The organism is Paenibacillus sp. FSL R5-0713, assembly GCF_037973325.1.
GTDB lineage: Bacteria > Bacillota > Bacilli > Paenibacillales > Paenibacillaceae > Paenibacillus.
Window position 1 is genome coordinate 6,226,863 of the sequence record NZ_CP150229.1, and the last position, 57,671, is coordinate 6,284,533.

Annotated in this window: 56 protein-coding genes and 1 riboswitch (2 of these 57 cut by a window edge); of the genes, 20 read left to right on the forward strand and 36 right to left on the reverse strand. The window is 47.5% G+C overall.

The window, feature by feature from the left end; translation table 11 throughout:
* The 14 genes from cobJ to MKZ12_RS27770 form a co-directional block, all read right to left on the reverse strand.
* Nucleotides 1-1,875 carry the 5' portion of a precorrin-3B C(17)-methyltransferase gene (cobJ, locus tag MKZ12_RS27705; RefSeq protein WP_339257766.1) on the reverse strand. It extends 51 nt beyond the left edge of the window, so only the first 1,875 of its 1,926 coding nucleotides appear in the window; the start codon lies at nucleotides 1,873-1,875; the stop codon falls past the left edge of the window.
* Nucleotides 1,876-2,277: 402 nt separating this feature from the next.
* Nucleotides 2,278-2,468: riboswitch (cobalamin riboswitch) on the reverse strand.
* A gap of 199 nt (nucleotides 2,469-2,667) precedes the next feature.
* Nucleotides 2,668-3,504, reverse strand: coding sequence for a uroporphyrinogen-III synthase (locus MKZ12_RS27710; protein ID WP_339257767.1), 837 nt, complete (start codon nucleotides 3,502-3,504; stop codon nucleotides 2,668-2,670).
* A gap of 130 nt (nucleotides 3,505-3,634) precedes the next feature.
* Nucleotides 3,635-4,837: an endospore germination permease gene (locus MKZ12_RS27715; RefSeq protein WP_339257768.1), complete on the reverse strand. Its 1,203-nt coding sequence runs from the start codon at nucleotides 4,835-4,837 to the stop codon at nucleotides 3,635-3,637.
* A gap of 54 nt (nucleotides 4,838-4,891) precedes the next feature.
* Nucleotides 4,892-5,113 carry a hypothetical protein gene (locus MKZ12_RS27720; protein ID WP_339257769.1) on the reverse strand — a complete coding sequence of 74 codons (222 nt, stop codon included), beginning with the start codon at nucleotides 5,111-5,113 and terminating at the stop codon, nucleotides 4,892-4,894.
* On the reverse strand, nucleotides 5,106-6,305 hold the full coding sequence (locus MKZ12_RS27725; RefSeq protein ID WP_339257770.1) for a Ger(x)C family spore germination protein: 1,200 nt from the start codon (nucleotides 6,303-6,305) through the stop codon (nucleotides 5,106-5,108). Before MKZ12_RS27725 ends, MKZ12_RS27720 begins: the two co-directional genes overlap by 8 nt.
* 4 nt (nucleotides 6,306-6,309) lie before the next feature.
* A complete protein-coding gene (locus tag MKZ12_RS27730) occupies nucleotides 6,310-7,905 on the reverse strand; it encodes a spore germination protein (protein ID WP_339238393.1) in 1,596 nt (531 codons plus the stop codon).
* 177 nt (nucleotides 7,906-8,082) lie between these two features.
* Nucleotides 8,083-8,418 carry a hypothetical protein gene (locus tag MKZ12_RS27735; RefSeq protein ID WP_339238395.1) on the reverse strand — a complete coding sequence of 112 codons (336 nt, stop codon included), beginning with the start codon at nucleotides 8,416-8,418 and terminating at the stop codon, nucleotides 8,083-8,085.
* Between the two features lie 44 nt (nucleotides 8,419-8,462).
* On the reverse strand, nucleotides 8,463-9,164 hold the full coding sequence (locus MKZ12_RS27740) for a pirin family protein (protein WP_339238397.1): 702 nt from the start codon (nucleotides 9,162-9,164) through the stop codon (nucleotides 8,463-8,465).
* Between the two features lie 200 nt (nucleotides 9,165-9,364).
* Nucleotides 9,365-9,778, reverse strand: a complete 414-nt coding sequence (locus MKZ12_RS27745; protein WP_253441511.1) for a DoxX family protein — start codon at nucleotides 9,776-9,778, stop codon at nucleotides 9,365-9,367.
* Between the two features lie 59 nt (nucleotides 9,779-9,837).
* Nucleotides 9,838-10,698, reverse strand: coding sequence for a M56 family metallopeptidase (locus MKZ12_RS27750; protein ID WP_339257771.1), 861 nt, complete (start codon nucleotides 10,696-10,698; stop codon nucleotides 9,838-9,840).
* A gap of 1 nt (nucleotide 10,699) precedes the next feature.
* Complete coding sequence (locus tag MKZ12_RS27755; RefSeq protein WP_339257772.1) at nucleotides 10,700-11,116, reverse strand: BlaI/MecI/CopY family transcriptional regulator; 417 nt, start codon at nucleotides 11,114-11,116, stop codon at nucleotides 10,700-10,702.
* Between the two features lie 210 nt (nucleotides 11,117-11,326).
* Nucleotides 11,327-12,790: a catalase gene (locus tag MKZ12_RS27760; protein WP_339257773.1), complete on the reverse strand. Its 1,464-nt coding sequence runs from the start codon at nucleotides 12,788-12,790 to the stop codon at nucleotides 11,327-11,329.
* 249 nt (nucleotides 12,791-13,039) lie between these two features.
* A complete protein-coding gene (locus tag MKZ12_RS27765; RefSeq protein ID WP_253441518.1) occupies nucleotides 13,040-13,846 on the reverse strand; it encodes a winged-helix domain-containing protein in 807 nt (268 codons plus the stop codon).
* Nucleotides 13,822-14,217 carry a transcriptional repressor gene (locus MKZ12_RS27770; protein ID WP_036612807.1) on the reverse strand — a complete coding sequence of 132 codons (396 nt, stop codon included), beginning with the start codon at nucleotides 14,215-14,217 and terminating at the stop codon, nucleotides 13,822-13,824. The genes MKZ12_RS27765 and MKZ12_RS27770 overlap by 25 nt, the downstream gene beginning before the upstream one ends.
* 273 nt (nucleotides 14,218-14,490) lie before the next feature.
* Here MKZ12_RS27770 and MKZ12_RS27775 point away from each other — a divergent pair, with 273 nt between their 5' ends.
* Nucleotides 14,491-15,609 carry a diguanylate cyclase gene (locus MKZ12_RS27775; protein ID WP_339238405.1) on the forward strand — a complete coding sequence of 373 codons (1,119 nt, stop codon included), beginning with the start codon at nucleotides 14,491-14,493 and terminating at the stop codon, nucleotides 15,607-15,609.
* Nucleotides 15,610-15,716: 107 nt separating this feature from the next.
* Here MKZ12_RS27775 and MKZ12_RS27780 read toward each other — a convergent pair whose 3' ends face one another.
* The gene (locus MKZ12_RS27780) at nucleotides 15,717-16,655 is read right to left on the reverse strand and encodes an aldo/keto reductase family protein (RefSeq protein ID WP_339238407.1); all 939 of its coding nucleotides are present in this window, start codon (nucleotides 16,653-16,655) and stop codon (nucleotides 15,717-15,719) included.
* Between the two features lie 176 nt (nucleotides 16,656-16,831).
* The gene (locus MKZ12_RS27785) at nucleotides 16,832-18,469 is read right to left on the reverse strand and encodes a histidine kinase dimerization/phospho-acceptor domain-containing protein (RefSeq protein ID WP_339257774.1); all 1,638 of its coding nucleotides are present in this window, start codon (nucleotides 18,467-18,469) and stop codon (nucleotides 16,832-16,834) included.
* A gap of 481 nt (nucleotides 18,470-18,950) precedes the next feature.
* Here MKZ12_RS27785 and MKZ12_RS27790 point away from each other — a divergent pair, with 481 nt between their 5' ends.
* A complete protein-coding gene (locus tag MKZ12_RS27790) occupies nucleotides 18,951-20,912 on the forward strand; it encodes an anaerobic ribonucleoside triphosphate reductase (protein ID WP_339257775.1) in 1,962 nt (653 codons plus the stop codon).
* Nucleotides 20,909-21,418, forward strand: coding sequence for an anaerobic ribonucleoside-triphosphate reductase activating protein (nrdG, locus tag MKZ12_RS27795; RefSeq protein WP_339257776.1), 510 nt, complete (start codon nucleotides 20,909-20,911; stop codon nucleotides 21,416-21,418). The genes MKZ12_RS27790 and nrdG overlap by 4 nt, the downstream gene beginning before the upstream one ends.
* 28 nt (nucleotides 21,419-21,446) lie before the next feature.
* On the opposite strand, the gene MKZ12_RS27800 is transcribed toward nrdG, so the two are convergent.
* Complete coding sequence (locus MKZ12_RS27800) at nucleotides 21,447-21,893, reverse strand: DoxX family protein (protein ID WP_339257777.1); 447 nt, start codon at nucleotides 21,891-21,893, stop codon at nucleotides 21,447-21,449.
* 46 nt (nucleotides 21,894-21,939) lie between these two features.
* The gene (locus tag MKZ12_RS27805) at nucleotides 21,940-22,536 is read right to left on the reverse strand and encodes a TetR/AcrR family transcriptional regulator (protein ID WP_339257778.1); all 597 of its coding nucleotides are present in this window, start codon (nucleotides 22,534-22,536) and stop codon (nucleotides 21,940-21,942) included.
* Nucleotides 22,537-22,816: 280 nt separating this feature from the next.
* Here MKZ12_RS27805 and MKZ12_RS27810 point away from each other — a divergent pair, with 280 nt between their 5' ends.
* Nucleotides 22,817-23,656, forward strand: a complete 840-nt coding sequence (locus MKZ12_RS27810; RefSeq protein WP_339257779.1) for a methyl-accepting chemotaxis protein — start codon at nucleotides 22,817-22,819, stop codon at nucleotides 23,654-23,656.
* A gap of 63 nt (nucleotides 23,657-23,719) precedes the next feature.
* Here MKZ12_RS27810 and MKZ12_RS27815 read toward each other — a convergent pair whose 3' ends face one another.
* On the reverse strand, nucleotides 23,720-26,542 hold the full coding sequence (locus MKZ12_RS27815; protein ID WP_339257780.1) for a glycoside hydrolase family 3 C-terminal domain-containing protein: 2,823 nt from the start codon (nucleotides 26,540-26,542) through the stop codon (nucleotides 23,720-23,722).
* Between the two features lie 392 nt (nucleotides 26,543-26,934).
* Here MKZ12_RS27815 and MKZ12_RS27820 point away from each other — a divergent pair, with 392 nt between their 5' ends.
* From MKZ12_RS27820 to MKZ12_RS27840, 5 genes are all read left to right on the forward strand, one after another.
* A complete protein-coding gene (locus MKZ12_RS27820) occupies nucleotides 26,935-28,479 on the forward strand; it encodes an FAD-dependent oxidoreductase (protein WP_339257781.1) in 1,545 nt (514 codons plus the stop codon).
* 293 nt (nucleotides 28,480-28,772) lie between these two features.
* A complete protein-coding gene (locus MKZ12_RS27825) occupies nucleotides 28,773-29,102 on the forward strand; it encodes a PadR family transcriptional regulator (RefSeq protein ID WP_339257782.1) in 330 nt (109 codons plus the stop codon).
* Entirely contained in the window at nucleotides 29,095-29,688 is a 594-nt protein-coding gene (locus MKZ12_RS27830) for a DUF1700 domain-containing protein (RefSeq protein WP_339257783.1), read from the forward strand. The genes MKZ12_RS27825 and MKZ12_RS27830 overlap by 8 nt, the downstream gene beginning before the upstream one ends.
* The gene (locus tag MKZ12_RS27835; protein WP_339257784.1) at nucleotides 29,685-30,584 is read left to right on the forward strand and encodes a DUF4097 family beta strand repeat-containing protein; all 900 of its coding nucleotides are present in this window, start codon (nucleotides 29,685-29,687) and stop codon (nucleotides 30,582-30,584) included. The genes MKZ12_RS27830 and MKZ12_RS27835 overlap by 4 nt, the downstream gene beginning before the upstream one ends.
* A gap of 77 nt (nucleotides 30,585-30,661) precedes the next feature.
* Nucleotides 30,662-31,381, forward strand: a complete 720-nt coding sequence (locus MKZ12_RS27840) for a 3-ketoacyl-ACP reductase (RefSeq protein WP_339238429.1) — start codon at nucleotides 30,662-30,664, stop codon at nucleotides 31,379-31,381.
* A gap of 109 nt (nucleotides 31,382-31,490) precedes the next feature.
* On the opposite strand, the gene MKZ12_RS27845 is transcribed toward MKZ12_RS27840, so the two are convergent.
* On the reverse strand, nucleotides 31,491-32,030 hold the full coding sequence (locus tag MKZ12_RS27845; protein ID WP_339243225.1) for an XRE family transcriptional regulator: 540 nt from the start codon (nucleotides 32,028-32,030) through the stop codon (nucleotides 31,491-31,493).
* 39 nt (nucleotides 32,031-32,069) lie between these two features.
* A complete protein-coding gene (locus MKZ12_RS27850) occupies nucleotides 32,070-32,435 on the reverse strand; it encodes a glyoxalase superfamily protein (protein WP_339257785.1) in 366 nt (121 codons plus the stop codon).
* A gap of 234 nt (nucleotides 32,436-32,669) precedes the next feature.
* On the opposite strand from MKZ12_RS27850, the gene MKZ12_RS27855 reads away from it, so the two are divergent.
* The 5 genes from MKZ12_RS27855 to MKZ12_RS27875 all read left to right on the forward strand — a co-directional run bounded on the left by MKZ12_RS27855 (nucleotide 32,670) and on the right by MKZ12_RS27875 (nucleotide 36,988).
* Entirely contained in the window at nucleotides 32,670-33,344 is a 675-nt protein-coding gene (locus tag MKZ12_RS27855; RefSeq protein ID WP_339257786.1) for an alpha/beta hydrolase-fold protein, read from the forward strand.
* The gene (locus MKZ12_RS27860; RefSeq protein WP_339257787.1) at nucleotides 33,344-34,114 is read left to right on the forward strand and encodes a class III extradiol ring-cleavage dioxygenase; all 771 of its coding nucleotides are present in this window, start codon (nucleotides 33,344-33,346) and stop codon (nucleotides 34,112-34,114) included. The genes MKZ12_RS27855 and MKZ12_RS27860 overlap by 1 nt, the downstream gene beginning before the upstream one ends.
* Nucleotides 34,115-34,439: 325 nt before the next feature.
* Nucleotides 34,440-35,036: an SMI1/KNR4 family protein gene (locus tag MKZ12_RS27865; RefSeq protein ID WP_339257788.1), complete on the forward strand. Its 597-nt coding sequence runs from the start codon at nucleotides 34,440-34,442 to the stop codon at nucleotides 35,034-35,036.
* A 193-nt stretch (nucleotides 35,037-35,229) separates the two neighbouring features.
* Nucleotides 35,230-36,231: a cation diffusion facilitator family transporter gene (locus MKZ12_RS27870; RefSeq protein ID WP_339238437.1), complete on the forward strand. Its 1,002-nt coding sequence runs from the start codon at nucleotides 35,230-35,232 to the stop codon at nucleotides 36,229-36,231.
* A gap of 256 nt (nucleotides 36,232-36,487) precedes the next feature.
* The gene (locus tag MKZ12_RS27875; RefSeq protein ID WP_017691802.1) at nucleotides 36,488-36,988 is read left to right on the forward strand and encodes a hypothetical protein; all 501 of its coding nucleotides are present in this window, start codon (nucleotides 36,488-36,490) and stop codon (nucleotides 36,986-36,988) included.
* A 732-nt stretch (nucleotides 36,989-37,720) separates the two neighbouring features.
* Here the strand turns inward: MKZ12_RS27875 and MKZ12_RS27880 are convergent.
* Genes MKZ12_RS27880 through MKZ12_RS27895 form a run of 4 tightly spaced genes read right to left on the reverse strand, consistent with a single transcriptional unit; the run spans nucleotide 37,721 to nucleotide 41,507 of the window.
* The gene (locus MKZ12_RS27880) at nucleotides 37,721-38,794 is read right to left on the reverse strand and encodes an ABC transporter substrate-binding protein (RefSeq protein ID WP_339257789.1); all 1,074 of its coding nucleotides are present in this window, start codon (nucleotides 38,792-38,794) and stop codon (nucleotides 37,721-37,723) included.
* Complete coding sequence (locus MKZ12_RS27885; protein ID WP_062836831.1) at nucleotides 38,791-39,600, reverse strand: ABC transporter permease; 810 nt, start codon at nucleotides 39,598-39,600, stop codon at nucleotides 38,791-38,793. Before MKZ12_RS27885 ends, MKZ12_RS27880 begins: the two co-directional genes overlap by 4 nt.
* Nucleotides 39,575-40,408, reverse strand: coding sequence for an ABC transporter permease (locus MKZ12_RS27890; RefSeq protein WP_017691799.1), 834 nt, complete (start codon nucleotides 40,406-40,408; stop codon nucleotides 39,575-39,577). The genes MKZ12_RS27885 and MKZ12_RS27890 overlap by 26 nt, the downstream gene beginning before the upstream one ends.
* Nucleotides 40,398-41,507: an ABC transporter ATP-binding protein gene (locus MKZ12_RS27895; RefSeq protein ID WP_124116634.1), complete on the reverse strand. Its 1,110-nt coding sequence runs from the start codon at nucleotides 41,505-41,507 to the stop codon at nucleotides 40,398-40,400. Before MKZ12_RS27895 ends, MKZ12_RS27890 begins: the two co-directional genes overlap by 11 nt.
* A 257-nt stretch (nucleotides 41,508-41,764) precedes the next feature.
* Here MKZ12_RS27895 and MKZ12_RS27900 point away from each other — a divergent pair, with 257 nt between their 5' ends.
* Complete coding sequence (locus tag MKZ12_RS27900) at nucleotides 41,765-42,994, forward strand: MFS transporter (RefSeq protein ID WP_339257790.1); 1,230 nt, start codon at nucleotides 41,765-41,767, stop codon at nucleotides 42,992-42,994.
* Nucleotides 42,995-43,057: 63 nt separating this feature from the next.
* Here MKZ12_RS27900 and MKZ12_RS27905 read toward each other — a convergent pair whose 3' ends face one another.
* The 3 genes from MKZ12_RS27905 to MKZ12_RS27915 all read right to left on the reverse strand — a co-directional run bounded on the left by MKZ12_RS27905 (nucleotide 43,058) and on the right by MKZ12_RS27915 (nucleotide 45,493).
* The gene (locus tag MKZ12_RS27905) at nucleotides 43,058-43,522 is read right to left on the reverse strand and encodes an NUDIX domain-containing protein (protein ID WP_339257791.1); all 465 of its coding nucleotides are present in this window, start codon (nucleotides 43,520-43,522) and stop codon (nucleotides 43,058-43,060) included.
* Between the two features lie 152 nt (nucleotides 43,523-43,674).
* Nucleotides 43,675-44,886 (reverse strand): nitric oxide synthase oxygenase, encoded by a 1,212-nt coding sequence (locus tag MKZ12_RS27910; RefSeq protein ID WP_339261537.1) that lies wholly within the window; start codon nucleotides 44,884-44,886, stop codon nucleotides 43,675-43,677.
* Between the two features lie 127 nt (nucleotides 44,887-45,013).
* Nucleotides 45,014-45,493 carry a DNA starvation/stationary phase protection protein gene (locus MKZ12_RS27915; protein WP_339238446.1) on the reverse strand — a complete coding sequence of 160 codons (480 nt, stop codon included), beginning with the start codon at nucleotides 45,491-45,493 and terminating at the stop codon, nucleotides 45,014-45,016.
* Nucleotides 45,494-45,851: 358 nt separating this feature from the next.
* On the opposite strand from MKZ12_RS27915, the gene MKZ12_RS27920 reads away from it, so the two are divergent.
* A complete protein-coding gene (locus tag MKZ12_RS27920) occupies nucleotides 45,852-46,202 on the forward strand; it encodes a cupin (protein ID WP_339257792.1) in 351 nt (116 codons plus the stop codon).
* 97 nt (nucleotides 46,203-46,299) lie between these two features.
* Here MKZ12_RS27920 and MKZ12_RS27925 read toward each other — a convergent pair whose 3' ends face one another.
* Entirely contained in the window at nucleotides 46,300-47,037 is a 738-nt protein-coding gene (locus MKZ12_RS27925; protein ID WP_339257793.1) for an HAD family hydrolase, read from the reverse strand.
* Between the two features lie 180 nt (nucleotides 47,038-47,217).
* Here MKZ12_RS27925 and MKZ12_RS27930 point away from each other — a divergent pair, with 180 nt between their 5' ends.
* Complete coding sequence (locus MKZ12_RS27930; RefSeq protein ID WP_339257794.1) at nucleotides 47,218-47,403, forward strand: hypothetical protein; 186 nt, start codon at nucleotides 47,218-47,220, stop codon at nucleotides 47,401-47,403.
* Between the two features lie 184 nt (nucleotides 47,404-47,587).
* Here the strand turns inward: MKZ12_RS27930 and MKZ12_RS27935 are convergent, their stop codons facing one another.
* The 7 genes from MKZ12_RS27935 to MKZ12_RS27965 form a co-directional block, all read right to left on the reverse strand.
* Nucleotides 47,588-49,330 (reverse strand): adenine deaminase C-terminal domain-containing protein, encoded by a 1,743-nt coding sequence (locus tag MKZ12_RS27935; RefSeq protein WP_339257795.1) that lies wholly within the window; start codon nucleotides 49,328-49,330, stop codon nucleotides 47,588-47,590.
* 175 nt (nucleotides 49,331-49,505) lie between these two features.
* Nucleotides 49,506-50,564, reverse strand: coding sequence for an ABC transporter ATP-binding protein (locus tag MKZ12_RS27940; RefSeq protein ID WP_339238458.1), 1,059 nt, complete (start codon nucleotides 50,562-50,564; stop codon nucleotides 49,506-49,508).
* An 18-nt stretch (nucleotides 50,565-50,582) separates the two neighbouring features.
* Nucleotides 50,583-51,374 carry an ABC transporter permease gene (locus tag MKZ12_RS27945; protein ID WP_124116640.1) on the reverse strand — a complete coding sequence of 264 codons (792 nt, stop codon included), beginning with the start codon at nucleotides 51,372-51,374 and terminating at the stop codon, nucleotides 50,583-50,585.
* Nucleotides 51,375-51,378: 4 nt separating this feature from the next.
* A complete protein-coding gene (locus tag MKZ12_RS27950) occupies nucleotides 51,379-52,200 on the reverse strand; it encodes an ABC transporter permease (RefSeq protein WP_036612869.1) in 822 nt (273 codons plus the stop codon).
* Nucleotides 52,201-52,403: 203 nt separating this feature from the next.
* Nucleotides 52,404-53,330: a nucleoside hydrolase gene (locus MKZ12_RS27955; protein WP_339261538.1), complete on the reverse strand. Its 927-nt coding sequence runs from the start codon at nucleotides 53,328-53,330 to the stop codon at nucleotides 52,404-52,406.
* 110 nt (nucleotides 53,331-53,440) lie between these two features.
* Entirely contained in the window at nucleotides 53,441-54,511 is a 1,071-nt protein-coding gene (locus MKZ12_RS27960) for an ABC transporter substrate-binding protein (RefSeq protein WP_339261541.1), read from the reverse strand.
* Nucleotides 54,512-54,759: 248 nt separating this feature from the next.
* On the reverse strand, nucleotides 54,760-55,104 hold the full coding sequence (locus MKZ12_RS27965) for a Na-translocating system protein MpsC family protein (RefSeq protein WP_017691786.1): 345 nt from the start codon (nucleotides 55,102-55,104) through the stop codon (nucleotides 54,760-54,762).
* Nucleotides 55,105-55,478: 374 nt separating this feature from the next.
* Between MKZ12_RS27965 and MKZ12_RS27970 the strand changes: the two genes are divergently transcribed.
* From MKZ12_RS27970 to MKZ12_RS27980, 3 genes are all read left to right on the forward strand, one after another.
* Nucleotides 55,479-56,396 (forward strand): zinc ribbon domain-containing protein, encoded by a 918-nt coding sequence (locus MKZ12_RS27970; RefSeq protein WP_339257796.1) that lies wholly within the window; start codon nucleotides 55,479-55,481, stop codon nucleotides 56,394-56,396.
* A 263-nt stretch (nucleotides 56,397-56,659) separates the two neighbouring features.
* On the forward strand, nucleotides 56,660-57,406 hold the full coding sequence (locus MKZ12_RS27975; RefSeq protein WP_339257797.1) for a DUF3105 domain-containing protein: 747 nt from the start codon (nucleotides 56,660-56,662) through the stop codon (nucleotides 57,404-57,406).
* A gap of 262 nt (nucleotides 57,407-57,668) precedes the next feature.
* On the forward strand, nucleotides 57,669-57,671 hold the beginning of the coding sequence (locus MKZ12_RS27980; RefSeq protein ID WP_339257798.1) for a methyl-accepting chemotaxis protein. The gene runs 1,716 nt beyond the window's last position; 3 of the gene's 1,719 nt are visible here — the first part of the coding sequence; the start codon lies at nucleotides 57,669-57,671; its stop codon lies beyond the right edge, outside the window.

Consider the following 57,671-nt stretch of genomic DNA (forward strand, 5'->3'; position numbering starts at 1 on the left):
GCGGAAGCCTTGAATTACACCAACTCGTTTGAAGAACTTGTGGAATCGCTCATTCGGATGGCCCTTTTCCTTGTAATCCGCCACAATACGTTCCACAATGCCACCGATCTGATCACCCGGAATTCCCTCCGCTACGGGCTGGGCAGGGTGAGCATTGCGGCCGAATTTCTTGCCGCCGAGGAACAGGTCATATGCACCTTTGCGATACACGATGCCGATATCCTCCAATACTGCCCCGTAACATGCCATACCGCAGCCATTCAGCGCCACACTCGTTTCTTTGGGTGCACCCAGTCCGCCAATCACGGCCTGCAAATGGTTAGCCATCGGGACAGCATCGTCCTTCTCCATATTGCAGAAGTCACAGGCCTTCACCTTGATGACATCACCAATCGGTACAACGATAAAATTCGCTGCACGCAGCTCTTCAACCAGCGAGTCCGGTTCAAATGTCGGCACTCTCAGAATAATCTGGTGCTCCGGCGTGTACTCCAGTTCGCCGTCTTCACTTGCACACTGCGCCAGCAGCGCCATCTGGGCTGCGGTGAATTTTTTGTTGCCCACGCCGGGCGACACGCCGACTTCGAACAGCGGCGCCTTACGCCCAGGCTCGGGCGCGGTGCGTACCGCCGTTGCGGTCGCAGCCTGGGGTGAACTTGCTTCTCGGCTCGGCGCTGCTGCATTCAGCCAGCGGCTCGCCGATTCGCCCGCGAGCGCGCCGCCTGCCGCGAGCCGTGTCAGCGCCTCGGCGGCCAGCGCAGCTGCGCTGACGCGTGGCGCTTCTGCGACTCGGCCCGGAGCGGCCTCTGCCGCAACGGGCGCAGGTCGCTCGCCGGCAAGCACGGCGGTGCCAGCGCCGCTCGCCGAGCTTGCCGCAGGCATAATGGCAGCTGCCCCAGTGGGCGGCTGCCCTTGCGGAGCCGTGCCCGCTCCGGCGCTTGCGCCGCGCAGGGCTGGCTCCGCCTGTGGCTGCGCGGCCGATGCAGCGCTGGCCGCGCTCTCGCCCGCTGCCTCGCCGGAGGCGGCAGCGCGGGCTTCCCTTGCGCCGAGCGACCATGGCTCGGCTTCCGTGCGTAGTCGCTCATGAGGTCTGAGCGACTGTTCCGCGGTGTTCAGCGTATATTTCCGCTGATACCCGCGGGGGGTGACCATGAGTCCTTCGTACATCATGGTCGAAGAGTTGCCGATAATCACGGTCGTCAGCATGCCGATATCATGATTCAGCATATCCTCCAGTGTGGTCATGACAACGTCCTGACGCTCACGGTATGCACTTTTCACCAGACCTACGGGGGTCTGCGGGTCACGATAACGCAGGATCATTTCCTGTGTCTCCACGATCTGGCGTGTGCGCCGTCCACTGCGTGGATTGTACAGGGCAATGACAAAATCAGCGGACGCTGCGGCTTCAACCCGGCGAATAATGGTCTCCCACGGCGTAAGGTGATCACTAAGGCTGATCGTACATGCATCATGCATGACAGGGGCACCCAGCAGTGATGCACAGGACTGAATGGCCGATACGCCCGGAATAACCTCGACGGCAACACCCGTATCCGGCTTCCAACCTTGCTCCATCAGCACCTCGTACACCAGTCCAGCCATACCATACACACCTGCGTCACCGCTAGAAATTACGGCAACAATTTTGCCCATCTCCGCCTGTCGAACCGCTTCTTGTGCACGGCTTACTTCCTCCGTCATGCCTGTACGTACAATCGCTTGCCCGTTCAACAGAGGGCGAATAAGATCCACATACGTGTTGTATCCGATAATTACCTCACTCTCCTGAAGTGCTTCGAGTGCCCGCTTGGTGATATGTTCCATTGCTCCCGGGCCGAACCCGATAATCAGCAGCTTGCCTTGATCTTGCATGATTTCTCCTCCTTCATCACACTTGTCGTACTGATCTAAACAGTGAAGAAGGGCGGCTATGCCGACCTTCTCCCCCGCTGTACTGCATGTTCAACTCGTCAGCTCTGTTTACTCAGACTATCGAACAAGGCTCTTACATCACCCGTTATGATCCAACTAATCTATTCCTCTACCTGCAATTTCCCGACACAGGGTAGGTATCGCAAGGATGTGCATTTATCTAAAAAAACAAAAAAATCCCATCCTTGTAACGGATGGGATACGCATGTACGTACACTCAAGAACACAGCCCCAGACTCCCGAAGGGTAGTCCTGTGACTATGTGGCCTGGAGGGGCCAGCCGGGCGAACCGATTGTTCGCCCAATTCCTGATTCTTCGTACACCACTCCTTTCCGCGAAGGGTTTGGTGACACATGCAAGGTAGGTCTCCTGGCTTTGGATCATCAGCTTCCTTTTCTGTCTTCCCCGGCTTTCCGAGTGACTTGGATCAAAAAGGGCTTCACCATTACAGTGGCGGGACCGCTCGGGACTTTCACCCGATTCCCTGTTACCTCTTGCTGCACGCAAGAGCACCTTGCTTGTTTTCATTCAATATTGTTTTCATAATAACACCGTGCAGGAAATAATGTCCATGCTTATGATACTTATCCATTCTTCTATTTTCAGACAAAACAGAAAAAAGTCCTGATCCAAAAATCGGATCAGAACCCGGAATAACCTATGCATATCCCATTCGTTATAACCATCCAACAACCCTTGCATTGAGTTCGTTTCTGTTAACGACTCAACCTTTATTGCTGACCGCCAACCTTGTCTGCACGCCCTGCGGAAAAGTAACGTCCAAGTTCAACGATGAGTGCACCCATCTTCTCTTCCTCCGGAATGACCAGCGCCTCAATGCCTTCTTCACGCATGGAGTTTGCTGTAACTTTACCTACGGATGCAGGAATTACGCCTTGTCTGAAAGCGGCAAGCAGCGGTTCAAGCTTGTCCTGGGAGGCCGCATATTGCGTCAGAAATCTGACCTGGGGTCCACTTGTGAACGCAACGGCATCTACCTCGAACTTTAGAATTTCATTCAACAGCTGTTCCAGCTCTGCATCTTCCGGCGGTACATGGCGGTAAGGGAGCACTTGTCTGACGATTGCACCTTGTTCTTCCAACCATGCAACGAGTTTGGGAGCTGTCTCCCCATGAAGCTGTAATATGACCTTTTTCCCTGCGAGATCATGCGGGGTGAATTCTCGAATGAGCCCGTCCGTGCTACCGTCATCATCCCGTACCAGGGGCGTTAATCTGCGCTTTTTGAGCGCATTCACCGTCTTGTATCCCCTCGCTGCAATGGAGGATTCCGATAATACATCCAAAAACTGTCCCGCAATTTCCATATCCTCAGCCATTTCAAACAATGCATCCAATCCCATACCCGTCGTTAACACCGCCCAGTCTGGCGGGTCTGAGATCCAGGATACCAGCCCATCCCTGATATTCCGATCATCCAGGAATACCGTCCCCTGTGCCGGTCGCACAAGCGGAATTCCCCCCATTTTTTCAACCAGTATGGACATTTCTTTCGATTTTCGTGGTCCTGTCAATGCTACACGCACACCTGCCAAATGTTGAGCCATTCATGTTCCCCCCGTTAGTCCAGCCGAATGTTCATCAGTCTGACTACAGTATACAGGGTACTTCTGTGAAGCGAAACTGTGCTTACCCTATTTTTGCCCGTTCATCTATAAGGATTTTTGATGGAATGTATCAGGAAGGTTGGAGTTCTCCCCCATGACGATCCTGCCTTCTTTTCTCCCCGTTCTTCTCCGAATCAGTGGATTCTTGTCCCTGTTCAAGCTTCTCTTTCTTGGACTGCTCTCCCGATTTCTGGTGGGCAGATTCTTTTTTATCCTTTTTGCGAGGACGAAGGAAAAGAAACAGCACAAGCGGGAACAGTACTTCAAAAACAATTGCAATCCATGTCCATTCCCGGGTAAAACGATACAACTGAATGGCGTTTCTGAAAAACCAGAATGCACAAACAAAGCCTAACAGTGCCACTGGACCAGTCATGACCTTTCCGGAAACTTTCGGAATCATTCGCTTCAGTCCCCAACAGACAAAGTACAGATCAAATGCAATTTTGGTGATCATGGTAGGCAGGGTCGCCGCTGCCAGCGCCAGATCAAACCGATCCAGGAAATCACTTATTTGCAACTGCCTTGCCAGCTCATAAGAAGGGTATACCAGCCTGGACGCAATAGGTACACCTATCGACGTGATGGTTTCCACTAGAATCAGCATCATCAGCAATCCCGAGATGATAATGCCCCATAGCACAGGTTTGAAGCGAAAGTCACTGCCTTTGACGACAAAAGGTAAGGCGATCATCTCGCCATAAAAAGAAAATATGTACCAACTCCCTTTGCCTACACCTGCCGTATCGACATGAAAATAGGGCATCAGATTGTCCATATTGATCTGCTGGATAAGCATGAAAGGCACAATGATAGAGTTCAACAGGAACAGGGTAACATAGAGTTCCGACATTCCGATCAACGAACCAAGCCCACCTCGGACGATAAATACCGCCATAATCATAAGTGACAATACAACGATGGAAATCGGTGTCGTCTCTAATAAAGTTATACTTACATAATCGCCAATTAATCGGATATCTCTTGCGAATATGAAGAAAAAAAACAAAACGTACATTACACCTGCGAGCCTTCCCATAAAGGGGAACCTGTCAGCAAGGGCCTCAAATAGATCCTGATTCGGAAACCTTCGCTGGATTCGGCTTACCATCCACATGGATATAACCATCACGAGAACAACTGGCACATACGAGAGATAAGCGTGCTGTTCCGCATAATAAATAGCCTGCGCATGGGGTTGAATCAACGTGCCCGTAATACTGAGAAGCAGCACAAGTAGTACAATCTGTCGAGAAGTTACACTTTGATTCATACCATACCTCCTTTCCATCATTCAATCTGTACTTCGCACCACCCCAGCCCCCATCTACGGTAACGGTAAAAAGCGCTGGATGATATGGCTAATCCATACCGCCACAAAAAAGGTTTTGCTTAAATGGGTTACATAGAGCCAAAGGCCAGTTCCTATTACAATCAGACCGTAGGATAACCAGCGATTAATGGCTGCGGCCTGCTTCAGGTGTCTGAAGTCCATGACAATGACAATGATGACCATCCCCAGATAGGTGAACAATAGTGGTTTAATCATGTACAATATCCTCCTCCATGACACCAATCGGCTTGTTAACTATCCCCACATTTTCAATGATGACATGAGGGATAACGTTTACCTCAACATCAGGATAGATATCATCCCATCGATCCTTCATTTTGTCCCACTCTTTAGGCATGTGTTGATGGATCGACCGACCAATCCCGAGAATATCGGCATGATATTTTTGCTGTATTAACCGAACTCCTTCAACGATATCCTCTTTTATTTTTTGGTGGATCGCATCATTTAATTTCAAAATCTCTTTTTCACGCAGATCACCGTAATTTGATTCGTTATCTACTACCACGCCTTTGGCGTACAATTGAACGGTTACACTAACCTTGCCATCCTTGACACTGGGGTGCAGTGAAGAATTGTTCTCGTTCAGCTTGATGAATATATCTCCTTCTCCGCGCGGAGCCTTGACCATAATTTCAGGCGCATTGGCTTCTCCCATAGCGAGAATCAAGGCATCGGCGGGAGCTTTGTCAATCATGCCTACCAACTTGTCTTTTTTAAAAATGGCCAATCCATCCAGCTTGATATTTGTTTTGGCATCCTTCCAATTCTTCGGAACATTGTCGACTTTTGAAGCAACTGGCAGGAATGGATCTACTCCGTCACTGAGGATCGCATCAGTGAATGTTTTAAGGGAACGTGGGTTTCGCATATTTAGAAAGCACAACTCTCTCACCATCTCAGATGGAAACTTCTCTATGGGTGCATCCGTATCCATGACTTTATATGCCGCGCCTTTCGTCACAACTGGTAATGCAGAGAATCGGTTGAGCGGGTAGCGCGTAAACAAATCAAGCATTGGAGCTACGCCATCCCTTGCAAGATCCTCTCCAATAAGCATGGTACGGCGGTGTGCATAATAAATCGTTCGTGAGAGTGATTTTTGGCCTTCAAGTGTAGTCCCCCTCAGTGTCTTCGCGGTATTGGACAACATGAACCACGATTTATCCCCGCTTGTCCCCCCGCCACCTCCAGAACTCCCGGTAGAACCGGATTGTCCAGGCAGAGCAATCTGGAGACTGGATCTGTAATTGTCCTGCTCCTTATCAACAGCTATGCCAATCACAAAGGCAATATCATTAATTTCCTTACGATCCCAACAGCCTGCTATGAAAATGGTACATAGCAGTAACATCAACACAGTGCGGAATTTACGAATAAGAAACATGTGTTCACCATCCTTCCTCAGCTTCAGGCGAACCATTGATCTTCTCTTTCATCCGTTTCTGATCCCGATGAACCGTAGAAGGACGATTGATCATTTTCCACCATGGCACACGAATAAGAATATCTTTGGTATCTGTTTTACTATACGGGCTAAGACCTGACAGATAAGGTACACCAAACGAAGTCATCTGTGTCAGATGCACCGAGATCAGAACCAAGCCAATGACGATGCCATACAATCCGAGCATACCCGCCAGCAACATGATCGGAAATCGCAATAGGCGCACGGTGATCGCGAAGTTAAACCGCGGAATCGTAAAGGAAGCTATACCTGTCATGGATACGATAATAACCATCGGTGCGGACACTATCCCGGCCTGTACTGCGGCCTGTCCGATCACAAGTGCGCCGAGAATACTGACGGCTTGCCCTACTGTTTTGGGTAACCTGACCCCGGCTTCCCGAAGAGCTTCAAATGACAGCTCCATGATGAGGGCTTCCACCAAAGCCGGAAAAGGAATGGCTTCCCGGGCACCTGCGATACTCAGAATCAGCGTGGTTGGCAGCATATCCTGATGAAATGTTGTAATAGAGATATACAAGGCTGGCAGGAACAGAGCGATGGCTACGAACAAGAAGCGAATCCACCGCACCAGATTACTGATGAAGAATCGCTCGTAATAATCCTCACTGGCTTGCAGCATCTGCCACATCGTGACTGGAGCAATCAGCGCGAATGGGGTTCCATCTACCAGAATGGCAAAGCGTCCTTCCAACAGATTACCTGCAACGGTATCCGGCCGCTCCGAGTAGTGCATCTGCGGGAAAGGCGAATACGGATGATCTTCAATCAATTCCTCGATATAACCCGTTTCCAGGATGCCATCAATATTGATTTTTTCCAGACGTTTCTTGACATCTTGAATCGTTTTTGGATCAGCAATACCTTCCAGATAGGTCAGCACAATATCGGTCTTGGTTTCTGTGCCAAGAGTCATGCTTACCATCTTGAGAGAAGGTGTTTTCAGCTTGAAGCGCAGCAAAGCCGTATTCACGCGCAGTGTTTCGGTAAACCCCTCCCGCGGTCCCCGAATCACGGATTCTGTCTGCGGTTCCTCCACACCACGTCTGACGCCACCTTTGACATTGAACATCCAGGCTTCGCGACTTCCACCGACCACCAGAAGGGCAGAGGATGCCAGCACACCTTCTGCCGCAGCAGCCCAAGTTTCGACCCGTTTCACCTGCGTCAGCTCAACGGTTGTATCATCCAGTGGAACATCGGGCTCATCTGTGCGCTGCTGCACCAGCCCTCGAATAATTGGACGCAGCATATGCTCCTGGATATCAGCCGAGTTAACAATGCCTTCAATATAGACCAGAAGCCCTTTCACTTCCGGTGTAATCATGACATTGCGAAAAACCACATCCGAGCAATCGGAGAAGATCTCCTTTACCGCTTGAATCTGAGTTTCATGTACTGCACTAATCGGCTGCCGTAGAAAAGGCGGGGATGGCAGTCCCAAAGGGATATGTTTTTTCTCTTCTGAAGCTCGTCCCGGTTGTCGGGACTTGTCTTTCCCAGATGTTTTGTCCGCCATATGCCGCCCCTCCGTTCTTGTTTTTTTATACAAGGTAGCTTGTGCCAGACAGTCGTGAATTATGTGGTCTTTTTTGCAAAATTACGAAGAATTTTCTCTATCCGGACAGCAAAAAGGCCTCTGTATTTAACAGAGACCTTCTTATCTATTCCAGATCCTAATCAAGCTATTTTAAAGTTAATCCGCAAAATAATCTTCAGGCACATAACGAATCTCCGACTTCGCATAGATGCTTAGTGTGTGGCTCTCCCTGTCGTACACAACTCGCTCACCTTCTACGTAGTACCAGTGCTTCAAAAGGGGTTGCTCCTTGCGCTGCACGAAACGAAATACGTTCAGTTCCTGTCTAAGCTCCATAATCTGTTCCACAATCTGCTCGTCCAGACCCGTCACGGTAAATAAGAAGCCTGTACCCTCCTGTTGGAATCGATAGGACAGTGAATCTGTTTTGCTATTCGCCAGTCCTCGCCCGGTTACCGCATGTTTGACCATAAACCATTCCTGTTGCGCCATACGTATATATCCTCCTTCATCTTGGAGTTCATTTCATCAGCCATCTACGGCAAATCAATAATCATATAGAACGTATCTTCGTTTCCTTGCAATTCTATTGAATTTCGCTGTTCCACACGAGCTGTATCGCCTTCGTTCAACAGGTACTCTCCATCCAATCCCAGCTTGCCTTCGATGGAGAAAAGGTACATCCGACGGCCCGAATCCTGGTTGAAGGTTAACGTCTCGTCTTTGGCCAATCGGCCAAGATAGATCGTCATATCCTGATGAATAGTCGCGACTCTTGGTCCTCCATCCGGGGATACAATCGGCACGAGTGCTCCTGCCAGTGCCGCTGGATCAAAAGATGTGGTCTCATATGAAGGTTGCAACCCTTTCGTATGCGGCATGAACCAGAGCTGAAGCAGACGTACTTCTTCGGTATCGGATGCATTATGCTCGGTATGAATCATGCCACTGCCTGCTGACATTCGCTGAATACCGCCAAAACCTGTAACGGCGACATTGCCCAGATTATCTTCATGTCGTAGCTTGCCTCTGAGTACAATGGACACAATCTCCATATCACTATGTGGGTGAGCTCCAAAGCCGCGACCAGGTGCAATTACATCATCGTTCGCTACCCGCATCGGTCCAAATGCCATATTTTCCGGGTCTTGATATTCTCCGAAAGAAAAGCTGTGACTGCCACGGAGCCAGCCTCGATCAAAGCTGGAGCGGGCATCGGATGGAATGACGTTAATCATAAAATGCATCCTCCTTATTTTTTCTTAGTAGCATACTTATTCTCATTGTAACAAACCACAGGCATGTCGTCCAAACTAAAAAAGTTCTCTACCGATCAGCCCGGTTCGCAAATACAATTTCCGAACCGGCCTGGCCAATAAAGAACCTCGTTACAGGACTAATCCTGCACTTCATTATTTATTTAACAATCGTTAGCCGCTCAAGCACTCACATTCTGACGAGCGTTACCCTGTCTGGAGAAAAGATAATCCACAGCCAGGAAGCGGCTTCCTGTGAAGAGCAGTGTCAGGGAACCCGCCAACAACAGGTAATCGAACTCGGTACCACTCATGAATGGCTGACCCACTTTGGCTGTAAGCAGAACGCCACCCATAACGATAACAAATAGGGCAGCAAACACACGTGTTCCAAGACCCAGAATCATCGCTGCACCACCTACCAACTCAATGATTGCTACAACGGAGGCAAGAAATCCGGGAATACCAATACTTTCGAAAAATCCTACCGTACCGCTAATTCCACCTTCGAATTTACTCCAACCGTGCAATACAAAGATCAACCCGATCATAATCCTGGAGAAAAGCAGTCCAATCTCTACACTTTTATTATTCATGTTCATCTTCCTTCCTCGTTATATTCGAAATATTTGACCTCACATTTAGCCAAATTAATCTATCCGATGGACCAGACAAACAAGACAGACAGCAATAGGAAAACAGTAACCGACATCAGAACAGCATAACGTGGCAATCTCAGTGTCACATCCTGTTCCGGGTTAAGCAGACGTGAAATTCGGACATTCACCGACGTATCCGCAAATGAGGATTGAACGGTCAGTTCTTTGGCCCCCCAAGGTTCAGGACAAGCACGGAGCAGCTTGAGCAGTGCACTGCCAATGCCTGCCACATTTCCTGTACGCTCAATGGCCTCATTGTCTGCGAGAATTTCTCTAACGATATGGTATTGCTTTGAAGTGTGCTTTAAAACAGGAATATACGGCATCATGATTGCAAATACCGACAGTAACGTCGTCTTCAGAGGATCACGGTGCCACAGATGGTGTACTTCATGATAGACAACCGCTACTTCCTCTTCCGCATCAAGCATGTCCAGTAGCCCAGTGGAAAGTACAATATAGGGTCTCCATAAACCAATGGTAAATGCGACGGGTGAACGCTTGTCCACCACAATGAAACTTGGCTGTCCTAGGTCATGATATGTGGACTCCAACTCACGGGATAACGCCCGAATCTCCATGGAGCGGAGCTTGTGGATTGCTGCCCGTGTTTTCATCATACGTACCGTTAGCAACCAGCTTGTTCCTGCAAAGGTCAGCAAGACCAGTGCCAGCAGGAAATGTCCAACGGATAACCAACCCAGTCGACTCATCCAATGATTGCAGAGCCAGAGCAGATTAAACGGGATATCCCAGCCAAAGATTTTGTACATCGCGTACATGAACATCTGCATGAACACGAGTAGCGGAATGCCAAACCCGACGGTAAACAAAAGTTTCGAGCGGGTCTTCCACATCTTAATCGCTATCCTTTTTCCATTGCTTGATCTTCTGTTCCAGGCGTTCAATCAGACCTTCATCTGCTTCGTCCAGTGCATCCAGCATATGATTCAATGCCAATGCTCCGAATTCATCCACCAACTCATGCGACAGTTCCTTGGATTGGTCGTTCATAAACTCCTCCTTGCTCTGTACCGGTTGGTACAAAGATGTTCTGCCCTTTTGTGACTTTCCGAGAAGTCCCTTGTCCACGAGCCGGTTCATCACTGTCATGACTGTATTAAAATTGACGTCTTTGTCTTGTACAAGTGCGGTCTGCACTTCACGGATGCTGCTGCCTGGACGAGCCCATAAAATGTCCATGATCTTGGCCTCCAGCGGACCGAAAAATCGGTTGAGCCCACGCTCACCCACTTTAAAATTGTGTATTCTCATGTTCTGACACCCCTCACACTACCCATTGTAGTGCCATCAAATGAGAAGTCAACCTCTATGTCAGCTATTTTATGTAAATGATTTGTAAATTTGTTTTCCATTTCAGTAAAAAAGGCCAAAGACCGGGAAATTCCGCACGTTTCGCGGTTTTCCCGGTCTTCACCGAATATCAGTCCATATGATGTTGTGAGAATATGATTTTACTGCGCTTTATTTTCCATTCTGTGACGGCATATGTGCAGATATATCCACACCAAGTCCATGAGCCAGACGTCCGCCTAGCTGTCCATCCGCACGGAAGAAGTGGCATAACGCACGCATTTGAATATCGACTGACACTCCCTTAAGATCATTGATCAGATTATCCAACAAGTGCTGCTGCTCTACTGGAGTAAATGAACGGAAAAGCTCTCCTGCTTGCGTGTAATCATCCGTTTTCTCAATTTTCTCGCGTGTAACATGCCCTTGTAATGGAACCTGACTGTCCCGGTATGCCGGATCTTCCTGCGGGCTGTTTCCGGAACTGTTCGGTTCATAGTTCACCGGAGATGGGTCCTGATTCACATTCATGAGTCCATCACGCTGATGATTACGAACGGGTGCGTACGGGCAATTCACCGGAATTTGCAAATAGTTCGTTCCAAGCCGGTGCCGCTGTGTATCCGGATAGGAGAATAGGCGCCCTTGCAGCAATTTATCTTCGGAAGGTTCAATTCCAGGGACAAGCGAACTAGGAGAAAAGGCCGCCTGTTCCACTTCAGCGAAGAAGTTTTGCGGATTCCGATTCAGTGTCATGGTCCCTACCGTATGAAATGGCAGTACATCTTCAGGCCATGTTTTGGTTGGGTCGAGTGGATCAAAAGCAAAATCATCCATTTGCTCCGGCTTTAAGAGCTGAACCTGTAGCTTCCACTGCGGGTATTGCCCGTTCTTGATATGTTCATGCAGGTCACGGGTAGCATGATTAAAGTCCTGTCCTTGTACCTCGGCAGCTTCCTGACGAGAGAATCCCCGAACCCCTTGTGCAGACTCCCATTTGTATTTCACATAATGGACCTGCCCCTGTGCATTAATCCATTTGAAAGCATGTACGCCGAAACCATCCATCTCCCGATAACTGGCCGGTGTGCCTAGATCTGAGAACAACCAGGTCATCATATGCGTTGATTCAGGTGAGAGGGTCATAAAGTCCCAATATCGGGCGGGGTCCTGAATGTTCGTATCCGGAGCCGGCTTCAGAGAGTGAACCATATCGGGAAACTTCATCGCATCACGAATGAAGAACACAGGCAGATGGTTACCGACGATATCATAGTTGCCTTCCCGGGTGTAGAATTTAACGGCAAATCCACGTGGATCTCGTGCAGTCTCTGGTGATCCTGTACCGTGAATAACGGTCGAAAAACGAACCAGCACATCCGTCTCCGTACCCGGATCTTGCAGGAAATCCGCTGTTGTATAAGCCTTCATACTCTGCTCCAGCGTGAATACACCATGAGCCCCGGCACCTCTTGCATGTACGACTCTTTCAGGAATACGTTCACGGTCAAAGTGGGCAATTTTCTCAATGAGATGATAGTCTTCAAGCAATGTCGGCCCTCTTCTGCCTGCTGTGCGGGAATTCTGGTTATCACCTACAGGTGCTCCCTGATTCGTTGTCATACGTTCTGTCATCCTGTCGTCCTCCTCTAATGGATCTCACGGCTGCTATATATCTACTACTAAAATCATATTCGGCTTCGATATAAATATACATTTAGACTTGATCTAACTGTTAAATTGATTCTAACATGTCCTACGTTGCTCTTGCATGAGGTTCACATGAGATTAAGATGAGGTTCCTCAACACTTCATGAATGAACCATGAACATGTTTTCAAAAAGCATGATCTAAACGATAATCATGGCAATAAAAAAAAGCGGACTAATCCGCCAGGCGGTAGCCCACTCCTCTTACCGTTACGATATATTGCGGCGAAGACGCGTTATCGCCCAATTTTTTGCGCAAGCTTTTGATATGAACATCAACCACATTACTTCCACCTGTAAAGTCTGTTTCCCAGATATCGCTGAGCATCTCCTCACGGGAAATGACTGCACCTTTGGCATCAATCAGCTTGAGTAACAGATCATATTCGGTCTTGGTTAGATGGATCCGGTTATTATCACGCTGCACACTCATCCGTTCACGATCAAGCCACAGATCTTTGAAGCCGACACGCTGCCCTTCCTCAGGCAAAAAGCCGCGTTTGGGCAGAGCGGGACTGTTGCCAATCATACGCTGCACCCGGTAGAGAGCTTCCTGCGGGCGTGCAGGCCACACCAGCAATTCCTCCTGAAGCATCGGTCCACTCGCGCTGCCGATCATCTTCTCACCGACCAGATAGAGACAAGGGGTTGTATGCTCAGCCTCACGATTCAATCGACTGCTAATGCCGGCAAATGCATCGATCGTTCCGGCAACAGATAGATCATAGATCAACAGATCGAAGACAAGACGCTCATGCAGATCCGGTTCCCATCGATGAAAGACCAGTACATCGAAACAGCTATCCGTTAAGGCCTTTACCAGTTCATGAACTTGCCCTGGCATCGGGCTTATCAGAATAACCCGTCGTGTAACAGGACAATTGTCCACAAGAGGTGCTGCATCGGACAAGGCAGGTTTAACCCTAAGTGGTAAGCGGCGGCCAGGAACTTTTATTTTTACTTGATCCGTTTGTTTCTGCATTCCCCGCAGACACCTCCAAAGACCACATGAGCATGATCGATTGCATATCCGGTTTCTTCAGCTACCTGTTTCATCCATTGTGGAGGAACCTCTGTCATCACCTCGTCCACTTTGCCGCACACTTCACACATGATGTGCTGATGATCGTCCATCCGCGCATCGTAACGGCTTGCTGTCTCTCCGAGTTTAAGCTCTCGTATCAATTCTTTGTCCGTCAGATAACGTAGAGAATTATACACCGTACCATAGGCCAGATTATAACCTTGTTCCACTAGTCGATTCATAACATCAGCAGCTGTCGGGTGATCCTCCGAATGGCGCACCACATCATATACCGCTTGCCGTTGTATCGTCAGATTTAAAGTTCTCACAACCATTTCTCCTTTATATTGATGCATTTTATATGAAATCAGACACTGATCTTCTACTTAGGATGGTTTTCCCAAAAAACTAAGATTACATTTTGATTTAGATTAAGTATAAATCTTATTGTATATCGAAGTCAATATGCACGCCAACATCCTGGCAATGCAAATAAAACACCTTTCCCAGCAATCCCCTCATATATTTGGGATAATATGGTTCGCTACGACACCGCTTTTCAGATAAAATGTAGGGATGTGCGTAAAAAGGGGGAATGTCGGTTGTTTAGCACTTTTTTCATTAATATCTGTGTCATGATTACGTTTATGTATGTATCCGGGATCATTGCAAAGTTCTATAGTATCCGATTGCCTTTTCCCTCGTTACGTGTTCAGTTGATCGGCGGCTTATTATTCGGCATATATGGCACAGTACTCATGAACTATTCCTTCCCTCTGAACGAGAGTACGATTGTAGATCTACGGCATCTGGCGATCGTTACCGCAGCGGTATATCTGGGAGGACTGGCTTCGGTCGTTACAGGACTTGTGCTCTCGATCCTTCGTATTCTGATGTTTGGCTTGTCATCCTCTGCCATAGATGCAGGATTTGTTATGACTCTAATCGGGTTGTCCGGTGTATACTTCGCCTATGCTTCCTGGTCCAGACTGACCAAAATTATTACGATGAATCTGCTCGGCATAACGTTAATCTTTATCATCCTTATGTTGAATACAGACAGCATGAATTCATTAATGAAGGTATATCCGTTACAAATGACCATTTCCTTCATCGGTGGAATATTCATCTATTTCATCGCAGAATTCATCAATAAATCCAATGAAATGTTATTTCTATTGGAGAGAAGAGCATCTACCGATCATCTTACCAACCTTAGCAATCGACGACAGTTCGAAAAGTCACTTCTATCGGAACTTCAACATGCGCGGGATTACCAACAAAAGCTGTCCTTGCTTGCCATGGATATTGACCGATTCAAAAAGGTAAACGATACCTTTGGCCATTCTGCTGGCGATGCCGTTCTGAAGCAACTCGGACAACTTCTTGTTGAACACGCACGTTCTGCGGATATCGTGTCAAGAAACGGTGGTGAAGAATTCGCTATACTCTTGCTCGACTGCGGACAACGGCAGGCCATGGCTATCGCCGAATCTATCCGGCAGGCAGTAGAGAAATATCATTTTGCCCTGCCTGACGGACACACCACACGTCTAACCATTTCCATTGGCGTAGCCGTGTATCCGGATCATTGTGTGGAGCAAGACGATGACGACTTCTTCGAACAGGCAGACCGTGCACTATACGAAGCCAAGAATACAGGACGTAACCGTGTATGTGTCTTACCTTTAAGGTCCTTGCCTCTTACACTGGAAAGCTGACGGCTCCAATTGAAAAAGGGATGTCCCGCACGCCAATCACAGGCGTACAGGACATCCCTTGCTTTATATCTCACTCCATATCATCCCAGCCCAATATCTGACTGGAATCAGGAAAGTATCCCTTCAATTTCCTCAATAATGGTAGCATCCAGCTTCACGCCAGATGCAGCCGCATTTTCTTTTACCTGCTCGGGACGACTCGCCCCTACAAGTGCACTGGATACATTGTTCTGGCGCAGAATCCAGGCCAAGGCCAGTTGCCCAACCTTCAGGTCCAGCTTGTCCGCCACTTCAATCAATTGGCGAACTTTTCCGATGCGATCCGCGTTGATCTTGCCTTCGTCCCATCCAAGCTTAGCCGCACGACTGTTCTCGGGGATATCTGATACGGAAGTATATTTCCCGGTCAATAGACCTTGAGCAAGCGGGGAGTATACGACTTGTCCGATACCCTTACGCTCACCTAGCGGAATAATTTCATTTTCAATATAACGATCAAACATATTGTACACGGGCTGGTTCACCACGATATGATCCAAGAGCAAGCGATCTGCGGTACCCAAGGCAGCTTCCATCTGAGCCGCAGTCCACTGACTGACACCAACATACAGCACCTTGCCCTGACGTACCAGATCATCAAGTGCGCGGAGTGTTTCTTCAATTGGTGTCTCGGTATGATAGCGATGGCAGTAATAGATATCCACATATTCAACGCCTAGGCGCTTCAAGCTGGCTTCACATTGTTCCTTAATATGTTTACGAGACAGCCCCTGGTCATTCGGACCATCCCCCATTTTGCCAAATACTTTTGTTGCAAGCACGTAGGAGTCACGAGAATACGCTTTGAGCGTCTGTCCCAGCAGTTCTTCTGCTGCACCCCGTTCGTATACATTGGCTGTATCAAAAAAGTTAATGCCTTCATCGAATGCAGTTTCAATTGATTTCACCGCATTTTCACGTTCCACATACCCTCCGTACGTCAGCCAGCTTCCAAGGCTAATCTCGCTTACTTTCAGTCCGCTTCCACCCAATCTGCGATAATCCATTGATTGCATATCCTCCTCTATTGGTTATAAAGATGAAGTACACATTCTATTGTAACGTAACCAGCTCGGATGAAAAGGGCTTTGGCGCAGAAATTGGATAAATGCAAAGGGAAAAACAAAGAAGCGCACCTGTAGCAGGTGCGCCAACTGAGATAACTTTCCATCTGGCTGCCCGTTTAGGGCAGCGTAATACTCAATGCATTCAACAAATCAGCTTGTCTGACCGGTTTCGTCAGAACAGCATCAAAGGTTTCCGCTTCGTGCGGGTCAATGTGCATACCATATGGAACCAGAACAATGACGGGCAGGTTCTCCAGCCGCTGTTTCATTTCATGTACGAAATCAACTGCTCCGCCCTCTTGAAGTCCCATATCCACAACGGCTACATCCGGCTTGAAGCCCTCCTTGATCCACTCATGTGCTACACTCGAACCCGAGGTCATATGCACATCCATCTCCCATCTGCGCATCAGGGAAGAAACGCCTTGCAATATATCCGGGTCCTTGGCGAGCAGCACCTTTTTCCCTTTTAACCGCTGCTGAATACTTGCAAGTTGAGGTAACTCCCAGTATCTGCGTAAGGGAAGGGCAATATGGAATTCCGTCTCATTCTCTCCCGCACTACTCACCTGAATACGGCCATGCATGAGAATGGCAAGATTTTGGCTTACCGCCAAACCCAGATTGCTTCCGATCAGTTTTTGGATATCCAAATTTTCATCTTGGCCGTTCAAATTACGCAACTTCTTATCGGATACCATCTGACCCGTGTACTTCACCTTGAGCGCAAGTGTACCCATATCCTCTGTCTCTTCGCCGTTCACCATGGCCGTGATTAGAACTGAGCCTTCACGCGTTGAATCGAGAGCATATTGAATAACATGTGCAAGCAGCTGTCCAATCTTGATCTCATCACCAACAAATACTTGCGATACATTCAAATCAAGATTCAATCCCAGATCAATATTCTTGCCCGATGCCATTCCGGCATAGAGATAAACGGTATTTTCAATGGTGCCGACCAGATCAAACGGATCATCATGGATAACCGTTTTGCCTGCCTCATTAATATTGAAGTTCATCATATTATTCAGGAGCGAGAGTAGTATGTTGCCACTCGTCTCGATCATATTTACATACTCCGATTGCTCTTCAGGCATGTCCGGTGTACGCATTAGATCCGTCAATCCCAGAATGCCGTTCAACGGATTGCGAATCTCGTGACTCATCAGCTTTAACATCTGTGATTTGGTCATCGCCTCGGATTCGGCTCGCTCTTTCTCTGCCTGGAGCTGCTCTTTCATTTGTTCCGAGTCACTCAATTTTCGTTCCTGCACATGCAGGGTGCTCTCCAGATCCACAACATATCCCAGAAAGACAGCCATCGCGTTCAGCGTCTTCATATCCGTTTCACTGATCACATAACCAGCATTGTCCATTAGACATATCGTTCCAAATGCTTCGCCAGATCTTCGTATGATAGGTACACCCACGAAGAAACGACTCCCAAGCCCACTCGTGACGTCCATGGAGCTTGTCATTGGGTTTTCACATGTATTCTGAATGGTAAGAACGCTACCTTTGTCTCTTAACACCAGACTGCAATATGATTCGTTAAATGAAAGCTCACTGCCTTTAACAATCAACTCTTCCGTACGATTAAAGGCCTCCAAAATGACATTCGTCACCCCATCATTCGTGGCAACGAAGATGGTATTGACCTTCAATATCCCGCTTAATACGTCCACGATATGGGCCGCAGCTTCCTTTATATCTTCATAGAAGCCTCTCGTAATGCCTTCTGCCGTCCCCATGATTCACCCCTCTTGTCTTAGCTGCACTTTCAAATCTGTACATCAGAATGTTTAATCATGTACAAGGGTTCATCAAGAATCCGAATATCTGTCACAATCTATACTTATATGATTAACACCGTAGAAGTAAAAGAGAATCATACTCCCTGCCAATCGCCCCTTTTAGGACAAAAGCAGGTCATGAACTGATAACGTAACAAGCGTAAATATACTGCAAATTGCCTTTTCAAATGGCTCAAAGTTCATCTTGTCCAACTTCGGATATTTTACATGCAGAATAACTAGAAATTATACGCTTCTACTCAGACTTTGGGAACCTTTATCCGCAGTAATTAAAGGAAAGTCCATTTTGTCCATTAAGTTGTGTGACCATTATCACACCCAAAAAACCACATATAGTTTATAAATGGATAATACAAATCTACATATAGTATTTAACGCAAATTAAATGATCAATACATCATTTTAGGAGGAACCTTACATGAACTTGCTTGAGTATGCCACTCCACCGGCATCCGATCTATTATCCGACCTGGGAAGACGAATTATTGGCGCTGAAGATGCCGATACGCTGAGGGAAAATGCGAATCTGAACGGGGACTCCTTCAGCGGCAAGATGAGCAGGCTCGGTTCGGAGACCGCCAAGTGGCATGCTCTGCGTCATGTGTTGCCGGAAGAGCTTGCTCAAGCTGTGGAGAACGGGGATCTGTATGTACACGACCTGGATCAGTATGCACTTGGCACGACCAACTGCATCTTTATCCCGTTTGACCGTCTTCTTGCTGCGGGTTTCAATACAGGCAACGGATCGGTTCGCACACCTCAGACGATCATGTCTGCAATGGCTCTGGTTGCAATCATCTTCCAATCCCAGCAGAACAGTCAGTATGGTGGCGTATCAGCCAATAAGATTGATTGGGATCTAGCGCCCTATGTGCAGCGATCGTTTCGCAAACATTATCGCAAAGGACAACGACTTTTTGGTGAGAATGCTCTGATTGAAGATGAACAACTTCATCTGGACAGTATGGAAGCGAAGAATCAGTGCCCACGCGCATATGACTTCGCCTATGAAGAGACTGAACTGGAGACGGGACAAGCTGCCGAATCGCTGATCCATAACCTGAATACGATGAGCAGTCGGGCTGGTGGACAGATTCCATTCACATCACTGAATTATGGATTATGTACTTCTGCGGAAGGACGGTTGGTATCACGTTCATTGCTCGAAGCAACGATTCGCGGCCTGGGCAACGGGGAAACTCCCGTGTTCCCTCAACATATTTTCCAATGTAAACAAGGGATCAATCAGGCTCATGGCGAGCCAAACTATGATCTGTTCCGCCTTGCGGTCACCTGTTCATCCCGGCGGATGTATCCTAACTTTGTCAATGTGGATGCCTCGTTCAATCTGCCTTTCTATCATCCGGAAGATCCGGATACGATCATTGCAACCATGGGATGCCGCACACGTACTCTGGCTGACCGGTTTGGTCGTAATCGTCAAAGTGGTAAAGGTAATCTGTCTTTTAATACCATCAACCTGGTCAAGCTCGGCATCCGGTTTGGCATCTGCCAGGGCAACAGAGCGGTTGCCGATCGGGCGGGATTCTACACTGCACTGGAATCCGTGATGCAAAATGCTGCGCATGGTCTGTTGCATCGGTACCGTATCCAGACTGTTCAACCTGCTAAGGCGTCAGATTTCATGATGCGGGAGGGTGTATGGGAAGGCGGGGAGCAACTTGCTCCGAATGAACCCGTTGGGGAGTTGCTCAAACATGGTACGTTATCCCTGGGTTTTATCGGTCTGGCAGAATGTATGACAGCCCTCTATGGACGCCATCATGGACAGGACCCTCATGTACATCGTGAAGCGCTGAATATTATTCGCACCATGAGAGAGTTCTGTGATCAGATGAGCGAGCAGCATAACTTGAATATCACCCTGTTTGCTACACCTGCTGAAGGGCTATCCGGCAAATTCACGAAGATCGACAGAGCGCGATATGGGCTTATTCCTGGAGTTAATGATCGGGAGTATTATACGAATTCATTCCATATCCCCGTATACCACACTCTTCCAGCTTATCGGAAGATTGAACTGGAAGCCCCGTTCCATACTTTGTGTAATGCGGGGGCAATCTCCTATGTGGAGCTGGACGGTAACGTTCGAGCCAACACCGCAGCTTTCCTTCGAATCGTGCAATATGCACTGGCGCAGGATATCGGGTATTTTTCCATTAATCATCCGATTGATCGCTGCCCTGAATGCGGTTATGAAGGTGTTATCGGGGATGTATGCCCAGGCTGCGAAGCCCATGAGAACCATGTACACTTCCAGCGGTTACGCCGTGTAACCGGCTATCTGACCGGAGATTACAAAGTGCGATTTAATGCTGCAAAGCAGGCTGAAGTACGGGATCGGGTGAAACACCGATGAATCTATATGGATACATCCCGGAATCGGTGAATGAGGGGACCGGCCTGCGTGCGGTGTTGTTCATCAGCGGTTGCCGCCACGCCTGTCCGGGCTGCTTCAGTCCGGATTCTTGGAGCTTTCGGGCGGGTGAGCCTTTTACAGAGGAGCGGCAGCAGCAGATTCTGCATGAAGTGACGAACCATCCGTTGCTCGATGGCGTGACGTTGTGTGGTGGTGATCCCTTTTTCTCGGCAGCAGAATGTGCGAACTGGATTCAGCAGCTCCGCACTGCACGTCCTGATATGACAGTATGGGCCTATACCGGATTCGCATATGAAGAGCTTGTTACTGACCCTGCGAGAGCGCAGCTTGCCCGACTATGCGACGTTATTATCGACGGGCGATATATTCAAGCTGAGCGTGACGTCTCTCTGCCCTTTCGCGGCAGTCGGAATCAACGCTTGATTGATGTGCCTGGTACTATGGCAAGCCACACCGTTGTGCCTTACCAACTGGGTCTGCATTAGTATGTTCTAACCCGATATATTGTTGATATTACCCAAACCACGGCGAAGCGAGTACAACCACTGTAATGAATAACAATTGAAGCAGCAGGCGGGGAAAAACTGACCACACAGGCTTACCGCCTATGGTCAACTTCTCACGGGCCGCATGAACATTAGCCGGGAACATGACAATCAGCATGAGCAACAACCCTGCAGCGGCAATCCATGCAACACCAGGAATAAGCAAACCAACTGCGCCTGCGATCTCCAGAACTCCAGTCCACGTAACCATTTTCTCCTTGTGCACTATTGCACGAGGAACCATTTTGACCAAGTCGGATCTGCGTTTGCCCCAATGTGCAGTTGCGGTCAACAAAAACATAACGACAACTGCACCTTGCAACGCAGGATGCCAATGATTAAACATCGGAACTCCAAGCCAGCCGATTCCCCGTAGTATAACAAAAGTTGTACATAATGCGATAAGTGGTGCCATTTTCTTGTCCCCCTTCATCATATTACTTGGAACATTCGTATCAGTCTTATTGCTTAAGCAAGGTAGACATGAAATTAGCTATATCGGCAGAGTCCAAGTGTGTCCGTCCTCTTGTATGCATTGAAGTGCGTACCCGCAATCCCATGGATAACAGTACAAAAAGTTCCCCCATCTGCTCTGCATTAATCGAGCGATTTATCACGCCATGTTTTATTCCCAACTCGATCCACTGCATCGAATAGCTGACCGACCTATCGTGAAATTGCTGAAGTGCTTCGGACACTCGAGGCTCGTCCTCTTTGCCCAGTAAATAGAGTAAGACCTTGTTGGTTATTGAACCCTGCTCCTCCAGACCGACTAAATTCGAAGCAATCATCTGCATCGGACCTTCAAATGTCTTGATATCAGCTTCATCAATGGTAGACAATACGGCGGAGTGCACCGCCTCCAGATGCTCCATAAGAACCCAGATGAAAATTTCGTCCTTAGTCCTCACATAATGAAAAATTGCCCCTTTGGACAATCCTGAGCGCTCCATAATCTCTTTCAAGGTAACTGCATGGCAGGCTTTCTCGCGTAATAGTTCCTTGGTAGCTGACAATAACTGAGCCGTTGTATGTTTCCGTCTGTCTTCATTCTTCAAGTACGTTTCCTCCCTTGGTCGTTCCGCTACTCTTTAATCGAATTATACAAACCGACTATCGGTTTGTAAATAAAAAAATAATATATAATCCCTAATGGGCTCCCGAACGCTTCCCCCATAATGAAAGCATTCGTAGAGATCTGCCTTAAAGAAATAGGATTTATCCAGTCTCTCTATTTTCTTCTCTATTGCATGACGATATATTATATAGGTAGTTATTAATTTAGCATTTAAAATTTAACCGTTTACATAAGGTAATCAGGGAGGAATCATCTTTTATATGGATATTGTTCAAGCTTTAATTACATGTATGCCTTTCTTTCGAGATACGATTCGTCAGGATGTAACCCTCTCCGTTATTGATCATGAAAAATTCTTATATTTCTCAGCAGGAGAATCATTAAAGCAACTGAATTATCAACCCGGCGACCCTCTATTAGATGTAAATCGAAATTTTGCTGATCTCAACGGCGGTACAGTCAAACGATTCGATCACTATCCTAAAGATTTGTTTGGTGTTCCTTTTGATGTAGCTTTTATTCCTATTAAAAATGAACAAGGTGAAGTCATCGCCCTATTTAATCTGCTCTACAGTATGGATGACCAGGACCAGCTGCAACAACTCATGGATGTTACCGAAAATCTGACCAACCAGTTAATTGACAGTGTACAGCATGTAGCTGCACACTCCGAGGAACTCAGTGCCACAACCGAAGAGATCCGGAACAACTCCAAACAAGCCGTACAGAAATCAGGAAATGTAACTCAGATCGCCAGTTTCATTCGTGAAATCTCCGAACAGACGAATCTGCTCGGCTTAAATGCGGCCATTGAAGCGGCTCGTGTAGGTGAAGCAGGTGCAGGTTTTGGCGTTGTTGCCAAAGAAATTCGCAAACTGTCTGTGGACACCAAGGAAGCGACGGCCCGTATTGAAGATTCTCTTCTATCCGTTCGACAATCCATTCAGGGCATGGAGAATGAACTGGGTGAGATCACGGCAAGCTCTCAAGAGCAGGCTGAACTCGTAAACAATTTCATGAGCACAATTGAGCAGCTGAACGAAACCAACAAACAATTGAAGCAATTTGTGCAAAAAATGATTACGTTTGACGGAAAATAAAAAGGCGTACAGACGAACAAAAGCCTCCGAATGCATTCGGAGGCTTTTCCATGTGCTATTGACTTAACGAATCTGGAAATGGCTGATACGTACACCTGCCGACAGCACAATGTATACATCCTGCGCGCCTGATGCACCTGTGAGTTCTGCCTTCACGGTAGACCACTGTTGGGCTGCGCCTTGTACCAGTTCCACACGTCCTGCGAGTGTACCATCCGGTGAGCCGAGTCGCACTTCCAACACAGCGCCAGCTTGTTCTGCGGAGACACGTGCTTCCATTGCTGCTGCCCCACTACCCAGATCGGCATCTTTGAAGGCAATCCATCCTTGCTCTCCAACTACACGGACAGCACTGCCACCCTCTTTGCTCTCATCCAGATCAACACCCAGGTAAGCATCATAATTCTCGGCACGGGTAGCCACGCCTAGATTACGAGCTGGGATCGTCTCTCCTTCTACCGTGAGGTCTGCAGCCAGTTGAACATCGGAAGATGACTTGGCCACCATAATAGAGTAAGTTCCACTTTCCACGACATATCGATCACGTGTTACATCCCAGATTGCCAGTTCCTGAACAGGCAAGGTAAAGCTGACTTTAGCTGTAGCTCCCGCTTCGATAGGAAGACGACGGAATCCTTTTAACGTTTTGAGTGGACGTTTCACCCGGGATTTGCCTGCACGAACGTACAACTGCACAACCTCGTCACTGGCGATTGAACTGGTATTGGTCACATCGACGGTTACCGTTACGTTGCCCGCTGTATCAACTTGAGCTGGGTTAAGTTCCAAATTGCTGTATTTAAACGTTGCATACGTCAGACCATGTCCAAACGGATATAGTACATTGCCTTCAAAATATTGATACGTCCGACCGGATTGAATGATATCGTAATCCTTGATGTCGGTCAGTTGATCTGCGGATTGTACCCATGTCATGTTCAGACGGCCTGCTGGCGCATAGTCGCCATACAAAACGTCAGCTACTGCGTTACCCAGTTCCTGTCCTGCGTGTGAAGTATACAATACCACAGGGATGTTCTCCTGAACCCAATTGGACGTGAACGGATAACTACCTACAATGACGACAACTGTGTTCGGGTTCGCGGCATAGACCGCCTCAACCAGACGTTGCTGGGATTCGGCGAGATCCAGACTTGGACGGTCAATCTCTTCTTTCCCGTTTACAAGCGGATTATTACCAACAAAGACAATCGCCGTTTCCGCAGCCTTGGCAGCTGCTACCGCTTCCTCAATTCCGTTCACAACCACATCCTGCTTGAATGTTTCTGTGGCACCGAAAGTCTTCAGTTCTTCTGACACTGCGAATGCATCGTTTCCACCATTAGGTGCAGTCACCGTTTTTCCATTCCATGTAGTCAGACCTATACTGCCATCCTGTTGTGGCAACAGGTGGAATACTTCTTTCACGAACCAGCCGTACACTTCATCAGCGGAAGCTGTTACGGTCTCTTCATCAGTCGTTAAATATTTGCCGTTGCTTTCGGCCTGCAAAGTATAACTTCCGAAGCCCCAGTCGGACACCATGAACGTCTCCGCTTCTCCCGATGCAATAACAGGTGATTTCTCACCATCCGCCAGTCCAATCTTCTTCCCATTGGCTACGGAAGTTAACGTAATGCGATCATTTCCATCTTTGAACGCCACGTTATCGCTGCCTACTTTGCCACGGATTGCTTCAAGCGGGGTTACGTTATACGGCATGGTACCTGCATACCAGTCACGATAGACGGTTCCGCCCAATTGACCAATCACAGCCACTTTACCTGCCTTCGTTTTGTCCAGCGGCAGTGTGCCTTTGTCGTTTTTGAGCAATACCATTTGTTCTCTCGAGGCTCTGAGCGACAGTTCTTTTGCTTTCTCCGTCATCATGGACTCTTCACCAATAGCAGCGTATGGGTTGCCTTCTTCCGGATCGAACTCTCCCAGACGGAAACGCACACGGAACGTATTAAACAACGCCTTGTCGATGTCATCCATCGTGAGTGTGCCTTGTTCCAACCCTTCACGCAGTGCCTGTTTGGACAGCTCAGCATCATCGGTGATGCTATCAATTCCTGCCTTTACGGACTCTACCGTACCCGGTGTGTGGGAATCATAGTACTGATGATCGTTCTTGATGCCCATTACGTCGCCTGCATCACTGACAATGAAACCATCCATGCCCCATTCGCCTTTGACAATCTCGTTTACAAATGGATGCAACAACGCTGGTGTACCATTAATGGAGTTGTACGCAGTCATCATGGACTGTGCGCCGCCTTCTTTGAATGGCTTCTCGAACGCCTTCAGATAATATTCACGCATGTTGCGGGGATCAATGCTGGACGAACCGCTTCCACGATCCACTTCGTTATTATTCGCAAGAAAATGCTTCAACGTAGCTACCGCTTTGTAGTACTTCGGATGGTCGCCCTGAATTCCTTTGACCAATGCTGTCGTCAGCTCCGCTGTCAGTTCCGGATCTTCACCATACGCCTCTTCATTCCGTCCCCAGCGTGGGTCACGTTCCATATCTACTGTAGGTGCCCACAGCGTAAGCCCGTTCACTGCCGGATTGCGTTTATAAAATACACGTGCCTCGTCTCCGAGAACGGAGCCAATCTCCTTCATCAGATCCGCATCCCATGTGCATGCCAGCCCCACCGGTTGTGGGAAAGATGTTGCTTCTCCAAGCCAGGCCAGGCCGTGTGCTGCTTCTGTACCATGTTTGTAAGCAGGCACACCCAAGCGATCTACTGCTGGCTGATATTGCAGCATGGATTCGATTTTTTCATCTTCAGTCAAGCGGGATACAAGATCTTTCACGCGGGAATCCAAGTCTAGTGCTGTATCTTGAAACGGATATTTCGTTTGGTTGGTGGTCATAGTGAATCTCCTTTGGTTATCGGTAGTTAGGACGTTTCTCAAAACTCGCTAAATTCAAAATGATAGCGAATACATACATTAATAAAAAATGAGGGTGAATTCGGATGAATTCTTTCTTCCAATGGATAGATTAACCCTTTTATAATCAACGTTTCCGGGTAAATAATTCTATCTCCTCCCAAAACCTAAAACGGTTTCGGTAATCCTATCATATAGCATGTTTAACAAAAAAAACAGATGTCCTGCGCAGGAAATTGTGAACATCTCCTATGCAAAATCTGAACCGCACCGTTTTTTCCTGGCATAGTCTGGCAATCATGATTAAGAGTACAACGATGTGCACTGAACGATATGCGAATCAACCGAATGAAGATAAATAAGGAGGAAGACTAATGAGCGACAATCAGCATCCCAAGACGGGTCTGCCGCCCGTCCCCGAATCACTGTGGCGTGCTACGCATAAATTCAATGCCTATCCGAAACTGACCGAAGATATCACCGCCGATGTAGCGATTATCGGTGCCGGTATTGCAGGGATTACTACCGCTTATCTGTTGGCCCAGACGGGTATGCGTGTGGTCGTACTGGAGGCTGGAAAAGTGTTGGATGGCACGACCGGTCATACCACTGCCAAAGTATCTGCGCAGCACGGCGTCATATTTGATGAGATTATGCATCACTTCGGACAAGAACAGGCCCGGATGTATTACGAAGGCAATGCCGAAGCCGCCAAATGGATGCGCAGTCTGGTGAAGGAAAAACAGATTGATTGCCAATGGGCAGAGGAAGATGCCTACGTCTATATTCAATCAGAGGAAAACATCAAAAAACTGGAGATCGAGCTGACCGCCTATGGCAAACTCAATATCCCTGGTGAGTGGGTAGACCCGCTCCCTATTCCAGTTCCCGCCAGGGCAGGTATTCGCATGCCGAGTCAGGCACGCTTTGATCCGTTGGCCTATCTGCACTACTTGCTCCATTCCGCTGTGAAACAAGGGGTACAGATTTATGAGCATACGACAGTTACGGATGTAGAGGAAGATGCTTCACTGCATGTCAGAACTTATGGAGATGGCCCATCTGTTACGGCTGAACATGTCGTCGTAGCTTCCCATTTTCCCGTCTATGATCCTGGATTTTATTTCACACGATTACACGCAGAGCGATCCTATGCTGTATTAGTCGAACCGGAGAAACCCTATGCTGGTGGCATGTACATCTCGGACGATACACCGTACCGATCTCTGCGTACTGTCCTTCATGATGGAAAAGAACTCATTCTCTTCGGGGGAGAAAATCACAAAACCGGACAAGGCATCTGTACCTTTGGTCATTATGAACGCCTCGAGCAGTTCGCGGCGGAGACATTTGGCATTCGCAACATTCCATATCGCTGGTCAGCCCAGGATCTAATCTCCATTGACAAGGTGCCTTACATCGGACCGATTACGGGAAGACATGAACGTGTCTACGTGGCGACCGGTTTTGCCAAATGGGGAATGACGACGGGTACAATGGCCGGGCACCTTCTCGCAGATCGCATCACTGGACGTGACAATCCTCATGCCGCTGTATTCGATCCGGCAAGATTCAAAGCTGACCCTGGCATGAAGCACTTTATTGTGGAAAATATGAATGTCGCCAAGGAATTGATCTCTGGCAAAGTGGGTATTGTGCACAAAAGCGTTAGCGATATTGGCGAAGATGAAGGAGCTGTCGTTCGTCATAATGGTAAACGGGCTGGCGCCTACAAGGACACCAGTGGAAAGCTGTTCCTGGTGGATACCACCTGCACTCACTTGGGGTGCGAAGTCGAATGGAACAAAGGCGAGCGTTCATGGGATTGCCCATGCCATGGTTCCCGCTTCAATTATGCAGGTCATGTAATTGAGGGCCCTGCTGTGGAAGATCTTAAAGTTTTGGACGTACAGGATTAACGTGTAGAGATAAATCGATAAGTCACAGATACAAAAGTTCATCTCTCAGACCGGATCGGAATCCGCCTTCAGGCGGAAGCAACCGATCCGGTTTTTGCTTATGCTGAATGATAGCTAAACAAACAGCTTCGGCTTGAGCATCAACATCCTACGAACAAATCAACGATATTTCAGGATACGGAACTATTTTAAAATCACTACCTTGCATTAAACAGTACTGAATGCTATGATGAATTCACCACTACTGAATAATAAACACTAGCGATAAATGAGGCTATTAAGGAGGAACCTGTGTGAATGTGAACATCCAGTTCAAAAAGGGAGTATTAGAGCTGTGCGTCCTGGTATTAATCAACCGCCAGGATCGGTATGGCTACGAACTGGCTCAGGCGGTCTCCAAACATATCGAAGTTGCTGAAGGTGCGCTGTATCCTTTGCTTCGCCGGCTTGTGAGTGACGGTTACTGCACCACCTACCTGCAAGAATCAAGTGAAGGTCCGCCGCGCAAGTATTACCGACTGTCCGATACAGGTCGCGACTACATGACGGCACTGACGACGGAGTGGAATGAATTTGTGCGCAATGTCGCAAATCTGATTGAGGAAGGAACTCACAATGAATAGACAACAATTTATGCAAGCCATGGAGATTCATCTACGGCCAATGGAACCGCAGGAACGAGCCGAATTGCTCGCAGATTATGATCAACATTTCGAGCTTGGACTCAGAGAAGGCAGACTGGAAGAAGAGATCGCTCGGGAACTGGGGCAGCCCGAAGAAATCGCCAAGGAAGCACTCGGTGATCGTTATGACGCTCATACACCAGGTTCAGATGCATTCTATGCACCGACATATCAGGAAATGCGGTCTCCCAGAAATAGCACCAAAGCTACTCGCAACTTCTTCACAGCCATCGGCCTGTTATTCCTGAATCTCATACTTGGCATCCCTCTCGGTCTAACCCTGTGGTCCGTGTGGCTTACGATTGCCAGCTTGTCCTTACTCGTGCTTGCACCTGTCGCAGCGGTTGTGGACTTCGTGTTCTTGGGTCAACTCGATAAGGCTGAGATTTTCGTGGCGATTGGCGCATTCGGTGTCGGCATTTTGTTTGCCCTTGCAGCGAAGTCCGTTTATAAAGCCTTCAAAAAAATCACTCTTCAATACATTAAATGGAATAAAAATACGATGAAAGGGGATGTATCCGCATGAGTACCAAGAAATGGATTTCTTTAGCCGTGATCTGTATCGGAATCGGTTTGCTCGGAACATCCATCTATGGCGTTCAGTTCGGAGATCAACGGGAGAGCTATTCCAAACGATGGGATTTCAAGGCGAATGAATTGCAGAATATTATCATGAATGCTAATTTCAGTGCAGATATTGAATTTGTCGTAAGTCCGGATTCGAACGGATATATCGAAGTGGATGGAAAATTTGACCCTGCCGTAGTCAAAAGCTTCGAACAAGCCACTATATCCAAAGGCACCTTCCAACTGTCCCAGACAGAACGTGAACGATTGCAATTCTTCACCTTGTACTGGAATGATCGATACTCCACAATAACCGTGGCCCTGCCTGAAGGACACCAATTAAATGAGGTTACGCTGGACTCTTCTTCAAGTGACTGGCATCTGACGGACCTGACTGCCAAACAGCTTGAGCTGAATAACACCTCAGGTTCCATACGTCTGGAAAACATCAAGGTACCCACTATTGAACTTTCTCTAACTTCAGGTGACATTAACGCTTCATTTATTAATGGAGACATGACCGTGAAACAGACATCAGGAAGCTTCACTGCTGATCAGGTAGCTGGTCATGTAAATAGTAAGATTCAATCAGGAGATATTGAGATCACTGAGTTAAACGGTGCAGCCGATGTTCAATTCACTTCAGGTAGCATTCATATTGAACAATCCCATTCCGCACCGATTAGTGCATCTGGAACATCAGGCGATATTTTCATTCAGGCTGCACCTGATTTTGAAGGAATCTATGATGCTAAGGCTACTTCCGGAGATGTAGATGTACCTGAATCGCCAATGGTGAGCCGGGAAGTGATTAAAGCCCGTACCTCTTCTGGCAGCATTGAGATTACCAAATAGTGATGAAGCAAATTTCCGAACTGTGGGTAATATAGTATAATCAAATGCCAGTCCAATTCTAAGGAGGAATTATCCACATGGAACTTAAAAATAAAACAGCTATCATCACAGGTGCCGGTAAAGGCATCGGTCGTGCCATCGCTGAAGCACTTGCCAAAGAAGGAGTGCACCTCGGCCTTATCGCTCGCACCGCTTCGGATCTTCAGGCTCTGCAGCAGTCTCTTAGTCAAGAATACGGTGTGAAAGTAACCAGTGCTGTGGCAGATATCTCGGATCGCACACAGGCGGAAGCCGCTGTAGCAGCCATCGAGATGGAACTCGGAGCGGTGGACATCCTGATTAATAATGCAGGCATCGGAAGCTTCGGTACATTGCTGGAAATGGACCCCGAAGAGTGGGAACGCATTCTGCATGTGAACGTTATGGGTACATATTACGTCACTCGCTCCGTGCTTCCAAGCATGATCAAGGAAAGTAGCGGCAGTATCATCAATATTGCTTCCACTGCAGGTGAGCGTGGGTTCGCTACAGGTTCGGCATACTGTGCATCCAAGTTTGCTCTACTCGGCATGACCGAATCTCTGATGCAGGAAGTGCGCAAGTCCAACATTCGTGTAACCGCATTGACACCAAGCACAGTTAATACGGAGCTTGCGTCCAATGCCGGACTGAAAATTGGCGACGAAGACCGCATGATGCAAGCGGAAGATGTAGCTGAACTTGCACTCGCAACGCTCAAGCTGTCCGATCGTGTCTTCGTTAAAGCCGCAGGCATCTGGACAACGAATCCACAATAGATAGCGTGCTTCTGACCTTCCCAGTTCGTTAGAAATATAAAAAGGACGTCTCCATTGTACATGTATGCATGTCACATGTTCATGACTAGGGAGTCGTCCTTTTTGCATTCTACAAATGATCCAAACCTAATTCCTTGGACACCGCAATGAGCACCACGGCGGGCTCCTCACCGATATTGGTTACTTCATGGGGCACGATCGCATTCCAGGTGAACGAATCACCCACTTCAAGAACTTCCACATCTTCGCATTGCTCCGCCCGAATCTTGCCCTGCAACACCAGATGGCTTTCTTCCCCCGCATGTTTGCTAACCCCTGTCGATGCGCCTGGCGGCAATTCTACAATGGACATGCGCATGGCGCCTTTGGCGGTAAGGTGCTGCACTTTGATCTGTCCACTACCGGCCGTCGTTTCCTTGCGTTCGTTTTTGCGTACCACGTTCATCCGTTGCTCCGGTGTCAACAGCAAGTAGGGAAGTGGCACTTCCAGATAATCCGCAATACTTTCAAGCGTAGCAATGGAAGGTGACGTTTTGTTATTTTCCACGTTGCTGATAAAACCTTTGGACAACCCCGTGCCCTCGCACATCTGCATGATCGTAATCTGTTTCTGCTTACGGATTGTTCGAATAGCCAAGCCAATATCCATCATGCGTCCCTCCCCTTCTAATGATCTTCTTCAGGTTATTTATTCGGCGTGTGACTCAACAAATATAATTCGGTTGCCACACGGATCAGTCACGGTCATTTCTCTTGAATTCCAAGGTGTCTCCTCAATACCGGGTCTGGAATATGTGTACTCTTGCAAAATAAGTTTATCCCGTAATGCATCCACATTGTCTGTCTCCACGCGCAAGGCAGCACCAGGTGTGCAATCTCCATGATGTTCGGACAGATGAATCACGATGGAATCGAGCGAAACCTGCATGTACAAGGGCATATTCGGTTCGAATCGATGTTCCCAATCCAATTGGAAACCCAGGTATTCAAGGTAGAATTCTTTGGCCTTTTTTTCATCAAACATCCTTAGAATAGGCACGATACTCTTCAACATCCGGATCACGTCCTCGGGAATAAATTATGACCATACGCAGCGACACTTCTTTTAGAGCTATTCAAGGTTTCTTATAAACAACATATATTCATCATACAAAAAAAGTATTGACCCTACAATCAAACCATGATAGATTTTGTTCATAAATAAGAATATTTATTTCATATTGGTGAACTTCATCATGCAGCATCAGAATAATATATGTAACTCAATCCTCATCAGGTGGTGTTTTCAATGAATTCTCCTTATATACATGAAGTCCGATTACCGTCTCATTACAATCCAGATCAACGTTATCCTGTCATCTTCGCCTTACATGGTATGGGATCAGATGAGCAAGATATGCTTCGTTTGATGGAGCCTATGCAGTCTGATTTTATTATCGTCGCCATCCGTGGGCCAATCGTTCAGGGTAGTGGTTATGCTTATTTTCAGATCAAAAGCATCGGCAATCCCATCCGTGAATTGTATGATGCCTCCGTGCTGGGACTGCAACAGTTGATTGTTGATCTGTCCGGCAAATATGCGATTGATCCCAAGCGGCGTTACATCGCCGGATTCAGTCAGGGTGCCATTATGGCAATGACCCTATCACTGATCATGGGAGATGCCATTAAAGGCATTGTAGCCATGAGTGGGTACATCCCGCAATTTGTGAAAGACGAGTACAAGCTGCAACCCGATTCGGAACTGTCTGTGTTTATCTCGCATGGGGATCAGGATCATCTATTCCCGCTGCAACTGGGCGAAGACAACGCCAATTTCTTCCGTCAACATACCCATCACGTCACGTATGTACCTTACAACAGTGGGCATCAAGTGACACCCGATCTATATCAACAATTCCAACAATGGCTCCGGATAGATGCAAATGTGACTACCGAAGACCCGAAAGGACTGAATTCATAATGATGCCATCCCTGTTTATTGCTCACGGTGCCCCATCACTGGCACTGGAGGAGAATGCGTACACCGAATTTTTACAGAAACTCGGACAGGAACTGCCAAGACCCAAAGCAATCGTATTGTTCTCTGCTCACTGGGAATCCACAACTCAGCTTGTATCCTCAGTAGCCAATTACGAAACCATCTATGATTTTGGCGGTTTCCAGCCCGAGCTGTACCAGATCAAATATCCAGCTCAAGGAAAGGCAGAAACCACTGCCGATGTAGAGCTGTTATTGCAAGAAGCCGGGATTCCAGTACAGACGGATGATGTCCGTGGCCTAGATCATGGCGCTTGGGTCGTTCTGCGCCTGCTCTACCCGGATGCGGATATTCCCGTAATTGCCTTGTCTGTGAATCGCTATCTGACAGGTGAGCAGCAATATCAGGTCGGACAGGCGCTCGCTTCCTTGCGTGAGCAAGACATTCTTGTCATTGGCAGCGGCGGAACCGTTCATAACCTGCGTCGATTGAACTGGGAAAGTAACGGCGTTGACCCGTGGGCATCCGAATTCGACAACTGGCTGCATGACAAGCTGGTGAGTTGGGATACGGAGTCTCTCTTCTCCTATGATAAATTGGCACCTTCAGCTCAAGCGGCCGTACCTACGCCGGAGCATTTTGTACCACTACTGCTCGCCATGGGTGCAGGTCATCAAAATAAGCGGGCATCGCTCCTGTTCAAAGCCTATCAGTATGGCAACCTGAGCTTGTCCTGTTGGAAATTTGATTAAAGAGGACGATGTGAAAAGCTAGTTTCATTTATATAGTTGATAAAAGTAAGCGTGGTTTACAGGGGATTGCCCCTGTAAACCATGCTTATTTGTTGTTAGGAGCGACTTTCATGAAAGCTGTACATCATTGATTGGGATGGAGCCAGGTGTGCTAATTACGCAACAACCACCTTAGAATAATGAGACCATTGTAGTATGTAAGCAAGGACTCCGGTTTCTTGTGTGCTTTTGCGGCTTATAACTATAATATGAGGTGAAATCAGGCAGAGTTTGCTCGCATAACACTCGCCATATTATTTGAATAGCTCATACGGAGGGGAAATGCATGCCAGAACAGCGTATATATGAATTGATGGATGAACTGGATATGTTGCTGGAGGAGAAGGTACAAGATGAGGAAAACCGGGAGCTCTTGGAGGCATATCGCCAGTTTGAAGGTGTGACGGATGAGCAACTTGACGCATTCGAGCATGAACATGGCATTCGTTTACCTGCTGATTTTCGTGCGTTTTATAAACGTAAAAATGGAAGCGGTTATGGCTTTCACGTCTTGTATCCAAGCCTTGAGGAAGGACGGGAAACTGAGCCATTTTATCTATTGTCCTTGGAAAGGATTCAAAAGGGGCAATCCACGCTGGTGGAGAACCGCATGGATGATTATTTTACCGAAGAAGAGATCGGAGAACTTGACCCCCGAATCAAACCCTACCTTTTTCAGAAAAAATGGGTTACGTTTGGCATGCTCGGAGGTGGATCACTGTATCTGATGTTCGACTTTGATCCGACAGAAGAAGGTTCGTACGGGCAGATTATTATGTACATACATGATCCGGATTTTGTATATTACGTGGCTGGGACATTTACGGAATTGTTGGAACAGTCCAATCGGAATCTACGTGCCTTGGAGGCCATTGAGTACTAAGGAAGTGTAAGTTACTTCAGCTGTAATCTCTTCACTTCCTATGGATTACATTAATCCATGATGATATGACCTTTTTTGCATAATGCTGGGATATGTCAAAGCGGTTATAATAACATTTAGTGGAAATGCACAACCTATGTAGATGAGGACTACCTTTTCTACACATTACATTGATCTGGGAGGAACATACGAAGTGGCTGAACAACCAAAGTCTGAGAGCTTTATGTCTCTCGTCAAAAAGGGGAACACCTCCTCCGCCGTTGCGATGGCAGGTAATGCTGTACTTGCTGTGTGCAAAGGGGGAGCTTTCCTATTCAGTGGCAGTGGCGCCATGTTCGCTTCGGCGATGCATTCACTCGCTGATGCCATTAACCAAGGGTTTGTCTTTGTCGGAAGTGTGTTATCCGAGAAAAAACCTACACGCCGCTTCCCAACCGGATTCGGACGGGTCATTAACATTTTCTGTATGATCGCTGTTATTGTTGTGACGATTATGGCCTATGAGACCATTCATGAAGGGATTCACTTGCTACAGCATCCTGCCGGTCATTCCGGGGGACTCTGGATTAATATCGGTGTGCTCGTCTTGAACATTCTGATTGATGGGGCCATTCTGATCAAAGCCATGAAGGAAATCTTAAAAGAAGCGCGGGCACCCAAAGCCGCCGGATTGGCCCTGGTCCCTGCTGCCATCAAAAATGTTGGCCGTGCTGCGCCACCAACCCGTCTCGTATTCTACGAAGATGTTGTCGCTGTACTGGGTGCCACGCTAGCGTTAATCTCTGTCGTGGTCATTGCCTTAACCAATTTTGCATTGCTTGATGGCATTGTAACCACGATTATTGGATGCTTGATGATCGCTGTAGCATTCCGTGTCGGTTACGATAATATGATCGGATTAATTGGTGTTGCGGCTCCGCAGGATATTGAGGACAAAGTATCCCAGACCATTCTGGCAGATACGCATGTTGCCGATATTCAGATGATGCGTATCATTCAGGAAGGCCGTTATTATCATGTGGAAGGTCTGATTGAGTTAACCAAAGGACTCAGCCTGGCGGATGCGGATGACATCAAGTTCCGGATTCAGGAGAAACTGATGACGAACCCTGACATCGCAGATGCAGCCATCTCCATCATTGAGGATGACGGCGTGAACAGCTGGGGCAAGAAACATTCAGATGTGGTGAAATAACAAGCTACGTTTTGGATAAAAAAAAATGACAGAACCCACTCTTCAATAGAGTGGGTTTTTAGTATATTCAACTATATACTCTTTTACAAAGAGGTCGTTGCCCTTACATGCTTACCTAGACTTTGGTCTAGGTTCACTTTAACTCCAAAGACGGAGGATAGACATTTCCACTTCATGGTATGCTGTGAGTAACGAAAGTAATTGATCTACATACGACTGTTCGGAAATTGACCTTGTATTGAGAAGGAGAGATATTATGGCTAAACGTACGATCCTTGCGCCTGTTCTCATTTTGCTGGGCGTGTACCTGATTCTGAACCAGGGAGGTTCACTCGGTCCGGGTACGATCTTTGCGACCTTCTGGCCCACGTTATTCGTGATTCCACTAGGACTGTTCTTCCACTGGCTCTACTTCTCCATGATTGGCAGAGGGGTTGGACTGCTGGTTCCCGGTGGATTGTTGCTCACTGTGGGTATTGTCTGTCAGATCGCCATGCTGTTTAACAACTGGGGTACGATGTGGCCGGGCTTCATTCTGGCTGTAGCTGTGGGTTTGTTTGAACTCTACTGGTTCGGTGGTCGGAACAAATGGTTGCTGATCCCCATCAACATTCTGACGGTTATCTCGCTGCTGTTCTTCGCTGTGATGTCGATTGGCACGATGCTGAGCAGTTTGAGCTTTATCCAGCCTTTTGTAGCGATTGTACTGATTATGGGTGGGGCATGGATCATGGTGGGTCGCAAAAAGCGCATGTAACCCTTTATTCGTTTCCACTTGATCACTGCGGTGACAGAACAACTTCGGATCGCTGTTATCCCCGGATTTTTTTGATTCCCCTTTACAATGGGAAAATCCGGTGATAAAGGCGAACGCTCCGCTTCCTTCGTTTGTTCTGTCCCCTCCGTTAACGTGTGCACGAAAAAACATAACCTGCGCTTTTGCTCTGAAGTAGGTAATATAAAAAGGGTAGCTGCTCATCATTCAGAATGAAATGACGAGCAGCTACCCTTTTTGTCTTTTTTGAGGATCTAACGAACTGTGTACATGCTATTAGCGGTTATTTACCTGCATTTGAGTTTTAACGAATCAGAGAGACGTTATTCTGTATGAATAGCGGCATATTACCGCTTATCACCCACTATATGAACCAATAACGCTGCTGAGATTCGTTAGAATTCGTAATCGAAGTTAATCAGCTCAATAAGGTGCGGTAGATTCGTTAACAGATCCAACGTACATACAACGTTGAAATTGAAACGCACGTTCATTCCGATACATCATCAGGATGATATATCGGAGTGAACGATGACAGCGTCATGTGTATCGAAACACATGCGCAGAAGGCAGCTTAAGAAGCTGAATCCTCCACAGCATTTGCTGAAATCAACCCAGTGAATACCTCTGCAATTGGTCTCATACGATGCATTCCACTCCGTTGCATTGCAACCATCGCGTCCCCGTTTATTCAGCCAATTTGCCTGACGTCCCTTATTTACTATGCATTTTAAACTCCAGGAACAGGTCATTATAATGCGAGAGCATTTTTTTACCCAGATTATCGTAGACCTCCAGCTTGCCTGTCAGTGTCTCGTCTGGATAGAAGCGCTCATCCTCGGAGATGTCCTCTGGCAGTAACTTCAGCGCCTCAGCGTTTGGCGTAGAGTACCCGACATACTCGGCATTGCGAGCGGCATGGTCGGGGTCCAACATGAAGTTGATAAACTGGTGTGCCCCTTCAATATTAGTCGCCGTCTTCGGAATAACCATATTATCAAACCAGAGGTTTGAGCCTTCTTCCGGCACCATATAATCAAGCTTGTCGTTCTCATCCATAATCTCCGACGCATCCCCGGACCATACAAGTCCAACTGCCGCTTCCTCGTTCGCAAGCAGCATCTTGATCTCGTCTCCGACAATTGCTCTGACGTTCGGCGTCAATGTAGACAGCTTCTTCAGTGCTTCTTGCAGATGGTCTTCGTTGGTATCGTTCAGGGAATACCCGAGACTGTTCAATCCCATGCCAATGACTTCGCGTGCGCCATCAAGGAGCAGGATTTGATTTTTCAGACGTGGGTCCCACAAGTCATTCCAGCTATCAAACGTCAACCCGTCCACCAGCTCAGGATTGTATACAATCCCCACCGTGCCCCAGAAATAAGGAATGGAGTACTTGTTGCCTTCATCAAAGGACAAGTCCATGAATCGCGGATCAATGTTGTCCAGGTTGGTTAATTTGCTATGATCGAGTGGCACGAGCAGGTCTTCTTCTTTCATTTTGCTAATCGCATATTCAGAAGGAATCGCCACATCAAACGTCGTACCGCCCTGCTCAATCTTGGTCAGCATCGCTTCATTGGAGTCAAACGTCTGATAGATGACTTTAATGCCTGTCTCATCCTCAAACTCCTTGAGCAGATCAGGATCGATATAATCGCCCCAGTTATAGATGGTTAGTGTGTTGCCGCCAGAATATCCCTGACTCTTGTTCAGATACGAAGCCAGGATCATCAGGGCAAACGCGGCCAAAAAAACAAGCGCAAATGTCCGTACCAGTTGCTTCATGGTCGCAGCCCCTTTCCTCCGGGAGGTATCCGTGTTGCACGGCGGTTAATGAAGTAATATCCAACCACCAGCAGCACCGTGAGCAGGAATAACAGGGTAGACAACGCATTGATGGACAACGAAACGCCCTGCCTTGCTCTGGAGTATATCTCTACCGAGAGCGTGGAGTATCCATTACCCGTGACAAAGAATGTTACTGCAAAATCATCGAGCGAGTACGTCAAGGCCATGAAAAATCCGGCAAAAATACCGGGTTTCACATATGGCAGCACCACACGCGTCAGAATCTGCCATGATCCAGCGCCCAGATCGCGCGCCGCATCCATCAGTGTTGGGCTCATCTCCTGCAGCTTTGGCAGTACCATGATGACGACAATCGGCACACTGAATGCGATATGAGACAGTAGGACCGAAGTGAAGCCCAGTTTGATGCCAATCATGGTGAACAGAATCAGGAATGAAGCACCAATGATGACATCCGGACTAACGATGAGCACGTTATTGAGTGACAGCAACGTATTCTTCGTTCGTTTGCGACGCACATGGTAGATCGCCAGTGCTCCTGCTACACCAAGGATCGTCGAAATCGCCGATGACAGGAGTGCAATGATAAATGTATTCAGCACAATGATGAGCAGCCGTGTATCGGCGAACACCTCTCTGTACCATTCAAGCGTGAATCCTTCGAAGCTGCGCATATGACCGCCGCTGTTGAAGGAATAGAAGATCAGATACGCAATTGGTGCGTACAGAATGGCGAATACAACGGCCAGATAGACGTTAGACAGCTTTCCGTTTCTTCCCATTACGCACCTCCTTCTTGCCTGATCCGGTCAGGAACATAATAATCGCCATCGCAATAATCAAAAAGACGGCAATCGTTGACCCCATCCCCCAGTCCTGGGTGACGAGAAAATGCTGTTCAATCGCTGTTCCCAGCGTAATTACACGGTTTCCCGCAATCAGGCGGGTAATCATGAACAGGGAGAGCGCAGGAATAAATACAGCCTGACAGCCTGATTTCACTCCGCTAATCGTCAGCGGAAAGATCACCCGGCGGAATGTCAGCCACGATGAGGCTCCCAGATCTCGCGCCGCGTAGATCAACGATGGATTCATCTCTTCCAGCGCATTGAAGATCGGCAGAATCATGAATGGAATGAAGATGTACACCGAGACAAAGATAAAACTGAAGTCGGTGAACAAAATCTGCTGTGTGCCAATCCCCACCACTTCAAGCAAGGAGTTGGTCAGACCATACGTTCCAAACAGGCCGATAAAGGCGTACGCTTTTAACAAAAGATTGATCCAGCTTGGCAGAATGATCAGCAGCAACCACAGCTGCTTGTGCTTCGTCCGGGTCAGCATATACGCCGTTGGATACGAGATCAGCAGCGAGAACGCCGTAATCAGAAATGCATACCAGAACGAACTGAGCGTCATCTGCAAGTACACCGGCGTGAAGAACCGGGCGTAGTTGCCAAACGTGAAGTTACCCTCCACATCGAAGAACGAATAATAGATGACCAGCAGAACCGGCGCCACAACGAACAACACCATCCATAATACATATGGAATCAGATACGCATTGCGTGTGCTGGCCTTAGTCTGCATGAGCGGCCTCTTGATAAGCTTCGAGTCGTTTGTCGAACTCTTCTTCAGTCTCGTTAAAGCGCATGACGTGCACCGCTTCCGGGTCAAAATAGAGTCCAATCCGCGCGCCAACAACGGCTTTCTTCGTTGAATGAACAAGCCACTCATTGCCCGCATCGTCGTACGTGGATATCTCGTAATGCACCCCGCGGAATAATTGGGAGTCCACATTGACCTTGAGCTTGCCCTGTTCTTCCGTTGTAATCTCCAGATCCTCTGGGCGAATGACAATCTCTACCGGCTCGTCCGGCTGGAGACCCTGATCGACACACTCGTGCTGTGCGCCAGCGAATTCCACCACAAAGTCCTGCTTCATTCTGCCCGATACAATGTTCGATTCCCCAATAAAATCCGCTACAAAACGGTTAATCGGCTCATCATAGATATCGTTCGGTGTACCGCTCTGTTGAATGACGCCGCCATTCAGGACAAAGATCTCATCCGACATCGCCAAGGCCTCTTCCTGATCATGCGTAACAAAGATAAACGTAATACCCAGTCGCTGTTGCAGCTCCCGCAATTCATACTGCATCTCGGTCCGCAGCTTCAGATCGAGTGCAGACAAAGGCTCGTCCAATAACAGGATTTCTGGCTCGTTCACAATTGCGCGTGCGATCGCAACACGCTGCCGCTGTCCGCCAGACATTTCGCCAATTTCACGGTTTTCATAACCGGACAGATTGACGAACTTGAGGGCTTCCAACACTTTGCTGCGAATTTCAGCCGTTTTCATCTTTTTGATTCGCAAACCAAAAGCTACGTTCTCAAATACATTCAAATGTGGAAATAACGCGTAATCCTGAAATACGGTGTTCACCTGCCGCTGGTGAGCAGGCACCCGGTTAATGAGCGCACCATTAAAATAAATACTGCCCTGAGTCGGCTCCGCAAAACCGGCAATCAGCCTCAATATCGTTGTTTTTCCGCAGCCCGATGGGCCAAGAAGCGTATAAAATTTACCCCGCTCAATCTCAAAGCTGACTGCCTTCAATACGGCTTCATCCTGATCGTATTGCTGAGTCACCGCTTCGAAGCGGATAATCGGTTGTTGTTCTGACATGCTTCACATCGCCCCCTTATACTTGAGGTACCTCTTTAATTCTGTACACTTTCGTTCATGCATCCTTATAGATAACCCATCTATTATATATGATTCAGGTATAACCGCAATGGTTTTGATGTAAACGCCGCGTGTCATTTTCTTCTTATTCTCAAAAATCCTGCATACATTACGGGTATATGTCGATATCTACGCATTCCTTTGGGATATGAAGCACGTTTGGGATTCCATTTTATATGTGAAAGGAGTCTTGGCTCTTGGATATTCGTCGTAATCTGCCTTTGCTGATAACGATTTGTTTCCTTAGTCAGATGGGCGGGTTCATGATCCTGCCCCTGTTTCCTTTGTTTATTGAGGAATTTGGCCTGTCTGCCTGGATGATGGGGGTTATTTTTGCGCTTTTCTATGTGGGGAAAGTGATTGGTGGCATTCCTGCTGCGGCAATTTATAAGAAACTCGGGGGTAAACGTGCTCTCATCCTCATGCTGTTACTGCTCGCTGTCTGCATGGGTGGCTTTGCGGTGTCTACTGCTGCGGTGTTGTTCGGCCTGCTCCGACTGCTGCAAGGGCTGGCTTCCACCGGGCTTACCGTGGTCGTGCGTTCCATCATCGGAGATGGGGGCAATGCAGACAACCGCGGCCTGTATAATGGATATATCAGCAGCAGTGAGGGTGGCGGAATGGTGCTCGGTCCGGTTATTAGTGGCTGGCTCGCGCTGCACTGGCCTCTGTCAGTTCCTTTTCTGCTTGTTACGTTATGTTGTCTGATGGCTGTGGTCGCTGCGATGGGAATGAAGACAACAACGGCACCTCCTTTACCTTCAACAACATCCGATGCACTGCATACGCAAGGTACGGGTATCTCCCAATCCAATCAAGCTTCCGGCTCAATAACGATTAGCCCAACTACAGAGCTTACCCAGCGTCAGCAGCTTCTCGGCTATGGTACAGTACATTTTCTGGAGATGAGCGCCTATGCGGTGTTTCTCACCTACTTCGCATTGTATGCAGCTCACATCATGCATTGGGACCCCTTTGCAACCAGTCTCGCCTTCACTGTATCCGGGATTTCTACGCTTGCCGCTGCACCCTTTGTTGGTTATCTCTCTGACCGGATGGGGGATCGTCTGTTGCTATGTATGCTCGGCATGTTCCTGATTGGCATCGAAGTTGCTGTATTTCTAAGCACGTCATCCCATCTATGGGTCTACGTTGGCATGCTGATTGGCGGGGTTGGCGGGGCATGTTACATGGACTCGTTCTTTGCCCATGTCGGTGATCATATCCCCGATGAGAGTCGAAGCTCTGTCATAGGCAAAATTGTCTCTGCGGCTGAGATTGGCTCCATCGTATCCCCACTGGTTGCAGCGCTGCTGATGGAGGTTGGTTCGCTGTACTCCGTGTTTGTGTTCAATCTGTTGCTGATTGCTGTTGCTATTGTAGTTCAAGCCGTGATGCGCAGACGGTACAAGACAAGACGGGTGTAAACGCAAAAGGGAGACGTCCCACAAGTCATGAATATGACGGAGGTCATCCCTTTATTGGCAAGATTATTTTCCCAATAATGTTGCGATGTTCACTGCATTTTCTTGGGTTTTGCTTTTTAAGTAAGGGTCAGTCCTGTCAGGTAATTCGGTTGGTTTGTAAAACTTTGCTTCAAGAACTTCCACCCCATCTGGCTTCAATTCTCCCTCATACTCCGTGCAAACATAACCAATGACCACATTGTAGTATTCATGCCCGTTTCTTAATTTCGTATATAACTCTTTTCCTGAGAAGACGCCATACAGATGAAGTTTCTTAATCTCTATCCCAATCTCTTCTCTGACCTCTCGTATTGCAGACTCTTCCACCGATTCGCCGAGCTCCATAAATCCACCCGGTACTCCCCAAGTGTCATCCTGATGTCGAACCAATAGAATCTCACCCGTCTTATTCAAGATCAGTATACTCGGTCTCACCAGAATAACAGGAGCATTGCCAATCATTCCTCGCAACGTTTCAATGTAACCCATGGATTGTTGTTCCCTCCCTTATGTGAAGCCATGACCTCATTATAGGCATGTTATATATTTCCATATAGAGAAAAAATCTTCTTTGTTTTTTCCTATTTTATAGCCCTTTATTTGATAAAAAAAGAATCACAAAAAATAACCCGTCTGCACAATTAATGTGCAAACGGGCATTTCATTGGCGCATCTCCGGCCTGTGGCTGGGGATGCTCTACCTGTGCATTCTGCTGCTCACTGCTTCGCAGTTCTGCGGCAGATGCCACGCCATCTTTCAGGGTATACGCCTGATCCTGATGGAAAAAGTTCGGCTTCACAATCTCATTGCGATACGAGCTGTGGAAAATATGCGTCGTCGCCGGGGAGACTGGCGGAATCAGCCACACCCAATCCCCGGTCAGCTCACGCCTAGCCTTCTCTTCCCGCTGTTCAAAGAGTGCAAACTGCGCTGCCGCCGTGTGGTGATCGACAATGCTCACGCCTGCTTTCTTAAACGAATGCAGCACAGCGACATTTAACTCCACCAACGCCCGATCCTTCCACAGTGTCGTTTCACTTGACGTATTCAACCCAAATGCTGCGGCCACCGCAGGCAGCTTGTTATAACGGAACGTGTCCGCCAGATTACGGGCGCCAATCTCCGTACCCATATACCAACCATTAAACGGCGCTGCCGGGTAGGATATACCGCCAATCTCCAGACGCATATCGGCAATCATCGGCACACCATACCAACGCATACCCAGCTCAGCAATCTCCTTCTGCTCCGGGTGCTCAATCATCACTTCCACAATCTCTTCTTCGGGTATAACATACCACTCTGGCGCTTGTCCTTGTGCCTGAATGATGAGCGGTAACACATCATAAGAGCCACCTGTTCCTTGCCAGCCAAGTGACATGGCTACCTTGGTCAGCTCCACGGAAGCAAGATCGCCAATAATGCCTTGCTCTGTCTCATATCCTGCATAACGAATGAGCTGATGATTCCAGACACGTACCGGGGCTCCATTCGGACCATCCGGAGGAAGAATTGTAATCATCGGAATGACCTTGCCTCCGTTGGATGCCACATGAATATGATTCAACACAGCATCCGCTGCCGGGCCTGCCGTATCGGCATGACGGGCATCCACAATCCGCAATTTATCCCAGAACAGCCGCCCGATGCAACGGTTGCTGTTCCGCCAGGCCATTTTGCAACCCTGCTCCAATTCTTCTGTGGTATGCACATAGGTACCCGTTACTTCGATCTCCTCCATAACAGCAACAAGCCGGGCCTGCGCGTCTTCACGCGAATGGCCCAGCTCTTCATAACATGTATATATAAACCGTTCAGCTTCTTCCTGCAATTGTTCCAGGTCTGACCGCATCATTCATTCCACCATTCTGTACATCTTGGATGCCATCATTATACGGCAAGCGCACTGGATTTGTAAGCGAACGGGCACTTTGTTCACGGACTCTACATATCGTTGTCAGGATGAAGGGTAACCTTGCTTATTTGCCCAGAAATGCGTTTAACATCCAGACCTCTTTATCCAGCGCAGCGGTGAAACCAATTAACATATCTTCTGTTGCGTTATCTTCTGCTTCTCCCGCTTCGTGAATACCTTGATGAATCACTTCCACCATGGTACGCAGATCAGCAACCACCGACTCTACCATACGCTCAGCAGACAATTGGCCTTGTACCTCTTCAATTGGAGACAGACGCAGCTGTTCAGCCATCGTAGCCACCGGACGTCCACCAATGGCAAGCAAACGTTCTGCAACTTCGTCCATGTTCGCCGTAGCCAGGTTGTACAGTTCTTCGAATTTGGCATGCAGTGTGAAAAAATGAGGTCCTTGGACATACCAGTGGAAGTTATGCAGTTTCGTGTAAAGTACGGACCAACCTGCGATCTGACGGTTCAGGACATCTTGAAGTGCTGTGGCATTGTTAGCAAAAGTGTTGTTTCTAGTTTGGATTGTGCTCATGGAATTTATCCCCTCTCGAATATAAAAATAGAATGTAAATGATTGTTATGGCGCTGCTTTGATTCATCGTTTTAATTTAGACTTAATCTAAATCTTGTTTTAATTATAACACTGCATTTATAGTTTGGGAAGGCTTTTGCACTGTCTTGTGAATGAAGATTCCATGAAGTACAACTTCATAGAATCAACGGCACAGGCGTTAACGAAATGAGAGTTGTAAACAAACTATTCCTCAACGATTGGAGCTATGATAGACTCATCTGATTGGGTTTCCATATTATTTTGGATTAGGATGATACCATCATAAGGAACGTTGCCCTTGTAGGAAGTTAACTTAGTCACGATTGCGGAGGTAAACATGAGGATATTTCAATTTAAAGAAGAGTCAGGGAAAAAGATTACCCAATTTGATTCTAATTTCGTCATGTCACGTATTACGCAGACTGACAAAACAGCTCATATCGGATGTATGCACTTGCCTGAGGGTGGAGTAGTAGGTTATCACCAAGCTGTGGTTCCTCAACTGCTTTTGATCGTAAGTGGAGAAGGTTGGGTTAGAGGCGAAGCAAACGAATACATTAAAGTGCATTGTGGGGAAGCCGTACTCTGGGATAAACATGAATGGCACGAAACCAAAACAGAAGCTGGACTCATGGCCATTGTAATTGAAAGCGAAGAGTTAGACATCTCATTATTAATGCCTTTATAGAAGGTATAACGTAAGAAATGAAGTCTTTCTTTAAACACTAAAAAGCAGACCTGCACCTAAAACGGTAACAGGACTGCTCCTTTCAACAAATATCTCCTTAAACTCGGAAAACCTCAAAAGTCAGAATACGACTGATCTCTTCATAGCTCGATGCTACAAAATGAGGCTGATGATCGGATTCCGGCAACGCCTCCCGATGATTGAACCAGATAACCTTCCAGCCTGCATCCACTGCACCTACCACATCATTACGCCACGAGTCTCCGATGTAATAGCTGGAACGGGCATCTGTCCCGGACTGCTTACTCACATATTCAAACAATCTGCGATCCGGTTTCGCATAACCAGTCGTACCAGAGATGAAGATCAGATGCTCGTCCACGAGACTGAGCACATCCAATGCTTCAAGCTTGCGCCGCTGATGCTCTCCTTCTCCATTGGTGATTAGTCCAACGGTATGGCCCTCTGCCTGAAGCCTTCTAATTAGCTCATAGGCTCCTTCAAAAGGCACAATCTCAAACTGTCTGCTCAGATACCGAGCTTGCAGTTCTTCAGCCTGACCTGGTTGTAGGGCGAGTCCAAACTCCTCCATCGTCAGCTCAAACCTCCGACGGCGCATTCGCTCCACCGCATCCGGCTCCGGTACAGCAGACAGATCTTCTTGTGCAGACAGCCAGTCACTGTAATAACGAAAACGGTGATATGCCTCAGCATAAGGGAAATCATCCGGCAAGCCGAGAACGTCCTGCAACGCGCCACGAATCGGCTGTAAATGATCATATAAGGTATCATCCACGTCAAAAAATATGGTTTTAGCATGATTTATTTCATTCATAATCGTTTTCTATCCTCCTGCTATGAGTCCAAACATTCTCTTCTTACTATATATGTAATCCTATGCCTCGTCCAAAAGGGATTTGGTAGACGTGGACAATCAATAATTGCTACATCCCAGTTACTGGAATATAATTTATTAAGGATCACATCCAAAATGATTAAAAGGTGGAATGAACATATGAGTACTACAGTAGAGAAATGCACCGATTGTGGAAGCACATCTTTCGTACAGGCATCCGACTTCATTAATCTTCGTCCAGTGGATAAGAAATTGTCGATTGGTTCAGAAAGAGTATATACCGTTTGTTTGGATTGCGGAGAAGTGGTCTCCATTAAGGTGAAGAATCCAGAGAAATTAATATAAACAGGGTTCGTATTAACTATAATTATTACAAGAACATAATAATACGTATATGAATTAGCCAAAAAGAAGCCCCGGTTCACTTGAGTGAACCGGGGCTTCTTTTTCTTATAGAACACACCAACGATATAACAACGAATAATCTAATCAATCATCGGAAGAATACCACCAGATGTGTCTATCCCACTTATACAATCAACGATACAACCTTACCTGCATTTACATCAATCAGGCCATGGTCAGTGATCTTCAGAGCTGGACTTACCGCAAGAGAGTGAGTGCTGATCGACATGATCGGGTTGTAATGCACGTAACCAAGAGACAACATGGCTGCACGCAGTTCCTTCACTTGATGGGATACCACTGCGAGTGGTTCTTCCGTCAGAATGCCACCTACGGGAAGTTCCAGATGGGACAGCACCTTGCCATCTTCCACCACGCAGAAGCCACCCTGGCTCGAAATTACGGTGTTAGCTGCCAATATCATATCTTCACGATTACGTCCTACAACCAGCAGGTTGTGATTGTCATGTGAATATGTCGTTGCAATGGCGCCTCGTTTGATGGTGTCTCCACCGATCAAGCCATGTGCTCGATTGCCGTTCACACCATAACGTTCAAAGGTCGCGATCTGCGCATATCTGCTCTCTTCCCAGCGCAATTCGCCATCCGAAGACTGAACCGGTGCAATATGTTCTTCCACAAAAGTAGAACCATCCTTCACCATCATGACACGGCAATGGTACTCACCTTCACCAGCGAGATCAACACCTGATCCACTGACTTTCGGGTCGGACAACTGAATAGCAAAATCTGCTGCCCCCAGTTTCTCTAACTGCACACTCTTATAGAAGTGAGGTGGGAATTGCCCGATGATCCGTTCCTGCTTATACGGTTCGTAATCGTCATAAGCTTTGCGGCCATTTTTGTACACCTGATCAATGGAGAGATCATGCAAGTTGGATACCAGCACATAATCGGCCACTTTGCCAGGGGCAATGCTGCCGCGATCGGTCATTTTCATCCGGGAAGCAGGGGTAGACGTTGCTGCGTAGATCGCATCTTCCGGACGCATCCCCATCTGAATTGCCTTGCGTACGATATGATCCAGATGACCACGCTCCACCAGTGAATCCGGCATCACATCATCTGTGACGAAGCAGAAGTGCTGCGCCACATCATGTTGAATCAGATACTCCATGACTTCGGGCGTCATCGATTTCTCCTGGATTTCAATAAACATACCTGCTGCAATCCGTGCCTGTAATCCCTCAATGCTCTGGTGGGTATGATCGGAATCAATACCTGCGTAGATCAGTCGATGCAGATCGAGTCCAAGCAGTTTCGGTGTATGACCTTCGATCACGAGATCAGGATAGTTTTTGCGGATATGCTGTAAAATCTGGTTCGTCTTGCACTCCGGATCACGGATGACATCGACATAGTTCATGATCTCACCCAGACAGATAATCTCGCCAGTGGCGAGCAGCACGTCCATATCTTCGATTTCAATCGAACCACCTGTCGTCTCCATCGGGGTTGCCGGAACGGAGCTTGGGATCGCATAGAACATGTCCACCGTCGTCTCTCGACTTGCAGCCATCATCTCCTGAACTCCTTCAAGCCCAAACACATTCGCCATTTCATGCGGTTCTGCAACAATGGACGTTACCCCGCAGCCAATCAAGCCATGGGAAAAGGTTTCCGGTGTCACCATCGTACTTTCAATATGCAGATGGATATCGATCAAACCAGGAATCATGTATCTTCCTCGTGCATCAATGACTTCGTCTGCCTGAATCATCTCCGGTCCACCGGGTCCAACATATAGGAATCTGCCGTCCAATACAGCAGCGACGTTGTTCATTTCAAACCGTTTATAATAACTGTTATACACATGTACATTCACAATCAGTTGATCTGCACGCATGGGGCATAATCTCCTTCTTCACAAGCATTTCACTGCGATCCGAACCGGACAATGAACCTGCACTTTAATCTGCTGTGCTGCACATGACTGCGCACCACCGCCATCATCCGGAATCATCGCATGAGTTGCTTTCTTCGCTGCTCTTATTTCTTCAAGCTATTCCATACATTCATAGCTACTCTACCAGTACAAGCTTGTCCTGTGGGAAGATCAGGCTAACACGCTGCCCGCTAAGGTACGGTGTTTCCATCTCCTGATTGGCTGTAAAGTCACCCAGTTCCGTCTCAACTACATACTGATAGCTGCGTCCCAGATACGTGCTGACTTTGATAATGCCCGGCAAAGCGTTCACCACATCCGCAGAGGTATCACCACTTACGATCAGATCATCCGGGCGAATCGCGCCTTTACGTGCACCGGGACGTGCTGTTCCGGGATGTGCTGTTGCTGTAAATGTGCGTCCACCCGCATGTAATGTGATGACTTCACCTGCATCGCTGCGATCCGCGAATTCAATAAAGTTATGGAATCCGATGAATCGTGCGACAAACTCCGTTGCCGGATATTTGAAAATCGTTTCCGGGCGGTCGAGCTGCTCGACCACACCTTTGTTCATGATGGCTACCTGATCAGAGATCGAGAAGCACTCTTCCTGGTCATGAGAGACATACAACGTTGTAATGCCCAGCTCTTGCTGAATCCGGCGAATCTCCACCCGCATGTTCAGGCGCAGGTTCGCATCCAGGTTACTGAGTGGTTCGTCGAACAAGAGCAGGTCAGGCTCAATAACCAATGCGCGAGCAATGGCCACACGCTGACGCTGTCCACCAGACAGTTCTTGTGGAAAACGTTTCTCAAATCCGTTCAGGTTAACCACTTCCAGGATTCGCATTACACGGGAAGAGATATCCTTGTCTTTCACCTTGCGCATCCGCAGGCCAAAGGCCACGTTGTCATAGACAGACAAATGCGGGAATAATGCATAACTCTGAAATACAAATCCGAAGTTGCGCTTGTTCGCCGGAACCTTCGTATAATCCTTGCCGCCGAACATAAACTTGCCCTGTGATGCTTCCAGAAATCCGGCGATGAGGCGCAGCGTAGTTGTTTTGCCGCAACCGCTCGGTCCGAGCAGGGAGAGCAGTTTACCTTTTTCCAGCTCCAACTGAAAATCCTTCAGGATTGTCTGCTTATCGTATGCCACGGATACGTGGTCTAGTGTCAGCAATGCCATAGCGTTCTGCGCCTCCAATTAACGTTTAGTAAAGTATGAAAATCCGCCCATGATCCGTTCGATCACGAACATTAAAAGTCCGGTTAGTACCATCAATAGCATGGAAATCGCTGCAATCGTTGGGTCAAAGTAATTCTCCACATACGTCAGCATCTGAATTGGCAATGTACTTACCCCTGGTCCGGTCATGAATACCGAGATGTCCACGTTGTTGAACGATTCTAGGAAGGCAATCAACACCGCAGCGATAATGCCTGAGCGGATGTTGGGAAGCACGATTGTGAAGAACGTTCTCACCCGTCCCGCCCCAAGACTCAGCGCAGCTTCTTCCACGGCGAAGTCAAAGCTCGACAGACTCGACGCGATAACCCGAATGATGAATGGAAGCATGATAATCGTATGACCAATCAATAGTCCAAGGTACATCGGCAGATGGTAGATTACGATCAGATATTTCATCAATGTAAAACCAAGCACGATTCCCGGGATCAGTACCGGGGACAGGAACAGTGCGTTCAGCACGGACTTGCCTTTGAAATCGTAACGACTGAGTGCATACGCAGCCGGAACTCCAAGCACCAGTGCCAACAGGTTCCCCAGCAAGGAAATGATGATGGACGTCTGGAACGTGCGGAGGAAACCGCCTGTGTTGAAAATATTCTCATACCAGCGGAAGGAGAACCCTTCCGGCGGAAATTTGAGTACCGTTCCCGGTTCAAACGAAGTGATCGATATGATCAGAAGCGGGCCCAGCAGAAAGATAAAGACCAGCAGACTGAACAGGCCCAGCCCGATATGTTTCTCCCGCATATGTCTACCCCTTCGGATTTAAAGTTTTGGCCATTTTGTTCATGACACCGACCACGACAAATGTAATCACAATCATAATCGCGGCAACAACCGAGGCCAGATACCAGTCGTTGAGGGTCATGGCGTTCTGATACAGGAACGTAGCAATCACGCGCTGCTTGCCTCCAAGGAGGGCAGGTGTGGTATACGCCGTCAGGCTTCCGACAAAGACAAGCACGGCTCCGATCACAAGTCCTGGCACAGCCAGCGGGAATACAACCCGGCGGAATGCCGTAATGCGCGATGCGCCGAGACTTTGCGCTGCCTTGAGCAGGTCACCGTCAATGTTCTCCAGCACGCCCACCAGAGAGATAATCATCAATGGCAGGAACAGATGCGTCAGACCGATCATCATCGCTGCTGGCGTGTACAGAATATCCAATGGCTTGTCCACGATCCCCAGACCAACAAGGGTGTTGTTGATCAGCCCTTTGCGTCCAAGGATGATCATCCAGCTAAACGAACGAACAACCGGGCTGGTCAGCAGTGGGAAGATCGCCAGTGCCAGCAAAATGCCTTTGCGGCGCGGCGCTTTCTGCGAAATATAATAAGCTGTCGGGAATCCGAGCACCACACAGACGATGGTGGTGACCACGCTGACTTGCAGCGTCGTAAGCAGTATTTTCAAAAAGTATGGGTCTCTGAAAAAATGCATGTATCCTTCAAACGTGAAGGAGTTTTCTTGGAAAAACGTCGATCCGATCGTCAGGACAATCGGAATGATCATAAATGCCGCCAAAAACACGAATCCCGGCAGCAATAGCCAGTAGATTACTGATTTTTTCATCGCCATACTCCTGACTTGTAAATTTAATTCGAGATTGATACTTGAGTACTCCGATTGCAGTACCGTCCTTCGATCCCTGTTATCCCCCGATTTAATGATTTATTTTCATAGGTAAAAATCGGGGGATAAAGGGGAACGCTTCGCTTCTCCAGATCGGTTCTGCACTCTCCGCAACGTATAAATATCTAATTGGGGCAGAGCAACTACGCGTTTAACGCGTTGATAAACAGTTCAAGGAAAGCTTCTGCGTCTACGGTTTCGCAGACGAGGGTGTTGGGCTGCTCGCCCAAACGGTTTTGGAAGTCGCATACCATCTGGCCATCGCACAAGCGGCTGGCGGTTTCGACATCGACGTAATACGATTTGCGTCCAACGAGTTCGGGGGCAAGGGCTACGCCCACGGCCAGTGGATCATGCAACGCGCAAGCGCGAACACCGTTCATTTGTTCATACCGGTTGATGTAGATCTCCGTGCTCTGAGCCACGTACGCGCGCAGTGCAGGATCGGTGAGACGCTCAATCGTTGCTTCATTCAACAGCGTTTGACGCGTCACATCCAGTCCGACTTGTGTAAGTTTCTCGATGCCTGCGTGCAATACGATGCGTGCCGCCTCTGGATCAGCGTATGTGTTGTACTCGGCTGTCGGCGTAATGTTGCCATGTCCGCGAACCACGCCACCCATGAAGATAACTTCCTTCAATAAAGAAGGCAATTCAGGACACTTCATCAGCGCGAGTGCCAGATTGGTTAATGGAGCAGTCATGATCAATGTCAGTTCGCCTGGATACAACTTGGCTTGCTCCACGATAAAGTCCGGCGCAAAACCTTCCTCGGCTTGCTTGGACACCGCCGGATCAGGCAGTGCACCGCCCAATCCGTCCTGTCCATGTACCCGGTGTTCATAATGCGACTTGCGAGTAAGGGGTCCTGCCGCTCCAGCAATCACCGGAATTTCAGGTGCACCCGCAAGTTCAAGGATTTTGCACGTATTCTCTGTTGCCTGCTGGAGTGATACGTTCCCACAGACTGTGGTGATACCGAGAATGTCCAGCTTCCGGCTTTTGACCGCCAGCAAAATTGCCAGTGCATCGTCAATCCCCGTGTCCACATCCATAATGATGCGATTCAGCGATTCACTCATCCGTTCTCAACTCCTATACGGTGATTGGTTGCTTGCTGCAAATGATAAGTTGAACATGTTGATCCAAGAAAACTTTTAAGTCAGTCGGTTACTTGTTTTTATTGTGCAATCTCGCGGTTCCAGCGATCTGTCCAGCCTTTAACCTGTTGATTGACGAATTCCATATCCAGTTTGTTCAGCTTCTCAACAACGTCAGCACCGTAGGTTACGCCTTCTGCTTCTTCAGCAGTCAGTTCAACCTTGGTATTAACCGGAGAGTCAACTTTAGCTTTAGCAGATTTTGCTTGTACATCTTGGCTAAGCTGCCAGTTAATGAATTCTTCAGCCAGTTCTTTATTTTCGCTGCCCTTCACGACATTGATCGTGTTCATCACGGCATATGCACCTTCGCTCGGTGTAACAAACTTCGCATTAGGTACAGCTGCTTTCAGATCTTTGAAATACATTTCCATGATCGGTCCGCCTGCAATCTCTTCCTGAGAGAACATGTTCACGAACTCGGACGTTTGGCTATAGAATTTCACCACATTGCCGCTCAGTTTTTTCAGTTCAGCAAATGCCGCATCTTCATTAAACGTATCATTACCAGCTACACGAGAAGCTGCATCCACAACCATCGGGCCTGCTGTTGCCGTAATATTCGGGATAGTCAGATTACCCTCAAACGCCGGGTCCCACAGGTCACTCCATGAAGTCACTTCTTTGGAAACGAGGTCCGGGTTATAAGCAATTCCAAGCTGTCCAACCGTGTAAGCCGGGCCATAATCTTCACCAAGCGGGGCTTTGGCAATATCATAAATGTCATTTACATTTGGAATTTTGGAGCGGTCGATTTTTTCAAACAAACCTTCATCAATACCTTGTTGTGCATAGTAGTCAGACAGGTAGATCACATCGACATTGGATGTACCTTGACGAATTTTGTTCAGACGTTCAGCGTTATTGCCGACTTCCAGAACGATGTCTACATTATGTTCTTTTTCAAAAGGACCAAATACCGATTCATTGAAGAAATCTTCGGAGAAGCCCCAAGTGGAGATAACCAATTTGGTAGCTGCTGTTCCCCCACTGCCTGATCCACCTGCTGCATCCTCTGTGCTGCTGCCACAACCTGCAAGTAATACCGATGTCATTGCCACTGCTGCCAAACCGCTAATCCACTTTTTCATCATGATCCTGATTCCCCCTGATATATGTGATGTGTAAAAAAAACAAAAAGAAAAGCATTCTTGTATAAACAAGAACACTTTTCTTCGTAAACAAAGGAAAGCGACACCCGCTGCCGGTACATCATCGGTTTCTGCTTCAGAATCAATCCGAAGACAGACGCCATCATATGAAATTGTACGGAACCTGATCATGGATCCGGGCCATAACCTTCGTATGCTTCAACAAGAATCTATCCTGCCGATCCATCCTAGGCCTGTTCCAGAATCACATTCGTGATCGCCCACTGGGTGGACGCATCATAATCCCGCAATATAGCTTCAATTGGCAAACCCATGTGTTGCTCGAGCTTCTCCCGGAATTTCTTCTTATATAAGACAGACATGCGGAAGTCCACTTCCAGCTTTAAGCCGGGGGCCTCCCCTTCCAGGGCGTCAGAGCGCGGTGAACGTCGGTGCTTCGCGTAGAAGGTCACAATGTTCTGGTCAATGGTCACTCTCAGGAGAGTGGTGCCAAATCCGAACAGTTCCTTCGAGATTTCGTTATAATACTGGCACATCTTCTTCTTGCTCTCATTGCTGTCCAGTAGTTCCATGAACTCACCCACATCTCTTACTACCGTACATTCGACGTGTTAACACGATTGATTATACATAAATCTTCTGAAATGAGCAACCCAAAAGATATACTTAACATGTAAATCACACACAGAAGCGAACGATAAGATATTTGCCTCCAAAAAAAATTCGTCTTAAACCGCAGTAAATTTACATTAATATGCCTGCATGTAAGTCCTATACTATTGTTACTTCTAAACTTCGTTTTAATACACCGTGTTCGAGTCTTCGTTTCAACTTTCCTTAAAAGGGTATTAATTCCTGCAAAACATAGACAAACTTCGTCAACAACCGTTAAAATGAGACACAATGTTAACATGCTTTTATTTTCTAGAAATTGGAGGCTTATACCATGCAATGTCCAGTATGTAACCACGAAAATGGAGATGCCCAGTTTTGCGAGAGGTGCGGATCTAATCTAACACAAACTAACTCTTCACCCTCTCTTGTAAAGAACCCGGAATCTGCTGCTGCTTCAGAACCTGAATATACTCGCTGGTCCAGTACGCAGAACACATCTTCCGAGGCACCCGTTCGACCGAACACAACATCCGTCTCTACTCAGAAACAACAGACAACAGAATCAACAGGCACCCATGATCATGATTCTGCAGGAGACAACAGCTCCAATCAGTGGAATAATATCGTGCAGAATGAGAAAGTTCAGCAAGCCAAAGAAGTAAGCAAACAGTATCTATCCTATTTCCTCAGTGTATTAGCTCGTCCTTATCAGACGATGAAAACCGTTGGCGACCAGCATTCACTAAACGGATGGCTAACGATGGCGCTGATTGCAGTCCTATCTTCTACATACTTCTTAATTACCTTTAGTCGCATAGGCATGGACGGCTTGTTCATTGGTGGATTTGTAAGGCCGCTATTGTTCACCGTCATTATCCTGATTGCCTCAATTGCACTGATGTACGCTATTCTGAAAATTGAAAAAATAACCTTTCGTCCCAAAACATTGGTTGCCCAGTTCGGTACATTGCTTGTTCCTGCTGTCGTATCCCTTGTTCTGGCGAATCTGTTTATTATCATCTCGTATTCCATCGCGATTGCCTTGCTTGTGATCTCGTACATCATCATATTTGTTGCTCTGAACTCGGTGCTATTCCACTATCCACTGAATCGTACTAAAGCAGCCATCGACAGTATGTACAGCGTACTCATCGCCAATGTGGTCGTATTCTTTATTCTGTATCGATTGTTGGGTGAGGTTATTATGGGACTGATCGGATTGATGCTGTCGCCGTTTGGTCGTCTGTAAAAGTTATCCCCGTTATCCGTAAAATTGTATTGAGGCGCTCCCTGCTCACGTGGGGAGCGCCTTTTTTTTGTTTTCCAAGGCAGCATTGCACTGTGCATGTATCATACACTATAATGTGTAGTGCAAGAGGTATGTTCTTATTTACGTAATAAACCAATCCAGCAACTCCCCGTTAAGTAATGAAAGGATTCATCTTTGCCATCAACACTACATCATGTAGTGTTATGTTTACTCATTTTACAAAGAAAGCAGAGGAACTCTCTATGGACATGACCAATATGAATCATATGCAAATGGAGCATGAGGCAGGTACATCCTACCTGTGGCTCTTCGTAGGTGTAATTGTGTTGCTGTTCTCCATCGCCGCCTATATCTGGGCATCACGCACACAGGGCAAAATTCTGGGCCACATGAAAAAGAAAGAACGGGCAGACATCCACAAAAAAAGTCGATCCCTTCGGCTGTCTGCACATGTAATGATGGCTGTGTCGATTATTACGTTTGGCCTGTTCTTCATGCAAGGAGCAGGTAAAACATATAATGTAGCCGATCTGGAATCCAACGCGACAATCGATGTGACGGACGATAAATATTATGGGGCTGACCATACGGAGGACCCTATCCAGTATGAGATGACAATTCCAACATCCGGGCCGCATAATCCGCATGATATCAAGTTTGGATTTTACACCGACTTCCCGGGCTATAATTACCTGGTACACAATCTGGAACACGGGGATATCATCATCTATTATCGTGAGAACGCAAGCGAGGATTTGAAGGAACATCTGAAATACCTCGCTAAATTCCGCGAAGCCGGAGCAGGTATTCTGGCTGTACCCAACAAGGATATTCCCGAAGGCAGTGAAGTCGTGGTGACCGCATGGACCAAAACGATGAAACTCGACCAATTCGACGATGCCAAAGTGGGTACTTTTATCAATAAATATATTAATCAGGGACCTGAAAAGATTCCTGCCTCTGTTCGCCAGGGCGGCGGAACAATGTAATGGCGTAATTACTTAGTCATGTGAAGGCATCAAATCGTAACCATGAAGCTTGTACCAATAATGTACTTGGTCAATATAATATTAAAACGTAATTAGCTCCCGGATCAAAATTGAATTGGGGGCTAATTCTTTATCGCCCGGATGCCGATATTTCAAGTAGAAAACTGTATATTTGATATACAATACATACGAACCAAAGAAGCGACAAACACCATCTAAAGAGACGATTCATCCAACAGATCAAGGGGGAACACTTTTACCAATG

Bases quoted from the DNA above. Each gene is read 5' to 3' on its own strand.
- MKZ12_RS27820 (WP_339257781.1), top strand. From the start codon at position 26,935: ATGAGCGACAATCAGCATCCCAAGACGGGTCTGCCGCCCGTCCCCGAA.
- MKZ12_RS27860 (WP_339257787.1), top strand. From the start codon at position 33,344: ATGATGCCATCCCTGTTTATTGCTCACGGTGCCCCATCACTGGCACTG.
- MKZ12_RS27720 (WP_339257769.1), bottom strand. From the start codon at position 5,113: ATGATTAAACCACTATTGTTCACCTATCTGGGGATGGTCATCATTGTC.
- MKZ12_RS27850 (WP_339257785.1), bottom strand. From the start codon at position 32,435: ATGTTGAAGAGTATCGTGCCTATTCTAAGGATGTTTGATGAAAAAAAG.
- MKZ12_RS27750 (WP_339257771.1), bottom strand. From the start codon at position 10,698: ATGTGGAAGACCCGCTCGAAACTTTTGTTTACCGTCGGGTTTGGCATT.
- MKZ12_RS27885 (WP_062836831.1), bottom strand. From the start codon at position 39,600: ATGGGAAGAAACGGAAAGCTGTCTAACGTCTATCTGGCCGTTGTATTC.
- MKZ12_RS27740 (WP_339238397.1), bottom strand. From the start codon at position 9,164: ATGATTAACGTCATTCCATCCGATGCCCGCTCCAGCTTTGATCGAGGC.
- MKZ12_RS27865 (WP_339257788.1), top strand. From the start codon at position 34,440: ATGCCAGAACAGCGTATATATGAATTGATGGATGAACTGGATATGTTG.
- MKZ12_RS27755 (WP_339257772.1), bottom strand. From the start codon at position 11,116: ATGAGAATACACAATTTTAAAGTGGGTGAGCGTGGGCTCAACCGATTT.
- MKZ12_RS27830 (WP_339257783.1), top strand. From the start codon at position 29,095: ATGAATAGACAACAATTTATGCAAGCCATGGAGATTCATCTACGGCCA.
- MKZ12_RS27780 (WP_339238407.1), bottom strand. From the start codon at position 16,655: ATGGATTATCGCAGATTGGGTGGAAGCGGACTGAAAGTAAGCGAGATT.
- MKZ12_RS27940 (WP_339238458.1), bottom strand. From the start codon at position 50,564: ATGGCATTGCTGACACTAGACCACGTATCCGTGGCATACGATAAGCAG.
- MKZ12_RS27890 (WP_017691799.1), bottom strand. From the start codon at position 40,408: ATGCAGACTAAGGCCAGCACACGCAATGCGTATCTGATTCCATATGTA.
- MKZ12_RS27840 (WP_339238429.1), top strand. From the start codon at position 30,662: ATGGAACTTAAAAATAAAACAGCTATCATCACAGGTGCCGGTAAAGGC.
- MKZ12_RS27875 (WP_017691802.1), top strand. From the start codon at position 36,488: ATGGCTAAACGTACGATCCTTGCGCCTGTTCTCATTTTGCTGGGCGTG.
- MKZ12_RS27735 (WP_339238395.1), bottom strand. From the start codon at position 8,418: ATGGCGCAACAGGAATGGTTTATGGTCAAACATGCGGTAACCGGGCGA.
- MKZ12_RS27710 (WP_339257767.1), bottom strand. From the start codon at position 3,504: ATGGCTCAACATTTGGCAGGTGTGCGTGTAGCATTGACAGGACCACGA.
- MKZ12_RS27835 (WP_339257784.1), top strand. From the start codon at position 29,685: ATGAGTACCAAGAAATGGATTTCTTTAGCCGTGATCTGTATCGGAATC.
- MKZ12_RS27765 (WP_253441518.1), bottom strand. From the start codon at position 13,846: ATGCAGAAACAAACGGATCAAGTAAAAATAAAAGTTCCTGGCCGCCGC.
- MKZ12_RS27715 (WP_339257768.1), bottom strand. From the start codon at position 4,837: ATGAATCAAAGTGTAACTTCTCGACAGATTGTACTACTTGTGCTGCTT.
- MKZ12_RS27895 (WP_124116634.1), bottom strand. From the start codon at position 41,507: ATGTCAGAACAACAACCGATTATCCGCTTCGAAGCGGTGACTCAGCAA.
- MKZ12_RS27905 (WP_339257791.1), bottom strand. From the start codon at position 43,522: ATGGGTTACATTGAAACGTTGCGAGGAATGATTGGCAATGCTCCTGTT.
- MKZ12_RS27815 (WP_339257780.1), bottom strand. From the start codon at position 26,542: ATGACCACCAACCAAACGAAATATCCGTTTCAAGATACAGCACTAGAC.
- MKZ12_RS27935 (WP_339257795.1), bottom strand. From the start codon at position 49,330: ATGCGTGCAGATCAACTGATTGTGAATGTACATGTGTATAACAGTTAT.
- MKZ12_RS27910 (WP_339261537.1), bottom strand. From the start codon at position 44,886: ATGCGGTCAGACCTGGAACAATTGCAGGAAGAAGCTGAACGGTTTATA.
- MKZ12_RS27845 (WP_339243225.1), bottom strand. From the start codon at position 32,030: ATGGATATTGGCTTGGCTATTCGAACAATCCGTAAGCAGAAACAGATT.
- MKZ12_RS27930 (WP_339257794.1), top strand. From the start codon at position 47,218: ATGAGTACTACAGTAGAGAAATGCACCGATTGTGGAAGCACATCTTTC.
- MKZ12_RS27960 (WP_339261541.1), bottom strand. From the start codon at position 54,511: ATGAAAAAGTGGATTAGCGGTTTGGCAGCAGTGGCAATGACATCGGTA.
- MKZ12_RS27785 (WP_339257774.1), bottom strand. From the start codon at position 18,469: ATGGGGACGGCAGAAGGCATTACGAGAGGCTTCTATGAAGATATAAAG.
- MKZ12_RS27970 (WP_339257796.1), top strand. From the start codon at position 55,479: ATGCAATGTCCAGTATGTAACCACGAAAATGGAGATGCCCAGTTTTGC.
- MKZ12_RS27760 (WP_339257773.1), bottom strand. From the start codon at position 12,790: ATGACAGAACGTATGACAACGAATCAGGGAGCACCTGTAGGTGATAAC.
- MKZ12_RS27880 (WP_339257789.1), bottom strand. From the start codon at position 38,794: ATGAAGCAACTGGTACGGACATTTGCGCTTGTTTTTTTGGCCGCGTTT.
- MKZ12_RS27745 (WP_253441511.1), bottom strand. From the start codon at position 9,778: ATGAATAATAAAAGTGTAGAGATTGGACTGCTTTTCTCCAGGATTATG.
- MKZ12_RS27965 (WP_017691786.1), bottom strand. From the start codon at position 55,104: ATGGAACTACTGGACAGCAATGAGAGCAAGAAGAAGATGTGCCAGTAT.
- MKZ12_RS27810 (WP_339257779.1), top strand. From the start codon at position 22,817: ATGGATATTGTTCAAGCTTTAATTACATGTATGCCTTTCTTTCGAGAT.
- MKZ12_RS27725 (WP_339257770.1), bottom strand. From the start codon at position 6,305: ATGTTTCTTATTCGTAAATTCCGCACTGTGTTGATGTTACTGCTATGT.
- MKZ12_RS27975 (WP_339257797.1), top strand. From the start codon at position 56,660: ATGGACATGACCAATATGAATCATATGCAAATGGAGCATGAGGCAGGT.
- MKZ12_RS27920 (WP_339257792.1), top strand. From the start codon at position 45,852: ATGAGGATATTTCAATTTAAAGAAGAGTCAGGGAAAAAGATTACCCAA.
- nrdG (WP_339257776.1), top strand. From the start codon at position 20,909: ATGAATCTATATGGATACATCCCGGAATCGGTGAATGAGGGGACCGGC.
- MKZ12_RS27945 (WP_124116640.1), bottom strand. From the start codon at position 51,374: ATGCGGGAGAAACATATCGGGCTGGGCCTGTTCAGTCTGCTGGTCTTT.
- MKZ12_RS27800 (WP_339257777.1), bottom strand. From the start codon at position 21,893: ATGGCACCACTTATCGCATTATGTACAACTTTTGTTATACTACGGGGA.
- MKZ12_RS27925 (WP_339257793.1), bottom strand. From the start codon at position 47,037: ATGAATGAAATAAATCATGCTAAAACCATATTTTTTGACGTGGATGAT.
- MKZ12_RS27915 (WP_339238446.1), bottom strand. From the start codon at position 45,493: ATGAGCACAATCCAAACTAGAAACAACACTTTTGCTAACAATGCCACA.
- MKZ12_RS27950 (WP_036612869.1), bottom strand. From the start codon at position 52,200: ATGAAAAAATCAGTAATCTACTGGCTATTGCTGCCGGGATTCGTGTTT.
- MKZ12_RS27790 (WP_339257775.1), top strand. From the start codon at position 18,951: ATGAACTTGCTTGAGTATGCCACTCCACCGGCATCCGATCTATTATCC.
- MKZ12_RS27730 (WP_339238393.1), bottom strand. From the start codon at position 7,905: ATGGCGGACAAAACATCTGGGAAAGACAAGTCCCGACAACCGGGACGA.
- MKZ12_RS27855 (WP_339257786.1), top strand. From the start codon at position 32,670: ATGAATTCTCCTTATATACATGAAGTCCGATTACCGTCTCATTACAAT.